Source organism: Sphingomonas sp. CFBP9019, assembly GCF_034045155.1.
In the GTDB taxonomy this organism is placed as follows: domain Bacteria; phylum Pseudomonadota; class Alphaproteobacteria; order Sphingomonadales; family Sphingomonadaceae; genus Sphingomonas; species Sphingomonas aerolata.
In genome coordinates this window covers 115,131-164,930 of record NZ_JAXCWK010000006.1, presented here as the reverse complement: position 1 = coordinate 164,930, position 49,800 = coordinate 115,131, and the positions used below count along the sequence as shown (strand labels likewise).

The following is a 49,800-nucleotide window of genomic DNA, read 5'->3' as shown; positions in this document are numbered from 1 at the left end:
CTTACGTCCCTAACCGGACCGTCGCGGGGTGGAGCAGCCCGGTAGCTCGTCAGGCTCATAACCTGAAGGTCACAGGTTCAAATCCTGTCCCCGCAACCACCGATATAGAACTACAATCGCCGCCTTCACGGGCGGCGTTGTCGGTTGTGCAGCGTATTCATATCTCTGACCAGTTTTGCCCCTCATTGGCGTGGGTGTGGCATGAACTTTGTCATCTGTGACCCCAACGCCATAAGCCGCTGCTGGGCCAATAGACGCGAGGTTAAGCTACCTGTGCCTGCCGTTCAAAATCTGTAGAACTGTGATAGCCCAGGGTCGAGTGCCCGAGCTTGCTGCGCAGAACACCGAGCGCTTTTCAGAACCAGGACATCGGCTAGCCCCTCAGGTGACGCCAAGGACTCGAACGTTATATCATGCCCTCACTTGCAAAGCAGGTTATCGGGCAAGTCCAGATCTTGGCCAGCCTGCGACACCGCGGCGCGACACTCTCGCACCAGCTTCACCACATCAAGCTGAACTGCCGCCGTCGCAGGCTTTAAACTTTGCGTGTCACAATCCTGAGGTGGATATGTCAATCGTTAAGTATAGCGACCGCTCGTGGCCAGCCAGCGGGACCATTCTCTATCTTTGCTGGAAAACAGGAAACCATGAAGCCGTTGTAGGGTAGGCGGTCAAGGCTAGTGAGCTTTTCCATGTGGTAATAGCCGATGTCTCGGCCTGCCTTTGTTTCACCGCCTCGGCGGCACGGGAGTCCCGCATGCATGTTCGATGGTCGCTTCCCTTGCCAGCAAGCGCACAAGCTCGGCGAGCGCTTGTTGCGCTTCTGGTCCCTGTGCCAACATTATCCGTGCAGCGGCCATACCAGCGTTGTGTTACGGCTGTCCGCGGGTACGTACGAAATACACGTGATGTTACATGCCGGTTTCATGAAATCAGATAGTCCCCCGCCCGGATGCGACTGCCACAAGGCATCAGTCATCTGCGGCCGGAGCTCGGAGAGATACTCAGGGATCATCGTACATACGTGAAAGGCACTCTAGGGCGATCAGTAAAAGCACTTGCCTTCGGTGTAGGAATGACCCGCGTTGCCCTGTCGCGGATCGAAAATGTCCGCACTTGGTCAAAGGCGCAAACGCTCGACCGGATTATCCACGAGTTAGATATTGATTGGCCCGACGTGGCGGTGCGAGGGGTCGGTTCCGCGCCGTCGCGGCAATCCGCGGTGTCGGCCTCGAACCTCCAGGATCGAGCATGCGGAAGCTGGTTGATCGGCGGTCTTCACATGGCACGACGATGATCTCGATCGTCCGCGCGAAGATCGCCGCGTCGCTTTCAGCAATACGGTCCTTGCCGATCTCGGTGCTGGTCAGTTGCGCAACGATGAGGAGGAGTAGCGCGGTGGCCGATGTCGTGCGGTCGTACGATTTACCGCCACGTAGTTTTTTGAGCCACCCCGCGGTTTTCGGCAACACCAGACCTCGTGCATGCAAAACTGGTTGAAAGCAGCCTGTCTGCTTTCGGCAGGCGATCGGCATAAACGGACGTTCGTTGAGGAGAAGGGGCGGGGGGCCGAGTGTCGCTCCTTGGTGGAAAGCCGGCAGTCCGCATTAGGTAGCACTTTTAACGTAGAGCGCCGTATATTCAGGTGTGCCCCGTCGCCCTTCAAAGCGTCCTGATCCGGACGTAGTTCTGAACATCAGGGGCGGCGACGCAGTCGCGCCCCATCATGACCTGCGTACGATCAAACGCGCTATCGTCCGATCGGACGCGTCATTTCCGGGAGGTTCCAGCCTCGTAACGTCACCGCCGCCGGTGCCGCGCCGACCGTCTTTGGATAGCGGATTTCAATGCGCCGGGTCTCATCGGGCAGGAGCGCGACATAATTGTCGTTGTAGAATGCCGGCAGGATGCGCTTTCCCGCCGTATCGACCAGCGTCAGCTTCGCATTGAGCGCGGGCACCTTGGTCGCATTGGTGAGCGTCACGGCGACCATCATGTCGTCACCGACCGATATCGGGGCGGCGACCGAGCTGCTCAGGGTAACGCTCTGCAGGCTGTTGAGCATCTGATAGGCAGCCTCGTCCTTGCCGCGCCAGTAGAAATTCTCCGCAACCGTCGTGCCGGACTGATCGGTCATGTCGAGCTTGACCAGAAGCATCGGATGCGATGCGAACAGGCGGTCGAGTGGCACGGCGGCAAGCGGGGTTGCCGCATTCGCCTTTGCATCGAGACGATCCTCGCGGCTGAACAGTTCGGCATTGTCGAGCCCGACCACCCGCGTGCGAACGCGAAGGCCGGGGCGTGGCTCGCGGGTGGTATTGAGCACGACCAGTTCGTTGCCCGGCAGGTTCAGCTGAACGTGGAGCGGCTCCGCGGCCTTTTTCGCCCCGTAATATGCCGCATGGGTATCATAGTCCCAGCTGTAGATCTGCCATGCGTTCGACGGCCAGGCCGGGTGGGTCATCCACAGGAGCCGGCCGGAGTTCTTGGTCCAGAGATGGCCCAGAAACCCTTCATACATCGCCTTGTGCGTCTCGAGATTCATCATCTGCGCTTTCCGCTCGAAATCGGCGAAGCTCGTCGCAGGCCCGAACATCGTCGCCAGCGTCGTCATGAACGTCTTGGTGTCGCCGTTCCCGGCAAAGTGCCAGTCGTGATAGGCCAGCGTGTCGCTGAGCGGCCAGGTCTCGCTATCGGGCATGGTGGCGCGGACGGATTCAAGCGTCGAGAGCGACGGCGTTCCCGTTTCGACTGAGAAGCCGCTGGCCAGATCGGTGAAATAGCCCACCGGTGGCCGGTAGTTGTACGGCCCCGACCCCTGCAGGTTGACGACGTTCGAGCTGCCCGTAAACCAGCGCGTGCCATCCTCGCGCGCGATGAGATCGTCGAGCCCTTCGTTGAGCGCGGGATAGGGCACGCCTTCGTTGCGGCCGAACCACAGGATGATCGACGGGTGATTGCGATAGCGCCGCACGACGTCGTCCGCATTCTTCAGGAAGAGCTCTGGGTCCTGCGGCTCGACCTGGAAATTCTGCGTTGATTGCCAGAAATCGTTGAGCACCATCATGCCGGTCTCGTCGGCGAGGTCGAAAAACTCGGCTTCGGTGTTATTACCCATCCAGTTGCGGATGACGTTCATGTGCGCCTCCTTCTGGAGACGGAAATAGGGTGCCAGCCGGTCCCGGCCGACGCGTTTCATCGCATCGTCCATGCCCCAGTTGCCGCCGCGCGCCGCGATCTGCACGCCGTTCACGCGGATGGTCAAATGCGGCTCGGGCATCGTCTCCTCGACAGGCGTCACCGCCGGTGAGGTTTGGCCGGCGACGGTCAGCGACTCGGTCCACCCGTTCGGCGACTGCTTGATCGCTTCGTGACGGACGTCGATAAGACGTTCGCCGCGCAGGCTGCCATCGGTGAACTGCAGATTGACCCGCCGGAGCGCGCCCGCGGTATCGAACAGCGACAGGTCGTAGCTCACCTCACGGATCCCGAACCGGTCGGTACGCGTGTCCGACAGCCGGCCATCAGCCAGCGCCTCGAGCGACAATTGGTACAGCGCCTGCTCGCCATAGCCGTTCGGCCACCAGAGTTTCGGATTTGCGACGCGCAGCTGGGCGAAGTCCTTGGGCGAGAAGGCGACCTTCGTCTCGCCGGGCGATACGGTCACCGTCTTCTCGACATGCACGTCGCCAAACGCCGCGCGAACGGTGACGCTGCGCGGCGTGGTGCCGTCGTTGCGAACGGGGACGGTGATGTAAACATCGGCACGGTCGGTCCGTGGCAGCGGCAGGTCGGTGACGACCTGTGGGTCGAGCAGGCGGACGTCGCCATGCGCCAGCAGTTCGACCGGACGCCACAGCCCGGTGTTGCGGTCGCGGATGCCGGGAATCCAGTCCCACCCTTCGGTGGCGACGAAGGTCGGACCGTCGATGGCGAGCTGCCCGCCATTCTCGCCGACGCCGGCGCTGATCGACTGTTCGTGCGGAATGCCGGGATGGGGCGGCGGCGACACGCGCACCGCGACGACATTGTCACCGGCGACGGGGATGAGATCGAATTGGCCGCGGATGAATGCGCCGCGTGTGCTGCCGAGCTTGCGGCCGTTTGCCCAGACGTCCGCGGCATAGTTGATGCCGCCGAAGACGAGCGTAAGCCGCTTTCCGGCGGCTTCGGGCGGGACTGTGAAGCTGGTGCGGTACCAGTAATCCTGCCGGGCGAGGCTTTCGGGAATCTTGAGGTTATTCAACCCGTAATAGGGGTCGGGATAGACTCCGCGATCGACCAGCGTGGTCAGCACGGTGCCCGGCACGGTTGCGGCACGCCAGGTGCCGCTGGGCACGCCCGGACGTGACAGCGTCGCACCATCGTCGCGCACGTCCGGCGCGGCGGCGAGCTGCCAGCCGTTCACCAGCCAGCGGCCGTCGCGTGCCGGCGCCAACCCCGTTGGCGGCAAGGGCATATTTAAGACCGGCGGCGTGGTGGCGTCGCCGCGTGCCTTTGGCAGCGTCCACGGATCCTGTTGCTGCGTCAAACCGATATTGGCTTGTTTCTGGAGCGGCCAGCCGACGCCGACCTGCCAGAACTGGACGAGCGCGAAGTCTGGCTGCGCGCGGGCTTCGTCGGCCAGTGCCGCGGCGCTCCGCGCGCGCGTGTCGAACGTCGCGTTGGCCAGCGATCCGCCGAAATGCTGCTTCGCGCGGCCGGTGCCGGTAACGGGTGCCAGTGCCAGACGGGGCGTGACGGCGACCGAGCGGCCGGCGCGCGACGCGACCGGCCGGCCGTCGACATAGAGCGTCAGCGTGCGACCGTCCGACACGGCGGCGACATGCGTCCAGCGACCGGCGGCGAGCATGCTTCCGCCGGTGACGCGGACGCTGCCGTCGGCGCCGGTGACGCGGCCATCGACGAGCGAGAGACAGCGGCAGGCCCCTAGCGGATCGCCGACGGCCAGCAGGGTGCCGGTCATGCGCGTCGCACCGGGCCGGACCCAGGTCGACAGAGTCCAGGGCGCATCGGCGGCGACCCCTGCCTGCGCGCCGGTCAGGTCGCGCTCGACGCCGATCCCGCCGGCGAGGATGTCGACGTTATAGGGGCCGGCGTTGCCGATCGCTGCTGGCGCGGCGGCTGGCGCGGTTTGCGCTGCGACCGCGCCCGACAGGGCCGTTCCTAGCAGTAACAGGGTGGTCAGTGTCGCCAGTCGCATTAATAGTCCCTCCTGAGGTGCCGGCTTGGCAGTGCTGCCGGTCAATTTTGAGCCGCGGTATGCCGGGTCAGTGACCGACCTGCGGATCCTTTGTCCACAATCTTGCGGCACCGCGAACGCCGGAGGCGTCGCCCCAGCGTGCGGGCACGATACGGCCGTCCCACAGGTCGGAAAACGTGTGGTGGCGCACGACATCGGGCAGGCCAGCGTAGATTTCGGTGACGTTCGACATGCCGCCGCCAAGGACGATCACCTCGGGGTCGAGCAGGTTGACGACGAGCGCGAGCACACGACCGAGGCGATCGACATAGGCATCCAGCGCGGCGCGGGCCGCGGGGTCGCCGGAGCGCGCCGCGGCAACGATGTCGGGCGCGCTGAGCGCCAGCCCGTGTTCGGTGGCCGCGGCCCGCGCAAAGCCGGTACCCGAAACCCAGCTCTCGATGCAGCCCGACAGCCCGCACCAGCATGGCGGAGGATCGGCCTCGCGTCCGCCGGGCCAGGGCAGGGGCAGATGGCCGATCTCGCCAGCGATCCCGTGTGCACCATCAATCGCGGCGCCGGACAGCACAACGCCACCACCGACTCCGGTACCGATCACCAGCGCAAAGACGCTCTGTGCACCCTCAGCGGCACCATCGATCGCCTCCGACAGAGCGAGGCAATTGGCATCGTTGACCAGCCGTACGGGGCGACCGAGCGCCCGGGCGAGGTCCTCGCGAAAGGGGCGACCATTGAGATAGGTAGAGTTGCTGTTGCGCATGATCCCGGTTCGCGGTGACGGCGAGCCCGGTGCACCGATCCCGACCGTGCAGCGCGCGCCCCCGGCGTCGTCCGCCGCGGCGACCAGGTTTGATATCGCGGTCAGCGCGCTGTCGTAGCTGCCGGGATTGGGAATGCGTTGCCGCCACGCAGCCGCGCCGTTTTTCGAGAGCAGCACGGCTTCGATCTTCGTACCGCCGAAATCGATACCCAGCGCCGGTGCAGCATCTTCGCATACCAGCCCGCCGATGTTGGCAATGGTACCACTCTCCCCCACGATATCCTCCCCCCCACGCTCGTGACCGCTGCACGGCCATCCCGATCGACAATGCCAGTTCGAAAAATAAACGCAAATTGATTATCCAATTGACGGCGCTTTGCGGCGCGGTAGAACACGGGTGCCAAGACAACGGTAAGTTGCGGCTGGCACGTGGGAGAGGGGTAGGGCGCCGCGGCGCCGATCAACTTCATTCTCGCAGGCTAAAGCGTTCGCCAATCGCTGGCGGTGTTGATTGTGAGGGAGAGGGTCGGAATGTTGCGCGCAAAATCCAAGAACATATTGATGGTCGCCGCGTCGGTGACGGCGTTGGTCAGCAGCAGTACTGCGCTCGCGCAGCAAACATCGACGACGCAGGGGGTGTTGCAAAGCGCGCCCACAGATCAGGCTGCATCGCCGTCCGCGGCTGCGGCCGATCAGGCGAGCGAAACGCAAACCCCGACCACCCCGACGAGTGATGCCGCCGCAGAAAGCGAGGACATCGTCGTTACCGGCATTCGCGGCGCGCAGCGGCGTGCGGTCAACCTGAAGCGCGATGCCGCGTCGGTCACCGATTCGATCTCCGCCGAAGACATCGGCAAGCTGCCCGACGTGACCATCTCGGATTCGCTCCAGCGTATCCCTGGCGTGCAGATCCGCCGCGACGCGGGTGAGGGGGCCGCAATCAACATTCGCGGCCTGCCACAGGTGACGACGCTGCTCAACGGCGAGGCCTATCTCGGCGCGCAGTCGATCACAACGATCCAACCGAATTTCAACGACATCCCGTCGCAGCTGTTCGCCGGCGCCGACGTCATCAAGTCGAGCACGGCGGACCTGCTCAACGCGGGCATCACCGGCACCGTCAATCTGCGCACGCGCCGTCCGTTCGACCTGAAGAAGGGCTTCACCTTCGCGGCTGCCGCCGAGGGCGCGTACGGCGACAAGACCAAGGAATTCGATCCAAACCTGAACGGCTTGTTCGGCTTCCGTGGTGAGAAGGTCGGCTTCCTCGTGTCCGGGGCCTATTCGAACCTGCATCTGTCGAACTCGCACAACGGCATCCAGGAAGGCTATGGCGCAGCGCTCCACAACGAGCAGTTCAACACTGCCGCCAACCCGACTGGCGACGTCAACCTGAGCAGCGGCTTTTCGCCCGCCAATCGTCCCAAGGGCACGATCGTCGGTACCGGCCGCGACGTGAACGGCGACGGTGACTCGAACGACGCGTTCATCGTCCCACAGGGTTTCACCGCCTGGGACAAGGTGAACCAGCGCGAGCGGATCGGTATCAATGCCTCGGCGCAGTGGGAGATCAGCGATGCGCTGACCTTGAACGCCGACGCGTTCTTCACCCGCCAGAACGAGAACGACCGGACTGCCGGCATCCAGATGCAGAACGTCAACTGGCAGGCGGCCGAATTCGTCCCGGGGCAGTCGCGTAACACGGGTTCGGTTGTTTCGCTCAGCAACGGCGGCGTGACTCGCGACTATGACCTGAACACCACACAAGTCTATAATTACGATCTCGGCAACTTCGACTCGTACGCGCAGAATGATCGCTTCAAGTCGCAGTCGCAGAACTACAATGTGGAACTCAAGTACGACAATGGCGGTCGCTTCAAGGCAAGCCTGCGCGGTATCTACGGCAAGGCCTATTCGAACTACGACCAGAGCTATCTGCAGTTCAGCCCGTCCAACGGCGCGCAGTGGCAGCCGGGCGGGATCGGTCATTATCCGACGGGAGACGTCGCGTTCAATCCCGGCGGCTATGTCGTCAACACCTTGGCGGGCGCGGCGTCGCTACCAGCGACGGTCGATTTCACCGGCAACCAGCCCGTGTTCACGCTGCCATCGCAGCTGACGAACGCGCTCGGCAATATCGACAGCTACACGATGAAGACGACCTCGTCGGAGGGCAATTACCGGCGCAAGGGCGACCTCAAGCTGATCCGCGGTGACGTCTCCTACGAGGCGAACGACAATGTCAGCCTGGCCCTGGGTGGCCGGTATAGCGAGCGCACGGTCGACGATTTCGAATTTGATCGCGCGGCACCGCTCTATGCCGGGCAGGCGTCGCAGGCGGGTGGCTGCCTGGTCAAATGGAAGGCATTCGACGTCCCCCTGAACGATGCCTCGTGCCGTGCCGGTACGGGCACGTTCGGGACCGCCAGCTTCGCTCCCTACACCGCAGGGCAGGTCCGCAAGGCGAGCGATCCGATCTTCAACGGGCAGGTCAAGCAGTACAACCTGCCGGGCGCTGGCCTGCCGCCGATCTACGTGCTGGATCCCAAGGTGATGGACAACGCGCTGGCGTTCCAGAACAGCTTTTATCCCGGCAACGTGGAAGTGCAGAACCCCGGCGCGTCGTTCAACGTCGGCGTGAAGCAGATTTCGGGCTACGCGCAGCTCAACGTCAAGGGCGACGTGTTCGGCATCCCGGTGTCGGGCAATGCGGGCCTCAAGGTCATCAACACCAAGCTCGACATCACGCAGTTCGTCACCGGTTCGCCACAGCCCTATGGCCTGGCCAATCTGAGCAACGGCACCGTCGAGACCAAGCGCAGCTTCACCGACTTCCTGCCCGCCTTCAATCTCGCGTTCAACCTCGTCGAGAATGTGAAGCTGCGGCTTGCCTATTCGAAGACGATGACGTTGCTCGACCTCAACCAATGGGGCGGCGGCCTTAACCCGACCTATGCGATCGACACGAGCAACCCCGGTTCGCCCGTGTTCCGCGTCACCGGCGGCAGTTCCAACGGCAACCCGCAGCTCGATCCGTGGCGCGCCACCAACGTCGAGGGATCGCTCGAATATTATATCGGCGCGAGCAGCCTGATCAGCGTCGGCGCCTTCTACATCGACGTTGCGAGCTTCATCCAGTCGGGCAACATCGTCCGCACCGACCTGCCCGACAATGACGGCGTCGTCCGCAACCGGACGGTCTCGATCAGCACGCCGGTGCAGGGCGATGGCGGGACGCTGAAGGGCGTCGAGGCAGGCTGGAAACAGTCGTTCAGCGACCTAGGCTTCATGCCGTCGATCCTGACCAACTTCGGTATCGACGCGAACATCACCTATTCGCCGTCCGACTCCGGCGCGGTCGATCTGAAGGGCGATGCGATCCCGTTCCAGGATAATTCGAAGATCCAGACCAATCTGGCGGGCTTCTACCAGGACGATCATTTCCAGGCGCGTGTCGCGTGGAATTATCGCTCTAAGCGCGCGGTGCAGCAGAATTTCGGCGGTATCCAGGGTCTCGAACTCTATCAGCAACCAACCAATTATGTTGACGCGTCGATCAGCTACGACTTCACGCCAAACCTGACGCTGTATGCGCAAGGGTCGAACCTGACCGGAGAATACGAGAAATACTATCTGACCTTCCCGGACGAGAAGGCCTACAACAACATTTACGAGCGCCGGTTCATGGCGGGTGCACGCTTCAAGTTCTGAGGCGTAATGTGTGACGCAAATGCCCGCCGGCTTTCATCGGGGTGGCGGGCACCTGTACGCCGGACTGCGTTGACGGGGAGTTGGTCATGACGGGCAGAACACCGGGTCCGGCATCCGCCCGCGGGCCGCTGCGCTCGATCGTCATCGTCGGGGGCGGCACGGCGGGGTGGATGGCGGCAACGTTGCTCGCCCGGCGGCTCGACCGCCAGCCGGTCAAGATCACGGTCGTCGACTCCAGCGCGATCGGCACGGTCGGCGTCGGCGAGGCGACCGTGCCGGGCATCCGCGATTTCTTCCGCGAAATCGGCGTCACCGAGCAGGAGGTGATGGCGGCGACGCAGGGCACGGTCAAACTCGGCATCGAGTTCGTCGACTGGAAGCGCGAAGGCGAGCGCTTCTTCCACCCGTTCGGCCTGTACGGCATGCGATCGCGCGGCGTGGCGTTCCATCATTACTGGCGCAAGATGAACGCTGCCGGTCACGCTTCGCCGCTGGCCGATTTCTGTCTCGCGACCGCGCTGGCGGAGCGCAACCTGTTCATGCCGCCGACCGACCGGCCGGTTCATGATCTGCTGTTTTTCGACTGGGCGGTGCACTTCGATGCCGGGCTATTCGCACGGTTCCTGGCGCAGAAGGCGATCGCATGGGGCGTCGAACACATCGATGCCACTATCACCGATGTGCGCGTCGACGGTCGCACGGGGTTCATCAGCGGGGTGGACACCAGTTGCGGCAAGGCGATCGACGGCGATCTATTCATCGACTGCTCGGGGTTCCGGTCGCTGCTGCTCGGCGGCGCCCTGGGCGTGCCGTATGAAGACTGGACGAACCTGCTGCCGTGCGACCGGGCAGTGGCGATGCCATGCACGCGATCGGGGCCGCTGACCCCGTATACACGCAGCACCGCGCTCGAAGCCGGTTGGCAGTGGCGCATCCCGCTCCAGCACCGCGTCGGCAACGGGTATGTCTATTCGAGCCGTCACATCTCTGACGACGAGGCGGTCGCTACGCTGAAGGGGAGGCTCGAGGGCGAAGCGCTAGGCGAGCCAAACATGATCCGCTTTCGCACTGGGCGGCGTACGGCCTTCTGGCAGGGGAACTGTGTCGCACTTGGTCTCGCCGCGGGCTTCATGGAACCGCTCGAATCGACCAGCATCACGCTGATACAGACGGGTATCGAAAAGCTTCTCGCCTTGCTGCCCGATTGCGGGTTTGATCCCGCGCTGGCGGAGGAATATAATCGCACGACCGGGCTGGAATATGAGCGGATCCGCGATTTCCTGCTGCTCCATTATTTTGCCAATGTCAGGCGTGGAGAGCCGATGTGGGATCGCTGCCGCGACACGGCGCTTCCCGAGGCGCTGGCGCACAAGCTCCGGTTGTTCAAGGCGCGCGGCCATCTGGTCCGGTATGAGTGGGAATCGTTCCAGGATCCGAGCTGGCTGTCGATGTATGCAGGCTTCGGGATCGACGCGGCCGCGCATGATCCCGGTGCCGACCATTTCTCGGTTCCGGACCTTGAATCGGCATTTGCCCGGATGAAGGAGTCGATTGCACAGGCTGTTGCGCTCGCGCAGCCGCACGACGCGTTCCTCGGCCTGGCTGCGCGCAGTCCGGGGCTCGCGCAGCCTGCCGAGCCGGGCGGCCCTCCTGATCGCCTGATGATGCCGGCGCGTTAGGGAGTGTCGCGCAGCGTGCAGATTGGCCCGCGCAGGTCTCGCCGCGCAGCCGGGCCGGTCTGTTCGAACGCCATGTAAGCGCGCGTGTCGACCGAATAGCGCGCCCATAGGGGCAACCCGGCGCTGTTGGGATTACCGGTTCTGACGAAGTTGACCCAATAGCGTTGCAGCGGCGGCTGGCCGGGTTGCGGCGGGTTGAACACATAGCCGATCTCGCTTGCATGGCTGACCGTGCCGCCAGCCGGCGCGTAGTCGAACTGATACTGCCACACCGGTACACCGATGCGTGCGAATGCCTTGGAGACGGCGATCGTCGGACAGCGAAAGGTCACGTCATCGGCGATCTGCGCGGTGACGTCACCCAGGCGCAGATCATCGACCGGCGTGCCGCCTCGCTGGAAACCGTAGAGATCGAGCGCCCGGTCGGCGCCCGCACCGAATTCGCGTCGAACCGTCGCCTCCGCCGCCGCGCGACCGCCATGTAGGGGCAGTTCCTTCGCGTTGACGCCGATGACGAGCGGCGTCCGTGCGAACCGGCCGCTCGCCAGCAGCTTGGCGGGCGTGTCGGTCAGGACGCGACCGTCGATTACCGCCTGCAACCAGATGAAGCTGTCATCGTCCAGATCGGGAACATCGACTGCGTCTTGCGCCTCCAGGATTTTGTCGACGGACAGGTTGCGGAGCTGGGCGGTCGGGGCCGTATCCGGCAGTCCGGCGGCCCTTATGAGACGTTCACCCAGGCGTTCGTTCTGCGCGAGCGTGCGCGGCGCGACGCCGAAACCGGGCGTTCCGCTTTCTTGGATCGCCTGCGCGAACAATCCGCGCGAAGCCGGGGCCAGCTGGTGTAGCGCGACGTCCTGCGCGCCGGCGGATTCCCCCGCAATCGTGACGCGCTTTGGATCGCCCCCGAAGCGCGCGATGTTGCGCTGGACCCAGGCGAGCGCCGCCTGCTGGTCCATCAGCGCGTAATTGCCCGAATGCCCGCCCTGTTCACGGCTGAGGGCGGGATGCGACAGGAAGCCTAGCGCGCCGAGGCGGTACTGGACACTCACCAGCACGACGCCCGCTTCGGTGATCCGCGATTCGACGGTGCCGCCCCCGGCGCCCGCGCGATTGCCACCGCCGTGGATCCATACCAGCACCGGCAGCGCCGCGGTCGCGCTCGACGTCGGCGTGCGTACGTCGAGGAACAGGCAATCCTCCGAGCTATTGATCGCCGCGTCCCGGTTCCAGTCGCCATAGACGGGTTGCGGACAGGCCGCATGGGTCGCAATTGCCTCGACAGGTTCAGTCCAACGCGTCGGCCGTTCGGGCGCGCGCCACCGCAGCGGTCCGGTCGGCGGTTTGGCGAAGCGGATGCCGCGGAACACTGCACCGCCGTTCGCAAGCGCCTCGCCGCGGACCGGACCATCGTCGGCGCGCACCACCGGGCCGGCGGTGACGGCTGCGAGCGCCAGCGCGAGGACGATCACTGGGCGAGCGCCTTTGGCGCCGGCTTGGCGAGCGACGCGCGGATCGCCGCTTCGGCAACCGGTCCCATGACGGCATATCCCGCCTTGTTCGGATGGACGCCGTCATAGGTCAGGCTCGCGCGGAACCCCTTGCCGTCGTGTAGTGCCGTCCAATAATCGGCATAGGTAGCGCCGGTCTGCGCAGCATATCCCTTCAACCAGCTATTCATCGCCACGATCTTGTCGGCGGTTTCGAGGCCGGGCCGCCACGGAAAATTCGCGGCGGGCGGGATCGAGGCGAGGATCACGCGGATCCCGTGCGCGCGCGCGAGTTCCGCCATCGTCATGATATTGGCCTTCGACTGGTCGGGCGTCATCGGCCCGGTATTACCGGCGATGTCGTTGGTGCCGGCCATGATCTGTACGACTGCGGGTTTCAGATCGATCACGTCCTGGCGAAAGCGCAACACCATCTGCGGCGTTGTCTGCCCGCCGATCCCGCGTCCGATGCGGTTGTTGTCGGTAAAGAAGGTAGGGGCCATGTCGAACCAGCCCTGCGTGATTGAATCGCCGATGAAGACGACGCGTGGGCCCGCCATGCCGGCAGGCAAGGCCGTATTGGCCTCCATGTAGCGGCCGAGCCATGCCCAATCGGTATGCAACCGCTCCTCCGCTTGGCGCGCGGCGCTGGCCTTCACATCATCGTCTTCGCGATTGTCGGTGCGGCCACTGCTGCCAGAGACAAGCTGAGTAAGATCGTTTTCATATTGCGCTCCGGAATTCTCGCAGCGCTATCGCATAATGAGACGGCAAAGCTAAATTTTGTGCGACCTGCCAACGATGGGTTGTGGTGCCTTATCCTTACACTGATCCAGGGCAGCGTGGGTTTGGCAGAGCGTGGCGCCACGACGGCCTCCACCTTGTTGCCTGCGATCTGGCAGCACGCTTGGGGCGGCGGTGCTGGGCACTGTGCTTACCAGCCTAGAACGCGGACCCGCTGGGCCGCTGCAACAGGTTCAGTAGATGCTCGTGGGGCAGGGGTCGGCGGCAAGCACAGTGGCGAAGTGGGCAGGGCTAGCGCGCGGCCTGCACCTGACGTTCTGGGGCGTCCTGATAATCGTAGGCGTCACGCTCGCGCTCTCGGTGTTCGTGCCGCAAGCGACCAAGGAGCACAGCGCGCCAACCTAAACCGATGTCTGATTGCGGGCAGCAGAAGGAGCGGCATGAAAGTCTGCCTGTGGGTCGCCGCAGCCGCAGCTGCTGAATATGACGTTGTTGTGCGGACGTCTGATACTGGAATGGGCAAAACATGCGAATTAAGCCCTAGCTTCAATCGCCGCCAAGATTGCGGATTCTGTACGGCCCTGAGCGCTTTGCAAGCGGCTTTCCCTTCCAGCTAAGCTGTACCAGCCCGTCGCTGACTAGCTCGTCTATCGCTTCGTGGACTGCAGGCATTGCGCTGCGCCAATCCTGTGCCATTGAACGGGCCACCTCGCTTGGGCATATCGTCGCCCCGGGTGCGCGGCGCTCGAGCAGGGAAAGAGTGGCTGCCTTCGGATCCGTCATCCAGACTGCGTCGACCGCGCACTCCGGCTGGTCAAGTTGCTATTGGCATTCGGTGCCTTCCAGATCTTGGTCGGCGCCATGCGGGCTAAGTAAAGAGCAACTGACCGCCGCGCGCGCAGCGCGGAATCGAGCTTATAATCGCGGCGAAGATCACCGCTTTGTGGGGCCAGCCCTCATATCAAGGCGAGCAACGATCGGTCCGAACACACGATGTCGACAACTCTACCCTTTTGGGTGAAGGCGCCGCCCTCAAAGGCGGCACCTTCAAATGCAGACATAGACGCTGGACGTGGTGCTTTTGCCCTAAGCAACTAGGAGCGGACGACAGTCCCCCCGCTCAGGCGACAACGAGTTCTGCAGCGGTCAAATCCTGTCCCCGCAACCAACCACGACAGCCCCGAAGCGAAAGCTCCGGGGCTGTCGTGGTTATTATGCCAGCGCGTAGTGCGAATATTAAGACCAACTCGCCCCATAGCTAAGATGGTGGAATCAGGTCTGGTCAAAGCCGGAGCGCTGGAACGTGCCTGCCCAAATTTGGCATTCGTTCACCGTGGTCGATGCGACGCCGTAGCGATGCTCGACAGATCGATTGTCGGATCGATCGGCACGCCGGCATCCTCCCGTTCCGAATACCGGTCGACGAGCTGGGCCGCGTGAGGGCGGAGCACGACCGTGAAGCGGACCATCTTCTCCATCTTCGCAAGGCCGATCTGCCGGTCGAGATTCGCGAGTCCGACTTCACGATCCGGGCGGATGCTGACCGTCTCGGTCTCCAGGCGCTGCGTCTCCACCTCATACCCTGCAAGGAATGCCGCGACGATATCGTCGCATATGGGTCGAGCCCACAGAAGAGCTACAGGGCGGTCAGTGAGTTAGATAAAGGTGTGTCGCCACCAATTGGCCGACGTTTGCAAAACTTTACTCGGTACACATCTTGAAGCCAAGGCGCTCTGCCATTGCAGACCGGCCAACGAATAGTTCGTCGGCTGAATTGGATGGAGCGCTGTGCAATGAACCGATATTTTCAACGACGCCGGACGGTTGCCGGGCTGCTGGCCGTCGTGGCCGGGACCGCAGCGATCGCCGGTGCTGGCCTAGCCTCGGCGGTACCGCCCCTACACGGGCCGCCTGGCCATTCGGCAACAGCGGATCCTGCGATCAACGACGCGCACTTCAACAAAATGCTAACGCAACTTCTGCCTGACGGCACACCCAAGCAAAGGGCCCAGCTGAAGCTAATCGCCAATTCGGTCCATACCGATCTGGATGCCTTTCACGCAGAGTTCCTGACCGCGCACCAACGTACATACATCCTGCTGTTGCAGCCGTCGATCGATCGCGCCGGGTTGGAGGCATTGCGTGTCGAGCAGGTGCAGCAGGCGGACCGTGCCTCGCGGCGGATCGTCCAAGGGCTGGCCGACGCGGCCGAGGTGCTGACACCATCACAGCGCGTCCGATTGGCTGCTCATCTCAAAGCGGTCCATCACAAGGGAGCAGGGCTGTGAGCCCCTTTTTGGTTGGCATATGCATACTGGCCGTCTCAGGCGACGCCCCGCCGCTGACGTCGCCGTCAAGCCAGACCCTGATAGAACGCGTCAGCGTTGCCGATCTCGATCTACGCGGCGAAGCCGGCCGGGCAACCCTTCAGAGGCGCATCCATGGAGCAGCGCGTCGGGTATGCGCCACCCAGGGTGTTTTGCCATTGGCGATGAACCTGAGCGAGATGCGCTGTACTCGAACTGCCATAGCCCGTGCTTCGGCTCAACTTGACCAGATTGCTGCCGCCCATGCGGCAGAAGCGGTCGAGATCGCAGCACTCGTGGTCGACACAGGTCGCTGACGGCACGCGATCGTCGGACCTGGCCTACAGGCTTTGTGCATTGAGCGAAGCCTGTATGGTCTGCTGGACATCCCTGCATCATCTTCCGAAGGCTAAGGCCATCATTCAGCATATCCTGATGATTGAAGACGATTGCCGCCTGGCGGCGATGGTGAAGACCTATCTGGCCCAGCACGGCTATCTCATCGCGCACGCCACGACCGGCGAGGAGGGCCTAGCCGCGTTGCGCGACCACGAGCATGCGGGGTTCGCGGCCGTGCTGCTCGACCTGATGCTCCCCGACAGCGACGGGCTCGACATCTGCCGTCGCATCCGCGCACTGCCGTCGCCCGCCGGCGCGGTGCCGATCGTGATGCTCACGGCAAAGGGTGACCCGTTCGACCGCGTAATCGGCCTGGAGCTAGGCGCTGACGACTATCTTCCCAAACCGTTCGAGCCCCGCGAGTTGCTGGCCAGGCTACGCGCCGTGCTGCGCCGACCGGCCCTGGCGGCGGCGGACAGCCTGCCGCGACTGCGGTTCGGGCGGCTGGAGATCGACCGCGATGCGCGCGTGGCACAGCTGGGCGGGCAGGGTTGCCCGCTGACCGCCTATCAGTTCGATCTGCTCGTGGTGCTCGCCGAGCGCGCCGGTCGCGTGCTGTCGCGCGACCAGCTGATCGACGCGTTGAAGGGCGGAAGCCACGAGCCGTTCGACCGATCGATTGACGTTCATATCGGACGCCTGCGTGCCGCCATCGAAGATGATCCCAGGCAGCCTCGGCGCATCATCACCGTGCGCGGGTCAGGTTACGTGTTCGCAAGGGTGCAGGATGGCTGAGCCTGACGTGCTGGACGGAGACAGCGGCCGACCCCGCCTGATGCAGCGCCTGTATTGGCGGATCTATCTCGCATTGCTGGCGAGCCTAACCGCGGCGGCAACTCTCTTTGGACTGGCGCACCTGCGCTACGGCGCGGCGCCGGCGGCCATGCAGGGCTTCCGTGGCCATCTCGCCATGCTGGTGCTGCTGCTGGCGATTGCGGTGGTCGTGGCGGTCGCTGCATTCCCCGTCGTTCGCCGGCTCACCCGCCGGCTCGAGCGGCTCCAGGCCAGCGTCGATGCCTGGGGGACAGGCGATCTGTCGAGCCGGGTTGCCGTCGAGGGGCGCGACGAAATTGCGCGGCTGGCAATGAGCTTCAACCAATCGGCCGGGCGGATCGAAGCGTTGATGAGCGCGCAGCGGATCCTGCTGGCCAATGCCTCCCACGAACTGCGATCGCCGCTTGCGCGTATCCGCATGGCGATCGAGTTGCTGTCCGAGGCACCGTCCGTCGCAGTACGCGCGGAGTTAGCGCGCAATGTGATGGAGCTCGACCAGCTGGTCGAGGAAGTGCTGTTGGCGAGCCGCCTCGACGGGACGTCAGTGCATGTGAATTCGCGAACGGTCGTGGATCTGACCGCGCTCGTTGCCGAAGAATGTGCGCGCGCGACCGCGCGGTTCGCGGGCGTGCGCGTGAAGATGTCCGGCGACGCAGTCCTTCTGCGGCGGATGATCCGCAATCTCCTCGAAAACGCGCAACGCCATGGCGGCGGAACGCCGATCCTCGTCACGCTGACCGCCTGCGCAAATGAGATCGCGCTTGAAGTCCACGATGGTGGCGCAGGCGTCCCGCCGAGCGAGCGTGAGGCCATCTTCGCGCCGTTCTACAGAGCACGCGGCGCGAACGAGGGTGATGGCGGACATGGCCTCGGTCTCAGCTTGGTCCGTCAGATTGCACGGCAACACGGAGGTGAGGTGCGCTGCATCGCAGCCGAGGCGGGCGGTGGTCGGTTCAGGGTGGCATTGCCGAGATGAACAGCTCTGCCGCAATGCCGCCCGAAAAGAGGCCGGGAATCTAAACGAACGGACGACCGAAGTTCGGGGAGCACATAGGGCGCGAACGCCCGCTTGTCGGTCAAATCTGCGAAAACGACGCCGGACTTAGGATCTGGTTGTCTATTCCGGTGGTGATTTCGCGGTCGGTAAGGCCCGGCGTCGAGATAAGCCGGCGCCAAGCCGGATCCGACCCGAAGGCACGCCAGTTTCGTTCACGGGTCGCAAGGTCGGGAAAGATCAGCAGGTAGGTCAGGCTCGGCAGGCGAGCTCCGGTGAGGTCCTGGGCGAAAAAGACCGGCGTTAGGCCAGTTCGACGGAATATCTCGATCTCACCGCCCGTGTCGAACATCCCGATCTTCGTCATTCCTGCCGCGTCGCTATGGCTGAAATACGTCCTGAGTTCGAATATGCGGGGCGTGTTGCTGCTCGAGGCGTCGGTCAATTCGAGACGAGGAAAGTGAGGGAACGCGCGCATCAGCTTCACCTCGAGGGCCGCGTATGGCGGCGCGTCGGGCGTCGCCTTCAAAAACGACCCGGCAGCCGTGGTGTAGCTTGGATCGGCGATGAGCCTGCCGGGCAACGCCACGAAATCCTCGATCGAGGGATAGGGGACGAGAACATGGACGCTTGGACTTGCGGATCCGATCGCGACCGTAAATACACCCACCGGCCCGCAACCCGCGCGTCGTGCTGCTGGTATAAAGGCGTTCCTGAGATAAGCGTCCAGACGGTCCTTCATGGGGCCGTTTACCAGCCGATAGGTCCGCAGTTCGTAGATTCCCAAGGTTGCTGCCGCGTCGCGGGGCTGAGCCTCAGCCTCGACAGTTGCGAGCGCCACGCCGCCCATAGCGGCACCTGCGAGCAACGAACGTCTATCAATTGGATATGCCATCATGTCCTCGCAAAGCCGTCCGGGCCAGTCGAGCGCAAGCCGCAACCGTCGTCAATCCGCGATGTCTGCCCGCTGATGATTGACCTGCGCCGACCGCGCGGCATTCCTGCGTCCAATGGGTCAGCTGGGGGACGTTAACTGATTCAGCGCTATGATATCTGGATAAATGCTGACAGCGCCTAATCACCGAAGGAAGCTGTTCAGCTAATGTGTAAGTGCGATCAGAGTTGAGGACCTGAGACTGGCAACCGAACGGCCGACACTTGGTCAGTCCATGGCGGCGATTGGCAAGAGCCGCTGTCGAGCGCGCGGCGCAGCGGTCCCCCCGTCGGCATAGGCGGCCAGCCGGCTTATGCAGCTGGCAGCCGATAGGGTGTACGATAATGGGGCGTGATTAGTCCGTTCGCTTCTGCGTCATCCCTGAACTGACCTGATGCAGCATCCCAATTCACCTTGCGGCCTGTGCGCAACGCGATGTTTCCCATTTGGCAGACGATCGCGGTGTTGGACGCCGCCTCAATCGTACACGCTGGCGTGCGCGCGCGATCTTTAACGCAGGCAATGAAGTCGGCTGTGTGCCGGTCGAGCCCCTCGTCCTTGGCTTTCGTGACCGGGATCTCCCGAGTCATGGCTTTGCCATCGCTTGTCTCTGGAGTGACGCGCCACTGGCCACGATCGACGACAAGGGTGCCGGTCTCGCCGACGAAGGCGACGCCGTGGTCGCGGCCGCCATAGGGGCCCTGACTGATGCCGACCGCATGCTCCCATTCCACGGAATAGTCGCCAAAATCGTAGATGGCGTTCTGCGTGTCCGGAGTTTCCATCGCAGAGCCCGGATAGCCATAGGCACCGCCAAGCGAACTGACCGAACGAGGCGCCTCTGCCTTCATGCCCAACAGCGCGATGTCCATCAGATGGACGCCCCAGTCGGTCATCAGGCCACCCGCATAGTCCCAGTACCAGCGCCAGCTGAAGTGGAAGCGATTGGGATTGAAGGGGCGCAGCGGTGCGGGGCCCAGCCAGCTATCATAATCGACGCCGGCGGGTGGGGCCTGATCCGGTTGGGGAACGACGCGCTTCATCCATCCCATGTACGCCCAAGCCTTGACCTTTCGGACCCGACCGATGCCGCCGGACTGAACATGCGCGATCGCGTCTGCCCAGTGCTGGTTGCTGCGTTGCCACTGACCAACCTGAACCACACGATTGTGACGCTGTTTGGCGGCGACCATGGCACGGCATTCGGCAATGGAGTTTCCGAGCGGCTTTTCGCAATAAACGTCCTTGCCCGCGGACATGGTATCGACCAGCTGAAGCGCGTGCCAATGGTCGGGCGTGGCGATGATAACCGCGTCTATCGACTTGTCGTCCAGCATCCGACGATAGTCGTCGTAGAGCTTCGGCGTGCGGCCTGAGACCTTCTTCAATTCGGCACCGCGTGCCGCGAGGACCGTAGCGTCGACGTCGCAAAGGGCTACGGGCGCCACGTCGGCCCGCTTGCACATTGCCGATAGATCCGACCAGCCCATGCCCTTGCAACCTATCAGACCCACCTGGACCTTGTCGTTCGCCGAGACTCGGCCGCGGCGCTGGGCAAAGGCCTGGCCAAGCGGCACCACGGTAGCAGCTGAGGCTGCAAGGCCGCCAACCAAGAGGGCGCGGCGGTCGAAGCTGGTGGTCATGTTGGTCCTCCCCAATCTGTCCTGACGGCATTGGTAGCGCCCAACCGCCCCTTCGCAAGACTACAGACGCAAAGGGAGTGCGCCGCAAAACGCAGTTCCAGCTCTTGGTCAGGGTCATCCAGACGAAAAAGAGCGTTCGGTCGGCCATGACCAAGAGCATCACGCATCGTCGAAATAGTCGATCCGAATGATAGAGCAGTGCTCACCCACTTCGATGGCAATTGGGCACCCGCAAGATCTGATGCATGTTGGCCTGGTCGATGAGAATGATACCCTTCCTGACGAAGCCGCGCTTGCATCGGCGCTCTTCGACCACGCTGGCACCGACCGTGCTACCTGTGATGACGTGCTCGAAGCCATCTCCGTCCGACTGGCGGCCGTTGCCGGCGGCTCGACGGCAGCGCTGGATCAGGCCGCCGCGCTTGCGACGGCCCTTTTCGAGGAGTTCGGGTTCGCGACGCTCACTTTCGCACCAAGATTGCGCGCAAGGTGCCCAGTTCGGCGTCTTATCTTAAAACGCGACCTTGAACTGGCCGCCGATGATCCGCGGCTCGTTGATCATGCCCGTCAGATTGTTGAAATCGATCGCGCTGATGCTGCGATACTGGTTCGTGATGTTGCGCACGAACGCGCCGACCTCATACCCTTGCGGCGATTTATAGCTGACCTTGAGCCCGCCTTCGAGCGACGACTTGCCGGTGAACTCTACCGCTTCGTACAGGAAGAAGTTGATGCGGCTGCGATAGACCCAGTCGGTATAGGCATAGACCTCGCCGCCATTGGCGAGCGGGATCCCGTAGCGCGCGGTCCAGTTTGCGATCCAGCGTGGCGCCTGGGGGAGATCGTTGCCGTCGATCATCGCAAACCCGTTCACGATCGGATCGAGCACGGTGCAGGTCGCGCAGACCCCCACGCCGATCGAGCGATCGCGGATCTCGGTGAAATTGTAGCTGCCGCTCGCGGTCAGCGACAATTCGGGTACCGGCCGCGCCTCGAACTCGCCCTCGACGCCATAGCCGATCGCCTTGTCCGCGCTGATCAGCCGGGCCGAGTTGCTGCTGCCGCCGACCGCAGTGATCTGCAGGTCCTTGGTGCTGTACCAATAGGCGTCGAGCGAGAAGTTCACTTTCCGGTCGAGCAGCGTCCCCTTGAAGCCGCTCTCGCCCGAAAAGGTCGTTTGTTTCGGAGCGGTGCTCTGGACGCTGCCGAACGTCACGCGGTCCTGGATCGCCGGCCCCTGATAGCCGGTCGCAAGCCGCGAATACACGTTGATCGCGGGCGTCAGCTCATAGGTTGCGCTTGCGTCCCAGGTCACGTTCGAGCCACGGACGACCGCACGCGCGGGCAGCGTGTCGCTGATCCCGGTCCCGGGGATCGGTGCGGTCACGAGGTCGTTGCGATAGTCGTGCGAATAGCGGACGCCCGCGCGCAAGGTCAGCAGCTCGGTCGGCTTCGCCTCGATCGATGCAAACGCACCGTAATTCTCGTTGCGATTGTCGTGGAAGATGTCCTGCGTCAGGTCGGTCGCACGCGATCCGGTACCGCCGAACGCATAGTCATATTGATGATAGCGCAGCGTCTGGTAGAAATAATACAGCCCGCCCTGCAAGCGGATGCCGTTCATGTCCTCGCTGGCGTAGCGCAGTTCCTGGCTGAACTCCTTGGGCTTGGTTAGGCCACCGGTGTTCGACGGGAACAGCCCGACGCCGATCGCGCCGATCGTGCCGCCCGTGAACGGGTAGCTGTTGCCGCCGTCGACGTCGCCGGTGCTCTCGACCTTGGCCTGTTCATAGCCGGTGACCGAATAGAAGGTGCCGATGCCGTCGAGGTGATAGTCGAGCCGCAGGTTGGTGCCCCATTGCGTCAGGCTCTGGCTGGTATAGCCGTCGAGCGTGACATGCTTGGGGTCGAAGCCGGTGTTGAAGTCGTTGGTGCCGGGTTTGAACAGCCCGGCGCGGAAGATGCGCGGCGAGCCCGTGAGGTCGCGGACGTGGACGTTCAGCAAGGCGTTGAAGTCGCTGCTGGTATAGCCGAGCTGGAAGCGGCCGGCGACATCGCGGTACCCTTCGAGCTTGCGATCGGCATTGCCCGTCGTGGAATCGTTGGTGACCCAATCGTCGCGCGACTGGATCAGGCCCGATGCACGGAATGCGAAGCCGTTGCCGATCGGCAGGTTCAGCGCCGCCTCGCCGTTGATCGTGTTGTAGGTCGCCCAGGATCCGGTCGCATAGCCCGAGGCCTTGTCCGGATCCGGCTTGGCGGAATTGATCTTCACGACGCCCGCTGGCGTGTTGCGCCCGAACAGCGTGCCCTGCGGCCCGCGCAGCACTTCGACGCTTTGCAGATCGAATACCGGGAAGGATTTCAGCATCGGATTTTCAAGCGCGACATCGTCATACACCACCGACACCGGCTGTGCGGCGTTCGGATCGAAATCGGTATTGCCGAGCCCGCGGATGTAGAAGCGCGGGAAGGTGCGGCCGAACGACGATTCCACCTGAAGGCTCGGCGTGCGACCGGCAAGGAACCGGATGTCGAGGCCGCTCGAGTTGAGCACGTCGAGCTTCTCGCCGCTGATCGCGGTGACCGCGAGCGGCACATCCTTCGACGATTCCCGACGGCGGGTTGCCGTGACGACGATGTCGCCAACGCCCTGTTCGCCGGACGGATCGCCGACGGCTTGCCCTGTCGGCGCCTGGTCCTGCGCGACCGCGGGTGTGGCACAGACGAATAACGGCGCGCTGGCGGCCAGCAGCCGGGCGATGGCAGACGTACGAACGGGCAAGCGAATCATGGATGGTCCCCCTTGGGCTTCGAACATCCTCCTGCGTCGATCCGTGTGGCCCGGATCCGTCCCCGACCGGTAACATCACTGCAACGTGCGGCAAGAGACACGATCGACGGCGAAGCATTTTTGCGGCGCACCGCGACATCTTTGCCCCAGTTGGCGCCGCAGTCATCCCCGCCGATTGGTTGCGGAGAGCGCAATGGTGAAGCTATTGCGGCCCGGCAGACGCGGCGATCGTGCCGGACCGGGGAATAGATATGCGCGTGCTTCTCATCGGGCTGGGTGACATCGCGCGCAAAGCATATCTTCCGGTTCTGTCGACGCGAGCTGATCTCGACATTCACCTGGCGACGCGCGATGCGAGCGTCCTCGACGAGCTCGGCCGCTCGTTTCGTATCGCGCATCGGCACACCAGCGCTGCAGATGCGCTTTCCACCATGTCGTTCGACGCCGCCTTCGTTCACGCGTCGACGCAGGCACACGGCGAACTTGTCAGGCACCTTGTTGAGAGAGGCGTCCCGACCTTCGTCGACAAGCCGCTCGCCGATAATCTCGGCGATGTCGAAGCGCTCGTCGCCTTGGCCACGGACCGTGACGTTCCGCTCATGGTCGGCTTTAACCGGCGGTTTGCGCCAGACTATGTCGCATTGCGAGGCGTCGACGCGAACCTCATCATCCTCGAAAAGCACCGCTACCGGCAACCCAGCGAACCGCGGAAGGTCGTCTTCGATGACTTCATCCATGTCGTCGATACGCTGCTGTTCCTGGCCCCAGGACCGGTTTGCCGACGCAACATCGAAACCCATATCGTAGACGGCATGCTCCACACGATCACCCTCACGCTCGCAGGCGACGGGTTTACCGCCATCGGCACAATGCATCGTAACAGCGGGCTCGACGAGGAACGCCTCGACCTCATTGGCGGTGGGGCCCGTCATACCGTGCTGAACCTTGCTGATCGCGTCGACGCGAGCGGGACACAGCGCTTACATCGACGAGGCGATTGGGTCTCGGTAGGACAGCAACGCGGCTTTGAAGCGATGTGCGACGACTTCCTGCTTGCGGCGCGTGAGCGAAGGCCGGTCGATGCCGCCGCTATTCTCGCAACGCATGAAGTTTGCGAGGCCATCGTCCGTCACGCGGAGGCGTGAAGTCTCGGACACGCGTTCCGTAATTTGAAGGCCTCGGCGCACAGCGCGCACCGACAAGGTCGCCCCCACTCCATGTACGCCAGTGCCGACAACCGCCTAAATGGCGGCATGCAGTGGCTTAGCCGGAAACCTCATTGAATGAGTGTCCGCAGCTCGGCGGGGGGAATGCCCTGCAACGTCAGCTTGTGGGTCGTAGGTGGAAGAAAGGTCGTGCGTGGCGGCAGCCCCTCGGACTGCCATGGGCCAGGTCTGTAGCGAATTGCGTTGCAGAACGACCCAAGGGTTATTGGCCGGCATTTGGACAACACGAGCCGGCGTGGACCCGTCAGCTGCTACGATCACCGTCACGCCGTCGCGTAAGCCCTAGAACGGGTTGCGTGTCTTCAGGGAAGCGTCGAACGCGTCGTTGGACGGCCCGGTCGGCTGACCTTCACGGTGTAAGGGGCCGTGCAGGAATAATGGATCGCCCGCTCGCAACAGGCGGGCCGCCCCGGCGAGAAACCCGAGCGTCGCCGACTACAGGCTGAGATGGACCATGTTGATGCACGATATCGGCGCCGCGCTTGCGATCGCTCAGCCTGCAACGGCAGTGTCGAGGCCGAGTGGCGGTCGGACATTGTCTACCTCGGAGCATCACGCAACGATCGAGGTGCGGGCGGCGAGTTCCGGATCGATCGATTGCCATCGGCGTCACGATCCTGCAACAATACCATACTAATGTAGTGGGATATGGAACCGAACAGCCCCGCGCATATGGCGCGAAGGATTCTCATTGGGAGGATCGAGACCCTGAGCATCGGCCAGCCCGTTGCAGCCCTCAGCTTCGAAGGGAGGCTGGCCGCAGAGAACGGATGGACCGGGTCGTTTGCAGACCGGGTCGCGACGGAATATCGTCGCTTCCTCGCGCTGGTCGCGATCAGCGACGAGCAGCTTACGCCGTCGGACGCGGTTGATCAGGCGTGGCATCTGCATATGGCCTATACCCGCGATTATTGGCACGGCCTCTGCCGCGACATCGTCGCGCGCGATATCCATCACGAACCGACATCGGGTGGCCCCGAGCAATGCGAGCACTATCGTGACCGCTACGCGCATACGCTCAATTTATACCGGGACACCTTTGGTGCTGCGCCGCCCGCAGATGTTTGGCCCGATCCCTCGGAACGATTCTCGGGAAATTTCCAGCGGATCGACCGGACCAGAAAGGTACTTCTGGGCGCGGAAGAGACGACGTTGGTCGGGTTCACTTGCGCCGGCCTGGTTGTCCTGATCGTTCAAGATATGGCGGCGCTGGTTGCCGTTTTCCTCCTTGCCGTCGCGATCGTCACATGGATCCAAGGTGCGCGACTAAAGGCCGGCACAGCGGGTCGTCGTTTCGATCTGAATTTCGACGGTGACGCTTGCGGCTCGGACGGGCACGGTAGCAGCGATGGCGGGTGCGGCGGGGGATGCGGCGGGGGGTGCTCATGACCCACCCCGTCTTGCAACGGGCGACGAGGAGGGGCGCACCGCCGCCAAGCGAGACATGCGCGTCGATGGCGGTGCACGCCAGCACCAACCCGAATACTGTAAAGCTGTTCGCACTACCTTTGCTCCGGAGTGGGGCCCGCGGGATTTGCCGCCACGCGCACTGCGTCCTGATATTCGCTCACGAGCGGCAGAGGTGAACGGATGTCCGCTTTCGGCCTGCTCAAAGACACTGCTGCACGAGTGGTTCTGGGTCTTTGCCATCCCGTCTTTCGAGCGGCCGTGAGCCGCAAGTTTTAAGCTGTGCAAGCGCTGAGGGGGTGCTCGGATGTGCGCAGGTGAGGCGACTGGCCTCCTTCCGAAATGGGATCTCTAGCTTTGGGTGTCGGCTAAGCTACGCTGACCGTCATGGATCTGGTCTTTGGCTGGCGCACGGCTGTCCTCACGGTGGCAGCGGCAATTCTGCTTCCGCTGGCGGTCGGCTTGTCGGCGTCGTTCCACAACCGGCTGGCGGCGCGCGCGCTCGCCGCGCTGCTGATCGTCATGACCGGCGTCTTCGTGCCCTGGCTGATCGGGTTTGCCGGCTTTTACGATCGCTGGTGGTGGCTGACCTTCGCGCCTTTCTCGAACGCGCTGCTGGTCCCGCCGCTCCTCTATCTTCACGCTTATGCTCTCGTCACCGGCCGCTGGTCGCCCGCGGCATGGCGACACCTGCTGCCGGGCGCGATCCAGTTCGCCTATCAGGCTGCCGCCTTCCTCCTGCCGACGCCGCTGAAGCATTACTGGGCGGATCTTGCTTTCACGACCGGCAATGCGATCGTCGCATCGCTGCTCGCGATCAGCTTCGTCGTCTATGGCGCGTGGACGATCCGGCTGTTGCACGGCTACCGCGACGCTCTGTCGCAAAAGCGCAGCGACGACGCGCGGTTCGCGACGGCGTGGCTCAGCCGCACCGCCGTCGCCTATCCGTTGCTGGCGATCGCCTGGGCGGGCTGGCTGCTGGTCGATGCGGTGAAGCCGCTCGGCTATAGGGGGCTGATGCCGCTCTACGCCGCGATCGCGGGGTTCGCATTGTATCTCGGGATCGCAGGATGGCGGTATCTCGCGTTGCCGTTTCCGGCGCTCGACACACTGGAGCATCCGGAGGTGCGATCACCCGCCGTTCGAAACTGGCAGGCGCAAGGGGAGGAATGGGCGACGCGGATCCGCGATAACGGGTGGTATCGCGACGACGCGCTGACGCTGCGGCGGCTGGCGAGCCTGCTCGCGACCAACGAGACCTATGTGTCGCGCGCACTCAATGAGGGGCTGGGCGTCGGCTTTTCGGACTTCGTCAACGGTCTTCGCTGCGAGGACGTGGCCGCGGCACTGGCGGCGGATGATTCCCGGCCAGTCTTGGCGATCGCGCTCGACGCCGGGTTCTCGTCGAAGGCAAGCTTCAACCGCGCCTTCCAGCGGCGCTATGGTCGCTCACCGAGTGCGTATCGGGCGTCTCACAAACGATAAATCGCATGGCATGGGCGATGATGAGGCGACGCGTACGCGCTCGGCCATGCTTGAAGGGGGTATCCATAACGTCGGAGCCGACATGACCGCATCGCCACCGTCCCGCCGCACCGTGCTCGGCGGCCTCGGCGCCACCTTTGCAGCCTCGCCGCTGCTCGCCCGGACCTCATCCAGTCCGACGCTCCTCCGCGCCGCGGCGATGCGCGAGGACGTCGCGTTACTGCGCAGGGCATATGCCGAGCTCCACCCCGGCATCCACCGTTACAATACGCCCCGGGAGATCGATGCCCGCTTCACAGCGCTGGACCAGGCGGCGGCCATCCCCATGACGCTACGGGCGTTCTACCTCACGCTGTCGCGCTTTCTCGCGACCGTGCGCTGCGGCCATAGCTATGCCAATTTCTACAACCAGCGACGCGAGATCGCCGTCGCGTTGTTCGGAGCAGCGGATCGGTTGCCGTTCGACTTCCTCTGGATCGGCGACGCGATGGTCGTCACGGCCGATCCATTCGCCACGGGGATCTCGCCGGGAAGCCGCATCCTGGCGGTCAACGGCCGATCCGCGAGCGCCATTCTCGCCGCGCTCATGCCGCTCGCGCGTGCGGATGGGCACAACGATGCCAAGCGTCGCCGCCTTCTCTCGGTCCAAGGAGACGACCGCTACGAGACCTTCGACATCTTCTTCTCGATGCTGTTCGGGCAGGACCGCTATCAGCTGACGGTGGAGGACCCCTCCGGACGGCGACGTGCCGCGACCGTTGCTGGCGTCTCGCTGGCGCAGCGCCGTACCACCGCGCACGCCGGCGTCGATGCGAGCGGCGACACGCCGGTCTGGACGATCGAGCGGCGTGGCGACGCCGCGCTTCTGTCGATGCCGAGCTGGGGTCTCTACGATAGCAAGTGGGATTGGCGCGGCTGGCTCGATCAGGCGGTCGACCGGCTGGTCGCCGAGCGGGTGCCGCGACTGGTCGTCGATCTGCGCGCGAACGAGGGGGGGCTCGACTGCGGTAACGCGCTTGCCGAACGGCTGGTAGAACGCGAGACGCCGTTCGAGGAGGTCCAGAGGCTCGTCCGCTACCGCACCGTGCCCGACGACCTGCGGCCTGTGCTCGACACGTGGGACCGCAGTTTCGATCATCTGGGAGAGAATGCGACCAGGATCAGCGACCGGTTCCTCCGGCTCGATGCGCAAGGCGACCGGGTGGACCCGATCAGACCGCGCGGTACACGCTATGAGGGCGACGTGCGCGTTCTGATCGGCCCGCAAAACAGTTCGGCGACGTTCCAGTTCGCCGATTTCGTCCGCCGTAATCGCCTTGCAACGCTGATCGGTGAGACGACCGGCGGCAACCGGCGCGGGATCAACGGTGGCTGCTTCTACTTCGTGCGACTGCCTGCGACCGGGCTGGAAGCCGACCTGCCGCTGATCGGCCGGTTTCCGACGACCCCGCAACCCGACCGGGGTGTGAAGCCGGACATAGCAATCCCGATCACGCGGGCAGACATCGCGAAGGGCACGGATGGCCAGTTGATCCGCGCACTTGCGTGACGAATGGCGGCGGCTCCGAGCGCTTGCGTTCGGGATGAACGAACGACCGGAGCTGGTAAGCGGGAACCACTGCGAATGTCCGGGTCTGGCGCACCGCTGCCGTAGTCGTCGGGAGGTCGACCAAGATAGAGGTCTTAACTACCTTCATCAGCATGATTGCGAGATCCGATCAGACCCCCCGATCTCTGCCTCGACGAGGACGGGGCCGAACTCATCGCCTAGGCGCTGGATGACGCCGCGCTTACCTACCTTGAGGGTGCCTTGGCTGCGCTTCTGACGGACGGGCCAGGCGTTCCGATCGGGAGAGACGCAAGCTTAAGCCGTTTCTAGAAGTCGCAGGACCGATCGGTGGGAGAGCCGCCACCGCGTTCGGACCCGACGCGCGTCCTAACCATGACGCTGAGAACTCGCTCAAGGCTGAAATGGTCAGCCGGGTCGACCTGATCTTCGTTATGAGGAAGGCGCATCGGAGCAAGCTCCAGCTTCAAATCCGGGTGGCTCTGGCAGACAAGCGCGCGATTTGTTTGACGTAATGAACAGTTTTGCATTTATGCAGCCGGAACTGGTCCGGCTGCTCGCGACGACGGTGAGCAGGCACCTACCAGCATGCGCCATGAAAACCGAGAAGCGGTCAAACTTGGAACATGAATTAGCAGCGATTGTGGGAAGCGGGTAGGCTGATCTGAGTGTCATCTATTGGATTTTACCAGCTGCAAAGCGGACCGGTAGCTAGCGCCCAATACCGGACGTTCAGAGTGGCTATACGGGCAACCCATAACGGCCATTCGTTAAGCGCCATCTCTCCCGTTTCTTGTCGCCGACAGGCCATTCGCGAATGCGCAATTGAGACAGACATTGAAAGTACGGCTGCGTCTACGGACGACTTTCGCTAGGCGGCCAGCCGCATCCTGTTGCGACCCTCGTTCTTCGCAACATACAGCGCGTCATCGGCGCGTCTCAGCAGCGCATCGCAACTCTCCCCAGGCGCCATTTCTGCCACGCCAATGCTCACCGTGACGCCTGGCGTACAGTTGTCCGTGCCGATCGCATGACGCACCCGTTCGGCGACCTTGCTTGCCGCATCCGCTGCGGCGTCCGGTAACACGATCACGAATTCTTCACCGCCGAAGCGGCCAATGGTATCGCCGCTGCGCAGTTCCGCGGCAGCGCCTGCTGCCACCCTCTTCAGCACCTCGTCGCCTGTGTGATGTCCATAGGTGTCATTGATGCGCTTGAAGTGATCAATATCGAACATCGCGACGGACATTGGGTGCCCGGTTTCGCGGGCGAGCAGCAACGTCTGCTCAAGCACGAAGCTGGTGCGGCGCCGGTTTGCAATTCCGGTAAGCTGGTCCGTCTCGGCCAGAATTATCGCGTTGCGGGCGGCAGTCTCAGCACGAATGCGGGCCCGTTCCATCTCGGCTTCGTGCGCAACCTGGGTCGTTATGTCCTGGATAATGCCGAACAGGCCAACCGACTCATTGACGCCGTTTCGGTCAATCTCACCCTTCGAAAACACATGGCGTACCTCCCCGTCGGGGCGGACGATGCGAGCGGTGAATTCAAAACCCACGCAGTGTTCGAGGGAGCGCCCGATATGTGCCGAAACCGCATCCCTATCGTCAGGGTGATAGGCGTCTATCGCGGTGTCGAGTGACGGCGGAACGCGGGTCTCCACACCATGAATGCGAAAGACTTCGTCCGACCATGTTATGAGTTGCGTCAACAAATCGAGATGCCAATGACCGACATGAGCCGCACCCTCGGCCAGCTCGAGCAACCGCAGCTTGTTCGCGTTGCTATCGATCAGCTGTTGTCTAGTCGCAAGCAAGGCGGCAATCGGCAGGGCGGCCGCGAACAGGGCCAGCAAATAGAATTGTAGAAAGATGCTACGTGCGTACGCCTGACCGTCGGCTATCGCCTGCGGATCAGAGCCGAAAATATGGGCGAGTGAGCTGGCCGTGGCAACGAGCAACACACTTCCGGCGGCGCCAAACGGACCCATTCGCAACGCTGCCAGAAGGACTGCAAGCATCGGCAGGAAAAGCAGCGAGTAGTTGACCTGAGAGAAAGCGATTATCGACACGCTGGCCACGAGCAGAAATATCGCGACGGCTTGCGGGGCTGCTGCCAGGCCATCGCGAAACCTTTTGCGATAGAAGGCTCGGCCCGCAATCAGGATGAGCGGGGCAACGATCAAGATCCCCAGCAGATCAGTCGTGAACCACGAAAGCCAGAAGCTGATCCCGACAGCCGTCGTCGCGCAGGCGGCGATCGTCGCGCTCAACGCTGCCGCGGCCGCTGCGGCGATGCAGAACCAGACCAAGCCCTTTGGATCGGTGAATGAATCACGACGCCGCGTTCGGTTTCGTAAAAGCCATGCCGCAAATCCGGACTCGGACACGTTAGCGAGCGTAAAACCGATCGAAAGCAGGACGCCATTCCCGCCGCCGAGGTTGGCAGCGAGACTGGCTATTGCAGCGGCGCCTATGTGCCACACGATGCGATTCCGAGGTTCGACCAGTAAGGCTGCGAACAGAATGCCGCTGGGCGGCCACAGCATCGCGATCCCGTCAGCACCGCGGGTGAGGTAGAGGGACGCGAAGGCCGCCAGATAGTAACCAACGCCTGTGGCGATCGGTAGCGCTGCAAAACGTGTGAGCTCGGTTACACGGTGGGCTATTCGGTTCATGCGCAAAATGTAGGAGGCGACGGTTAACAGGTCATAAGGACTGGTGTATTTTCAATCGGTTGTGAAGCCCGCTCCAAACTTCTGGTGTTGAGCCCCATCGCCAATAGCGAGACTTGGCCGGCACCATGCGAAACAGAGCAGGCCGTCTGATTTGCGCACCCGCCCTTGGGGATGCCAACGCGGCGTTATGTAAAGATTGCGGCGGAGAAACCGGCCGCCGCGGATCTTCAGCGCCTCAAGCTGATCCAGGGCAGCGTGGGTTTCGCAGAGCGTGGGGCCACGACGGACTCCAACTTGTTTCCCCGAAATCTGGCAGCACGCTTGGGGCGGCGGTGTTGGGCACCGTGCCCAATGCCAGCCTCGCCCGCGGACACGCTGAGACGCTGCAACAGATTCAGCAGATGCTCGTGGGCCAGGGGGCGGCGGCAAGCGCAGTGATGAGCCGGGCAGGGCGAGCGCACGGCCGGCCCCTGACGTTCCGGGGCATCCTTATGATCGCAGGCGGCACGCTGGCGTTCTCGGTGTTCGTACCGCAAGCGACGGAGGGGCACGGCGCGCCAACCTAAACCGATGTCTGAGCGCAAGCAGCTGAAGCAGCGGCATCAAAGTCTGCCTGTGCGTCAACATCGCAAAGGCGCGCGGCAAATTACGCCCAGGCCTATCCCCCCAACGCTACCGCTCAAACAGACGCCTCAAGAACACGGTTTCCACCTCGCGCCGCAGATCGTTGTTCGGCTTTTTCAAAAAGCCGTGCCCTTCGTCGGCGAACACCACATACCAAGTTTCGTTGCCGTTTGCGCGCAGGCGCGCCACGATCTGGTCCGATTCCGATTGGGGTACACGGGGGTCGTTGGCACCCTGCATCACCAACATTGGCTTGGTGATCCGCGCAACATTCGTGAACGGCGACACCCGCGTTAGTACCGCGCGCATCGCCGGATCGCGCTCGTCGCCATATTCTGCGCGGCGATTGTCGCGACGATAGGCCTCGGTGTTCTGGAGGAACGTGTTCCAGTTGCTGATGCCGTAGCGCTCGACCCCGCCGACCAGCCGGTCCGAATAATGCGTCATGACGGCAAGGCTCATATAGCCGCCATAGGACTGACCATAGACCGCGACACGGCCTGCATCGAGGCCCGGCTGTGTGCTGATCCAGTCGAGCAGGGCGCCGATATCCTTTACTGAGTCCTCGCGCTTCACGCCATTGTCGAGGTTGAGGTAGCGCTTGCCATAGCCGTCGCTGCCGCGGACGTTGGGAAGGATCACCGTCGCCTTCAACGCATCGGCAAAATATTGCGCGCCATAGTTTAAGATCGGGCGCGTCTGCGCTTCCGGCCCCCCATGGATGTCGATGATCACCGGCGTCCGCGTGCCTGCCGGCAAGCCCTTGGGTCGATAGACGAACGCCGGGACAGACAGGCCGTCGAAGGACTTGAAGCGTACGAGCTCGGGCTCGGCAAGCGTGGCGGGATCGAGTTCGCCCAGCTCCGACTTGGTCCAGCGTGTCAGGCCGCCTCCGGTCACGCCCCAGCTCCAGACGTCACCGGCGGAAGTGGCCGAGGTCAGGCCAATCGCCAGATTCCTGCCGTCGGGCGAAAATCTGAGCGCGGTCAGGACGCCGCGCGGCAGCACCGGTTGTGGTAGCGCGCGGCGGGTGACCCGATCCTGCACCACCACGCGCGAGAAGCCGTCCTCGTTCACGGAATAGGCGAGCACGCGCCCGTCATCCGTCAGATCGAAGCTCTCGACATCCCATTTAAGGTCCGGCGTCAGGACCGTCTGCGCGCCGGTGGCGATATCGATCTCGACCAGTCGGCGCGTGTCGCTGCCGGAATCGGAGATGGCGATCAGCTTCGGTCCGCCCGGCAGATAGCGGGGGTCGGCATAGACGGCAGCGTCAGCCTTCGGCGCGATGCGGTCCGCCTTGCCGGTCTTAAGATCCAGCTCGAACAGCTGGTCCTCACGGTTGGAAAGGCTGCGCACAAATATCAGCCGCGCAGCGTCGGGCGCGATATCGGCGGGCGCCACCGCGCCGTCGGACTGGTAAAGCGAGCGCGGGTTGCCGCCCGCCTTTGGGTCGACCCCCAGGATTGCATAAGCGGCGCTTCCCTTGGTCGCCCGCGCCCATGCCATCAGCGCGCCATCCTTGCTGAAAACCGGCGACTGGTTGCGGGTGCCGGCTTCGGTCACCGGCGTGGCTACACCGGTGAGGCCGCGCGTATAGAGTTGAAACCACTCGTCACCGCCCGTGTCGCGCGTCATCACGAAACGATCGCTGCGGGGGATCGTCGTCGCGGCGGCAATCGGCTCGGCGCCGAACGTGATCTGTGTGCGTGCGCCACCGGGGGTTGCGACGTGATGCAATTGCTGCGTCGCGCCAAAGCGCGTGGCGATCAGCATCGAGCCGTCCGGCAGCCAATCCTCGAACTGCGCCGCCCGACTATTCTGATAGCGCTGCACCGCCTCGCGCACCTCGACGGGGATATTGGGCACGCCAGAGAGCGTGGCGCTGCCGACCTGCTGCGTCGGCACGGTCTGCGCTGCGGTTCCGGTAGCGAGCGCGAACAGCGCGACGGTTGCGACGAGAGGCTTGATCATTCGCCGGTTGTCGGTCGCCGGGCACCGTTAGGTCAAGGGCGGGTACAGCGGGTCGGCTGAATTGCTAGCGGTCTCGCGTGATCGACATCGTGATTTATCGCCCCGATTCTATCCTCAGCCGATCGGCGAACATCTCGCGTCCATCGCAGGGAGTGCGATTTGCGTCTCAACAATAGAACGCTCGATGATCGCAAGCGTCGCCTACAGCTTGAGCCAAAAAAAATGGTCTTTATCGCAGTTCCAGCCGCTTCTCGACGCAAGCCGACACAGTTACCTGCTAACTTCAGCATCGATGGAATGCGTAGCCATGGCGGCGCTTCTCGTTAATATATCTAGGCAGGTCGTGATCGGACCGACGATGCCACAAACAGCCGAGCGAGATTCAATGTCCGGTAAGCCCGGAGGTGGGCTTTGGCGTCGGTACCGGAAGGGCGACCGGCGCCAACTTCTATTTCAGCACATAGCGCGGTATCAAATCGCATGGCTCGTGCGCAAAAGCTGAAGGTTTACAGGACGGCCGCTGGCTTCAATGATGCCTATGTCGCCGCAACGAGCCAGAAGGCTGCCCTCGAGGCCTGGGGCAGCGAGCGCGACCTGTTCGCGCGAGGCATAGCAGAGCTCGTCACAGACCCCGCGCTGACCGCTGAGCCTTTGGCCTCGCCAGGCCTGGTCGTGAAGCATTCTCGCGGCACGACTGCGGAGCAGATCAAGGCCATGCCGGCCCTCGAACTGCGGACAGCGCGGGGAGATGTTTCGGCGCGCCCCGAAACGTCCAAACAGCCGCAAAAACCGAAGTCTGCACCGAAACCGAAGCCGAGCAGCGCGAAGCTCGAGGCGGCGGAAGCTGCGCTTGAAACGGTGACGGCCGACTACGACGGCAGGATGAAGGGGTTGGCGGACCGGGAGGCAAAGCTGGCCCGCGATCGACGTGAGCTTGAAGAGCAACACCGCGCAGACGTCGGCGCGGCAGAGGCTGCAGTCGAAGCCGAGCGTCAACGATATGACGCCGCGATGCGACAATGGCGAAAGGGAAAAAGCGACACTTAAGTCGCAGCTGCCTACGGGCATGGTCTATCCCGCTCACAGCGTCCTGTGTCGCGACGCTGCTATTCATGGTTACCGCTTCGCTAACCCTCAATATCCGGAACGATCATCCTTCGACACGGCTTCTAGATCCGTGAGCAACCGAACTGTCGACAGGAATCATCATGAGCACGACCCTCGTATCAGCCGTTTTCGACAATCACGCCGATGCAGAGCGCGCCGTTTCAGAGCTGCGCGCTGCGGGCATTAGCGACAGCGCGATTTCGGTCGTGGCGCAGCACAATGGCAAGAACACGACCACAGACGGCAACGGCGACACGCAGGAGTTTGTCGGCAAGGTCGCAGCCGGCGCTGGTATCGGGACCCTGCTCGGTATCGCGGCGCTCGCAATACCCGGCGTCGGCCCTCTCGTTGCAGCGGGCGCGATCGCGTCGGCAGCGATCCCCGGTGCAGCCGTCGTCGGTGCGGCGCTCGGTGGCGCCGTCGGGGGGCTGGAAAAAGTCATGACGGACCATGGCGTCAGCCGGGTCGATGCCAGCTATTATGAGGGGCGCATCAACGAAGGTGGCGTGTTCGTGTCGGTCGATACCGCCGGGGCAGGGGTCGCTCCCGAGGACGCAGCCGATGTGCTGTATCGCTCCGGCGGTCACACATCGACGCGTGCCAAGGTCGCGTCGGCGTAATCCTCTCTGATTTGCTGGCTCGAAGAGACGGGGCGTTCCTAAGGGGGCGCCCCGTCTCGGCATTGGGTAGCATCGAAGGCAAGTATCGCGGCGCCTGAGCCGAACCTGTGTGCGCATCGCGCCATTTGCCAATGCGACCGGGCCCGCTACAGGCCGCCCCGCAATGGCGTATGTCAGGACCTCATGATGATCAGTACACCCCGCTCGATTGACGACCGCATCGCAGAGGTGGCCACGCACGGGGACGCGGCCTGGTTCAACAATAATCCAGATCGACGCATCCGGATACGCCAAGCGGTTGCAGGGGAGTTCGCCGAAAATATCGGACACCCCCCCGTTGGCATGCAGTGGTTCGTGCTTGTCCTCGAGGCGCAGCCCGGTGCTCGTCTTCGTCAGCCTATTGCCTTGTCGATCGGGTTTGACATCAGCGGTTTGGACGATGGCGCGCTGTTCAGCCTGTTCAAACAGGCGGCCCCCGTGGAATCACGCGATCTGCTGAGCAAGCTCCGCGCGGCGAAGCTACCAGGGATCACGAAGCCGGCGAGCTAATAGTATCCCAGAGCTCGACGATCTTCTCGCGGGCAGAGGCCTTCCCAAGGAGCGCTTGGGGTAGAGCCGGTCCACCGCGACGTTCACGAGGGCGTCGGCCGGGGAAGGGCATCGAGCGCTGCCGATACCTGCAGGCGCAAATCGTCGTCCCGGGAAATCTCGAGCATCGCGCTAAGACTGTTGCGGGCGCCGGCAACATCTTCTGCGACCAGCTGAAGTCTGGCTCGCTCCCACCAACCATGGGCGTGCGTGGGCGCCACGATCGTCATGCGGTCGTACAGGACTAGCGCGCGCGCGGGATTGCCTGCCTGCTCGGCACGGGCCGCCTGGTTGAGCAGCAGTCGAACAAGCGCCGATCGGTTCGACAGGGGCAGCATCCCGTCGGAAAACCGTGTCTGGCCCGTCATCTGCTCCAACAAGGCTTCCACCTGTTCGGGGGCGACGATGCGACCGTCATTGAAGGGATCGATGATCAGCGCCTCCGGTGCGTCGCCAAGGCGGACCAGGACGTGGCCGGGGGTATTGAGCGGCATCGCCGACCATCCAAGCCGTCGGGCCATTGCCACATAGAGGATCGACAGACTGACCGGCAGACCGAGCCGTCGATCGATGACAGCGATCAGGTCCGCGTTCTGAGGATCGTCGTAGTGCGTGCGGTCGCCGGAGAATCCGAAATCCTCGACCATGACGCTGCGCAGCGTCTGGGCCTGAGCGACGCTGCCTGCTGCGTTGTCGTCAGCAGCGCGCAGGGCCAATTCTATGCCAGTGAGCTCGTCGATATAGTCGTCTAGATCGATACCGGGATGATCGAGGGCGGCGAGTTCAAGGGCGGCCAGATCGAGCTCGATCTCCCCGTCCTCCATGAGCCCGAGATGAAGAATGCTATTGGTCATAAGACGCTAGATGGGGGCTCTTCCGATCGTTCCTATGCCCGACTTGACTGCCGGCATGATCAGCCGAGCGACAACCGGATCGGCGTCGAGGATCAACAGGCCGCCACCGATCGGACTGGCGTGGAGGCTGCGCTGACCCGAACGAAACTTACCCCGGAGCCGGCGCGTTGCGGCGGTGCCGGAGCAGTCTGCTTCGCAGCCATTTGCTTAGCGAGGATACTATCATGGGCCTGTTTTCCAAAGACATCGTGACGTTCGACGACCTGTTCCTGCACCAATTGCAGGATGTGTATTACGCGGAAAACCAGATCACCAAGGCGCTGCCAAAGATGGTGGCCAAGGCAACGGCGCCAGCCCTTAAGCAGGGTTTCGAAACCCATCTGCGTGAGACGGAAGGGCAGATCACGCGCCTCGAGCGGATCTTCGACCTGCTTAGCGAGAAGGCGAAAGCCGTGACCTGCCCGGCGATCGACGGCATCATCAAGGAAGCCAACGAAGTCGCCGGCGAGATCGAGGACAAAGCCGTTCTGGATGCCGCGCTGATCGCGTCGGCACAGGCCGTCGAGCATTACGAGATCACGCGCTATGGCACGCTGATCGCTTGGGCGAACCAGCTCGGCCGCGCCGATATCGCTGCGATCCTGAAAGAAACGCTCGATGAGGAATATGCGACCGACGACAAGTTGACCGCGATGGCAACGTCGAGCGTGAACGTCAAAGCGGAAGCGGTCACCGCATAAGCGTTTCGGTGTCGGGGGGCCCAATGCCCCCCGACCAAATCTAGTTCATGAAAGGCACGTTCGATGGCTGATGATATCGCGTTCACGCTTCCCGAAGCCTTGCGTGCGCAAAAACACATGCGTGATGCGCTGGGCCTGGGTGAGGAACGGTTCCCGGTCCCCGCTTTCATCAACATGGTAAGCGACGAGATCGAGCAGCTGCGCAACGCCGGGAAGACCAATGGCGAAATCGCCGCGCTTGTTGAAGAGTCGAGCGGTCATGCCCTCACCGAAGCGGATATCGCGCGCTATTATACGCCTGCCGAAGACCGGCGTTCCAACGAGCACTGAAACTGCCCCGACCAGCTCGGGAATTGTGCCTCTTGTTGAGGGCAGGGGACACAGATTTGCTGTCCTGAACAAGACCGCCACTTCCAGCGTCGAGCGTCCTACCGGTCCTGATACTGTGATCTACGCGTGGGTGGGCGATCATAAGCAACGGCGATGCGACCCATCTCAGGGCGATACGCCATAGGCTGCGAACTCGTCGACGGGTGCGCTTCGCGGTGAACACGCTGCCCTTTAACGTGACACGGCGGCGATATTCGGTGCCCGCGACTGTCCTGGCGATATCGTTCTTGCGGCAACAGGATCGTTTCCACCGTGCGCGTATGCTGTGGCTAGGGGACGGCGTACGGCGCGGCACCGTCGGGCGCGGCGTCGCGGGTCAAATCAGCACAATAGCCGATCGTCATCCCGTCGGTTGGATCCAGCCTGAAGTTCAGTCCATGCGCGCCTTACCCGTCATCGAAAGGCGTCGCTCGCCCGTCTTCGGATCGAAGCTGCTGGCGGTCGAATCGACATCGACAAAGTTGGATTCGCTCTTCCAATAGTCTCGCAACGCCCGGTCGCGCGCATCGCCGACCAGCCTGTGCCGGTAATCAGGGCGAAGATGATCAGGTCGCACCCCTTGCCGGAACTGGTACCCGATGGGAGGCAGGCTCAAGACCTATCCAGGCTATCCGCATGACACGCCGACGTCATCAACGCCGACATCCTCGCGTTCATCCGCAGATAACCGTCGGCGGCAGGCGGGATACGTATCGCGCCTGCCGCCCTCTACCTAAAAAGGTCGATGCCGGCGATGGCCATATGCCTCCTGGGGGATGCAAGACCGATGAAGGTCATGCGGACGTAGACAGCGTTAACCTTCGTATCGAACACGATGCGCTGCGGCGAGAGCGCGTTGGCGATGTTCGAGAACTCGTCGGCAGCCGCCTTGACCCATGTCTTCCCGTCGAGGCTTGTCTCGACAAGGAACCGTTTCGGTGGCGCGGTATCCGTCATCACCGCGCGCGAGGGCGTCAGGATGAAGCCAGCCAAGTGCTGAGGCGTGGTCAATTTGAATGTGACGGTCGGCCGATCCGCCGTCGACGCAACGGGAACCTGCCAGACTGTGTTCGAATCATTGTCGAGCACGGCGCCGGCAGTCTGTCCCGATGCCGAGACGATCGATATCTCGGAGGGCTGCAGCACATCGCGGCTACGCGCGGCGGGCAGCGCGACCGCGATCGGCGCGATCTGGCGGAACAGCGCGATCTCGCTGATCGCCGGACACGCCTGTGCGGCGACGATCCGCAGTCGCAGCCGTCGTGCGACGACGGGCGCGGGCAGGCGGACGACGCGCTGGGCGGCGATGCACGTGCCCGATGCGATCTCCGACCACCCCTTGCCGCGATCGACGTCGATCGCAAAGCGGTCGACGCGGACGCCAAGCGGCAGGAACTCTCGGATCCGGACGAGATCGAAGCTGCGGCCGGGCGGAAGGTCGAGGACAAGGCTCGGCGTATGCACGGCGTCGGGGGTCGACCAATAGCTTTCAGGATTCTGATCGAGCACATTGGCCGCCGCAAAGCCCGGCCCGCGAATGTGATCGGCCGACGCGATCGCGCCAGTCGCACGATTGTCCGCGAACGTCGCACGCTGCGCGGTACCGAATGACTGCAGAATGGCGACGTCGGGATCGGCGAGACGGCCGCGCCGGTCGGGTGGCAGATTCAGGATCAGATTGGTGCCGCGTGCGATCGATTCGTCGAACAATTGCAGCATCCGCTTGGGATCCTTGACCTTCGCATCCTCGTCGGCGTGGTAGAACCAGCCCGGGCGGATCGAGGTGTTGGTTTCGGCGGGCCACCATAAGGCGCCGTTGCGAAGACCGGCGTTGCCGTCCGCCTGGCTCGGTTTGCGGTTAGCCATGGTCGGCCAGCACGGATCGCCGGCGACACCATCCTCATTGCCGACCCACCGCACGTCGGACCCCAGCGGTTCGAAGGTGCAGGCCATGGGCTGATGCTGATGCACCAAGGCGAAGATTGACGGCCAGTCATAATAGGTCTCGGAGTCGATCTTTCGTGTCTCGCGGGCGCCGCCATAATAGCCGTCGCCGCCGTTGGCGCCGTCGAACCAGAATTCAAACAGCTGGCCGTAGCGCGTACAGAGTTCGACGATCTGTTTGCGATAATAGTCGAGATAGCCAGGGCGGCCATATTCGGCGTGATTGCGGTCCCAGGGCGACAGATAAAGGCCAAAGTCGAGGCCGGCACGCCTGGCCGCTTGCTCGAATTCGCTGACCACATCGCCCTTGCCGTCACGAAACGGGCTGTTCCTGACGCAATGCTCGGTCAGCATCGTCGGCCACAGACAGAATCCGTCATGATGCTTGGCGGTCAGGACGATCCCGCGCAGACCGCCGGCCTTGGCCGCTCCGACGATCTGATCCGCCGAGAAGTCGGTTGGGGCGAACAATCTGGGGTCTTCATCGCCATAGCCCCATTCGCGATCGGTGAAGGTGTTGATCGAAAAATGGACGAAGGCGTATTGCTCGCGTGCGTGCCAGGCCAGCTGGCGCGGGGAGGGGGTTGCTCCCCAGGGCGCGGGTGAAGTTCCGGGCGATGGCTTGCGCGCCCAGCCGCTAGACGACGCTGTCGATGCCAGGCCGGAGGCGAGCCCCGAGGCAAGCATAGCGCGGCGGGTGATGATCGACATGGGGACTCCTGGAACGTTTCGGGTCATGTGGCATCGCTCTCGCGTGGCGTGCTGCTGGCGGCGCCCGGAGCGGTTCTGCGTAGCGCGACGTCGTAGCGTCGGCCCTTCACAGTCTCGAACGTGATAGACTGTGCATCCTGCTCGAACCGGACGATCGTCCCCCGCTGAACAATCTTGAGCAATTCGAACCCTGACGGCAATCGGACCGAAAGGCGCGTGTCGCCGGCAATTACCGTCGCGTCGACATGGCCATCGCTCCACGCGATCGCAACCTCGTGACCGCCCCGCGCGCGGAGCCCGACGACGCGACCGTTGGTCCATTGCGAGGGGACCGCAGGCAGCAGCGCGATCTCGGTTTCGCGGCTCTGTAGCAGCATCTCCGCGATCGCCGCGGTGATGCCCAGATTGCCATCGATCTGGAATACGGGCCGTGGCTTTGCCGGATGCGTGTCGAGCAGGTTCGCTGCGACGCTGTTGGCGATGAACGCGGAAAGCGATCGCCCGGCCTGCGCGCCGTCACCCAGCCGGGCCCAGACCGCGGTCGCCCAGGCACGGCTCCAGCCCGTGCTGGCACCGCCATGCGCCTCGCGGCGCGCGATCGACGCGCGCGCAGCCCGGGCGAGCGCGGGCGTCCGGACGGGGTCGATCGCATCGCCGGGATAGAGCGGATAGAGATGCGAGATGTGTCGGTGGCCCGGGTCCTGCTCGGCGAAGTCGGTCGCCCATTCCTGAAGTTGGCCATATCGGCCGGTGCGATAGGGCTCGAGTTGCTTTAGCAGCCCGGCGAGGCGCACCGTGAGCCCGTCGACATCGCCGATTACCGCCATGGCTGCGATGCAGTTCGTGAACAGTTCGCGGATCAGCGCGAGGTCCATCGTGCAGCCTGCCGAGATCGCGGCGGACTTGCCGGCCGCGGTCAGAAACAGGTTCTCCGGCGAGATCGACGGGGCGGTCGTGAGATGGCCGCTTCGCGGATCGCGAACCAGCCAGGCTGCACAGAATTCGGCGCAGCCCCGCATCAATGCAAAGCCGCGCGTCTTGAGGAAGTCGCGATCGCCGCTGAAGCGGTAATGATCCCAGACGTGCTGTACTAGCCATGGGCCCGCCATTGGCCAGTTCGCCCAATTCGGATCGCCGACGCCCGCGCCGACGGGGTTGCTCATCGCCCACAAATCGCTGTTATGATGCACACACCAGCCCGGCATTCCGTAGAATTGCCGCGCGGTGCGCGCGCCGGTGACCGCGAGCCGCTCGATGTGATCGATCAGCGGAAAATGGCAGTCTGCGAGATTGCAGGTCTCGGCGGCCCAATAGTTCATCTGGAGATTGATGTTGGTGGTGTAGTTCGAGCTCCAAGGCGGGCGCACCGCGGCATTCCATACACCCTGGAGATTGGCGGGCATCGTATCGGCACGGGAACTGGCGATGAGGAGATAGCGGCCGAGCTGGAACAGGCGTTCGGCACGCGGTGTATCCCCGTCCCCGATCGTGCCGTTGAGTTCGAGCGAGGCGCGGCGGTAGAGCGCCTGATGATCGCTGACGTGACGCTTTACTAGTGTCGTATAGTCATGATGTCTGGCAGCCGCGAGGTCGCGTTCGGCCGAAGCGCGGACCGCGGCGATGGGTGTGTCGGGCGCCAGGTCGAAGCGGCGAAACCCTGTGGCGGCTGCGATCCGGACGATCGCGGTTGTGGCGCCGCGGATGTGCAGCGCGCCCTCCGACGCGGTGATTGCGCCGCCATCGGTTTCGACCGACAGGATCGTCGCGAACGCCATGCCCCGACCGGGGCTATCCGAATACCGAATGGGGTCGGGGACATCGCGGTAATCGGGCTCGCTCTGCGTCGGCGCCTTGCCGAGCAGGGTGATCTGGTTGCTGCCCGGTTGCGCGGTGGACGTCGCCGTCGCGCGCAGCTTGCTCGTCAGCATCAGGCGGCAATCGATCATGCCGCGTCGATCCGCGGTGAGGCGCTGCAGGATCACGCCATCGGGGTGCGAGGCGAACAGGTCGCGGCCGAAGCCTGTCCCGCCAGAGCGATACGTGACAGATGCAACCGCGCGATCGAGGTCGAGCGTCCGGCGATAGTCCTGCGGGGCTTCGCGATGGTCCATCTCGAGGTGGAGATCCGCCATCGGTGCATAGCTCGCACTGAACGGCCCCTGGAGCGCATGGCTCAGTTGATCGGCACTGATCGGATCATCGGCGAACACGGCGCGGCGCACCGCAGCGAGCGCATCCCGGTTGCGAGGATCGGCATGGTCTCGATCGCCGACCGCATGCCCGGGGCTGACGTCGGGCTGGCCGCTCCACAATGAATCGTGATTGAGCGATAGCATGTCGCGTACGACCCCGCCGCCCATCATCGCGGCGAGCCGGCCGTTACCGACGGGATGCCCGAGCAGCCACTCGCTCGCGGGCTCGGTCGCCGTGATCCGGTGGCGCTCGTCCGCGCCGGGGGCGCTGGCTTCGGCGGCGCCCAGCCCTGTGAAGAGCCCGGCGAACATGGATCCGGTCCCTGCTGCCATGACGCGGCGACGTGATACGCTGGCGAATGCGTCGGCGACGCCCGGTGGTTGACCCGTCATGCTTTCCCTTCCCGCATGGCGGCGCGTCCGGTGGCGCCGTCATGCCTGGCTACGGCCCTAGAAATCCAGGGTCGCCCCGATGTTGATAGACCGGCCGAGCGCATCATAGACCGAAGGCGAGGTGTTGACGCGCTCCGCCGCCTCGAGCGGGGGGCTGGGACGAACCGGCGCCGCCCTGTTGAGCACGTTGTTGACGACCAGTCGCAGCGTCAACGCCCGCGATACGGTGACGCTCCCGCTCAGGTCGAACACGTCATAGGCGGGCAGATACTTATATGCGTCCGGCACGCTCGGATCGTCCTCGCCGAAGATCGGATTTCCATCAAGGCGCGAGTTCTTCAGCCCCGAATTATGCCTCCAGTTGACCGAGACCAGCGCCTGAGTCTGCGCAGCTTCGGGCGAGCTGAGCGTAAACCGGAAATTGTGCTGATACCGGCGATAGCCCTGCCCGGCATAGGGCCCGAACAGCCCGACCACGTTGAAGTCGGTGTCGGGGAGGCCGAGATCACCGCCCTTGGCGGTCTGCAGCGTCGCGACATAGCTGGTGGAGAACCGCGCCCAGTTGCCCATCCGCGTGTCGTAATTGGCAGAGAAGTTGAACCCGCGGGCATTCGTTCGGCCAAGGTTGCTGTATCCCTGGTTGATATAGCCCGTTGCTGCTCCGGCGTTGCTGAACAGCGTCCCGTCAGCGTTGCGCTTGAGCTGTCCGCAGAAGAAATCATAGCCGGTGTTCGCGCAGGTCTGCAGGAAGTCGATCGCGCGGTAATAGCCGATGCCGTTCTGGATCTCGATGCTGTAATAATCGGCGGTCGCGGAAAAACCGCGCAACATGCGGGGCGTCAGGACGAGGCCGTAGGTGTAGGTGTGGGCGACTTCGGGCGTCACCAGACCTTCGGAACCGTTGCGGACAGTGCACAGGAAGTCCGGACATTGCTGGATCGCGCCATATTGGGCGGCGGTCACGCCGGTGCTCGCGCAGACCTCGCGGCTCGCAACGGGGCTCGTCCCTGCGCACGGATCGCCCAGCGTGTTCGTGTCGAGCACGCCGTAACTGGCGTTGGCGTTCGACGAGAGTTCGTAGATGCTCGGTGCGCGGGTTGCCTTGTTGTAGCTCGCCCGGAAGAGCAGATCCTCGATCGGCCGCCAGCTGCCGTCGATCTTGTACGTCGACCGCACCCGTTCGACCCCGGAATATTTCGATCCACGGATCGCGGCGCCGATACTCAGGTCGCGGATCAGGGGGCGATCGCTGACCAGCGGCACGTTGACCTCACCGTAGAGGTCGACCGCGTTGTTGGACAATGTCGAGGGCGTCGACCCGAACGCAGCCTGATAGGCGGCGTCGGGGCGGGAACGATAGCCGCTCGACCGATATTCCCCGCCAACCGCGATGTTGATGCCTTTGGTCGAAAACGGGCTTCTGATGCCATATTCGCCGAGGTCGCCGGTGACGTTGGCATTTCCCACCCATTGTTCATACCGCTCGCGGAACACGCCGCCGCCCTGCGCGAACGACAGATAGTCGACGGCCGCGGCGCTGGGCCCGTTGGTCGAGAAAATGTCGAGCGGGACGCAGCTCGGGTCGGATCCGCTGACCACTGCGGCGCAGGTCGGCGTGCCGTTGACGTCGACCACCTGCAGTGCGGTGGCGACCTTGGCGGGGTCGATGCGGCCGAGTTGTTGCTGGCGGTAGAGCGTGGTCGAATAGACGCCGCCTACGTCGTAATGCCATGCGCTGCCCAGATCGCCGCGAAACCCCGCCACCGCGCGATAGATCTCGTTGGAAGACAGCGTCGACTGCGCGTCAGTAAAACGGTAGCGGACATCGGTGCGGACGTTCGTCGCCGTCCCCGCGGCAGTACCGCACAACGCGCCTGCCTGCTGCTGCGATAGAAGCGGGTTGTCGCAGTTGATGTCATAGGGGATCGAGCCGGGCTGGATCGTGGCCGGATCCGACTGGCTCCGCGACTCGGACCTTAGATAGAGCCCGTTTGCGTAGAGCTGCAGCGCGGGGGAAACCTCGTAGTTGAGGAAGACGGCGCCGTTGTATCGCTTGTTCTCGCGCTGGAAATAGAAGCTGTCGTTGTAGTTGTAGCCGTTGGCCCCCGTGAACGGGACGAACTCGCGATCGCCACCCGCCGCGTTCGTGAGAACGGAGCCATTCTGCGCCGGCCCGGACAGCGCCTGGAAATAGCCAGCCGGCGTTGCCGAGGATGGTGAGGCGCAGACGACCGACTGCCCCGACAAGGTGATCGGGCAGACGGAAAACGACCGCGACGACGCAAGGACAGGCTCGACCTGGCTATAGGCCCCGAACAGCGAGATGTTGCCGCGACCGCCGGCGAAATTTTTGCCCATGCTGATATTGGCGTCGAACCGGCCGCCATCATTAGCCATGCCGCTGGGCACGGCGAAGCCTGCGTCACGCGCGGCCTGCGCCGCGATGTTGTCGCGGTTGTCGGCGTTGTAGAAGCCGTAATTGACGTTCGCGTTGACGCCCTCGAAATCCTTGCGGAGGATGAAGTTCACCACGCCGCCGATAGCGTCCGAGCCATAGACGGCAGAGGCGCCGCCGGTCAGCAGATCGACGCGCTCGATCAATCCGACCGGTACGACGGACGCATCGATGCCCTCGGTGACACCGATCCGCTGACCGTCGATCAGGGTTAGCGTCCGGTTGGTCCCGAGCCCGTGGAAATCGAACTGCTGGCGCCCGTTGCCGTTCGATAAATTGGTGTCGTTGTTCTTGATTGCCGGAACGCGGTTCAGCACCTCCTGGACACTGAAGGCTGCCTGCAGCTTGATGTCCGCCTGGCTGACGCTGGTCACCGGTGCGGTTTCGACGAGGTTTTTCGACCGGATGCGCGAGCCCGTCACGACGATGTCGCCACCAGGCGGCGTCGGACCCGTCGTGTCGTCCTGTTCCGTGTCGGGCTGGTTCGCCGGGCGTTGCGGCAAAACCTGTGACTGAGACCCCGTCATCGCCACGCGCGTCAGCGCGGCGGGGCGTGCGATCACATAGACGCCCTGTCCCGTTCGCGACGTGACGAGACCACTGCCTTGCAAGAGCCGGTCGATCGCCACGTCCGGCGTCATCGATCCGCTGATCGTCGGGGATACGCGGTCGGCGAGGAGGGTTTCGTCGAACACCATCTGCACGTGCATCTGGCGGCCGAGCAACCGCAGCGCCGGGCCGAGTGGCTGGGCCTTGATGTCGACGCGAACCACCCGCTGCGCCTGTGCCGGAGAGACCGCCATGACCGTCGCGATTGCCACGCAGCTTACGCCGAGAATTCGTCGGTCCCTTAACATCATCGATCGCCCCTCTTCCTCTGTTATACTTTTGTGACGTGCGAGGGTGTCGAACACTCACTTCATTACGAAAATTATCTTATAATTTCGTTTTATCTTGGTTTCAGCGACTGCGGCTCAAGCGGATCGTCTCGCCGTTAACAGCGGCATCAACCGGGAAGGTTGTGGCAATTGCCTCGGCAAAGGCATCGACGTCGCCATTGTTGAAGACCCCGCTGACGCGAATGTCCGCGGCACCCGGATCAACGATGATCCGGCGGCGCTGGGCATAGCGGTTCATGCGTTCGGCGGCGGCGACGAGTGTCTCCGACGTAAAACTCACCTGCTCCGCGCCCCAGCCGTCGTTTCCGATCGATGAGCTCACGGATCCGACGAACCCCGATACCGGCAGGCCGATCTCATGCCCCGGGGTCAGCGCGCGCTCTGCGGTCAGCCGGTGCCCACCCAGCCGGACGACCTCGTTCATCTGCCCTTGGGGGGTATCACGCAACACCGCGACGCGACCCTCGAACAGCGCGACCCGGACTTCGCGGCTGAGCCTTTCAACCGAAAACTCGGTCCCGGTCGCGATCACCACGTTTCGCCCGCTGCGTACGGCGAACGGGCGCAGCGGATCCTTTGCGACCTTGAAGCGCGCGCGGCCCTTCTCAAGGACGATGTCGCGGCGTTGCGGGCTGAAAGCGACCGTGACCATGCTGTCGGCGTCGAGCGACAGACGCGAGCCATCGGCCAGCGCGATGACGCGCCGTTCGCCAATCGCGGTGCGATATTCGTCGCGGCCGCCGTGGCGCCACGCCAGCGAGCCCAGCGACAGCGCAAGCAGCAGCACAGCCGCGATCGCCCAAGCCACAGGTCGGGACACCATCGGCGTCCGGAGCCAGCGACGCTGCCCCGCGCGATGTACGGCACCGAGCGCTTCGCGGCGTAGCGCGAGCATCTCGGGAGCGTCGGCATTTTCCTCAACCGCGTCCCAGGCGGCAAGCGCTGCGCCCAGATGCTCGCCTCGGCGGGGGTCATCGGCCAACCACACGTGCAGGTCGGTGCGCTCCTTCGGGGACAAGGGCCCGTCGGACAACCGCAGGCACCAGTCGATGACGGTGTCCGCATCGGATTGCGGCGCGGTCATTACGAGTCTCCCATGGCGGCAAGCAGCGCACGCATTGCATTGGCGATATGCTTCTCGACCGCGCTCACGGAAATGCCGAACGCATCGGCGATCGCCTTACGCTGCATGCCCTCCAACCGGTAGAGAATGAAAATTTGGCGAGTCCGGTCAGGCAGGCCGCCCAGCGTGCGCGCGACGCACCCGACGCTCTGCCGCGCGGACAGCAACCGCTCGGCGTCGATCGGATCGACGCCAAGGTCAGCATCGGTCGCTCGTGATTGCTGATATCGGTACCTGGTCGCATCACGTCGATATTGATCGCGCAACAGGTTGGCGGCTGCTTGGAAAATATAGCCTTCGGGATTGTCGGTGGCCGGCCCCCTCATCGTCGCCATGCGGATGAAAAGATCCTGGATCAGATCTTCCGCCTGCACGGGATCACTGAGACGACGGACGAAGAACGCCATGAGCGCCGGCCGCATGCGTTCCATGACCGCCGAAAGATCGCGTCCCGGCATCGCGCCGGCCGGAGGCCTATGCTTCATCATGCTAGATAGACGGGCAGGCGCGCAATGTGCACAGTTTAAACGAGCGCTTTGGTCGGTGGGGTTCGTCAGGCAAATCCACGATCAGGAGCGCGTACCGCGGGCGGGGTGGGTAGATACATATTGCCAGCTCGGCGAGAACGGCCGAACGCAACGTCCTGGCGCGAGAGCTCGAACGCGGACTGAGAGCCCTGCGGCGCATGCGACGACGAGGATGGCGATGAAGCAGAGGATGATCCCGGTTCCCCGTCTGACGACTTTCGTTGCAGTGCCGCTTGCGTTGCTGCCGTGCGCCTGCGCGGGTGGGCCGAGCACCGCGTCGATCGCCGCGCAACCGGCCTTTGTCGCCGAACGGTTCTTCGCCGGGCGGCTGGACGGCACGGGCGTGCTCAAGATCGCATTTCGGGCGCCGGTCCGGACGCATGTCGCGAGCGTCGGTCGCGTCGCTCCCGACGGCACCTTGATCCTGGATCAGCATATCGAGCAGCAGGGCAAGCCGCCGCGCGATCGGCAATGGCGGATCGTTCCGCTCGGGCACGGGCGCTACACGGGCACGCTGACTGACGCGTCCGGACCGGTGACGGGCGAGGCGGTCGGCAATCGCCTGCATCTGGCCTTTCGTATGCGCGGGGGCATGATGGTCGATCAGTGGCTGACGCTGTCGCCCGATGCCCGGGTCGCGCAGAATCGGCTGATCGTCCGCAAGCTCGGCATGACGGTGGCGACACTCGGCGAAACCATCAGGATACTGCCATGAGCGCGCATAGCGAACGTCATCTTGTATCGCGGAGCGGCTGGCTTCGTGCCGCGGTGCTCGGCGCAAATGACGGGATGGTGTCGACCGCGAGCCTAATCGCGGGCGTTGCCGCATCGGGCGCAACGACCGGCGCCGTGTTCGTAGCCGGCGCGGCGGCGATGGTCGCGGGGGCGAT

35 protein-coding genes, 1 tRNA gene and 2 pseudogenes (1 of these 38 cut by a window edge) are annotated in these 49,800 nt (G+C 63.6%); 18 read left to right on the top strand and 20 right to left on the bottom strand.

Annotated elements, in window-relative coordinates; translation table 11 throughout:
- Positions 1–22 precede the first annotated feature (22 nt).
- A tRNA-Met gene (locus SOM18_RS17965) sits at positions 23–99 on the top strand.
- 1,046 nt (positions 100–1,145) lie between these two features.
- Here the strand turns inward: SOM18_RS17965 and SOM18_RS17955 are convergent.
- The 3 genes from SOM18_RS17955 to SOM18_RS17945 form a co-directional block, all read right to left on the bottom strand.
- Positions 1,146–1,472, bottom strand: coding sequence for a hypothetical protein (locus tag SOM18_RS17955; protein ID WP_152555357.1), 327 nt, complete (start codon positions 1,470–1,472; stop codon positions 1,146–1,148).
- A 278-nt stretch (positions 1,473–1,750) separates the two neighbouring features.
- The gene (locus SOM18_RS17950; RefSeq protein WP_320482113.1) at positions 1,751–5,203 is read right to left on the bottom strand and encodes a glycosyl hydrolase 2 galactose-binding domain-containing protein; all 3,453 of its coding nucleotides are present in this window, start codon (positions 5,201–5,203) and stop codon (positions 1,751–1,753) included.
- A gap of 67 nt (positions 5,204–5,270) precedes the next feature.
- Positions 5,271–6,239 (bottom strand): ROK family protein, encoded by a 969-nt coding sequence (locus SOM18_RS17945; protein WP_320482112.1) that lies wholly within the window; start codon positions 6,237–6,239, stop codon positions 5,271–5,273.
- A 255-nt stretch (positions 6,240–6,494) separates the two neighbouring features.
- On the opposite strand from SOM18_RS17945, the gene SOM18_RS17940 reads away from it, so the two are divergent.
- Both SOM18_RS17940 and SOM18_RS17935 read left to right on the top strand, forming a co-directional pair.
- Complete coding sequence (locus SOM18_RS17940; protein ID WP_042466352.1) at positions 6,495–9,674, top strand: TonB-dependent receptor; 3,180 nt, start codon at positions 6,495–6,497, stop codon at positions 9,672–9,674.
- A gap of 86 nt (positions 9,675–9,760) precedes the next feature.
- Positions 9,761–11,353, top strand: a complete 1,593-nt coding sequence (locus SOM18_RS17935) for a tryptophan halogenase family protein (RefSeq protein ID WP_042466351.1) — start codon at positions 9,761–9,763, stop codon at positions 11,351–11,353.
- On the opposite strand, the gene SOM18_RS17930 is transcribed toward SOM18_RS17935, so the two are convergent.
- From SOM18_RS17930 to SOM18_RS19440, 4 genes and pseudogenes are all read right to left on the bottom strand, one after another.
- The gene (locus tag SOM18_RS17930) at positions 11,350–12,825 is read right to left on the bottom strand and encodes a carboxylesterase/lipase family protein (protein ID WP_031439219.1); all 1,476 of its coding nucleotides are present in this window, start codon (positions 12,823–12,825) and stop codon (positions 11,350–11,352) included. The genes SOM18_RS17935 and SOM18_RS17930 overlap by 4 nt on opposite strands.
- Complete coding sequence (locus SOM18_RS17925; RefSeq protein WP_320482111.1) at positions 12,822–13,502, bottom strand: SGNH/GDSL hydrolase family protein; 681 nt, start codon at positions 13,500–13,502, stop codon at positions 12,822–12,824. The genes SOM18_RS17930 and SOM18_RS17925 overlap by 4 nt, the downstream gene beginning before the upstream one ends.
- A gap of 631 nt (positions 13,503–14,133) precedes the next feature.
- A complete protein-coding gene (locus tag SOM18_RS17920; protein ID WP_081874081.1) occupies positions 14,134–14,370 on the bottom strand; it encodes a DUF3253 domain-containing protein in 237 nt (78 codons plus the stop codon).
- 545 nt (positions 14,371–14,915) lie between these two features.
- Positions 14,916–15,065 (bottom strand): annotated as a pseudogene (locus SOM18_RS19440) (arsenical resistance protein ArsH); the annotation flags it as partial.
- A 315-nt stretch (positions 15,066–15,380) separates the two neighbouring features.
- Between SOM18_RS19440 and SOM18_RS17910 the strand changes: the two are divergent.
- From SOM18_RS17910 to SOM18_RS17900, 4 genes are read left to right on the top strand one after another with little or no spacing between them, the layout of a single operon-like run.
- Positions 15,381–15,875 (top strand): periplasmic heavy metal sensor, encoded by a 495-nt coding sequence (locus tag SOM18_RS17910; protein WP_052149105.1) that lies wholly within the window; start codon positions 15,381–15,383, stop codon positions 15,873–15,875.
- Complete coding sequence (locus SOM18_RS19435; protein WP_160172592.1) at positions 15,872–16,210, top strand: UrcA family protein; 339 nt, start codon at positions 15,872–15,874, stop codon at positions 16,208–16,210. The genes SOM18_RS17910 and SOM18_RS19435 overlap by 4 nt, the downstream gene beginning before the upstream one ends.
- Positions 16,158–17,027 (top strand): winged helix-turn-helix domain-containing protein, encoded by an 870-nt coding sequence (locus tag SOM18_RS17905; protein ID WP_213014498.1) that lies wholly within the window; start codon positions 16,158–16,160, stop codon positions 17,025–17,027. Before SOM18_RS19435 ends, SOM18_RS17905 begins: the two co-directional genes overlap by 53 nt.
- Entirely contained in the window at positions 17,020–18,042 is a 1,023-nt protein-coding gene (locus SOM18_RS17900; RefSeq protein ID WP_052380806.1) for a sensor histidine kinase, read from the top strand. Before SOM18_RS17905 ends, SOM18_RS17900 begins: the two co-directional genes overlap by 8 nt.
- Before the next feature lie 100 nt (positions 18,043–18,142).
- Here SOM18_RS17900 and SOM18_RS17895 read toward each other — a convergent pair whose 3' ends face one another.
- The 3 genes from SOM18_RS17895 to SOM18_RS17885 form a co-directional block, all read right to left on the bottom strand.
- Positions 18,143–18,910, bottom strand: coding sequence for an NIPSNAP family protein (locus SOM18_RS17895; RefSeq protein WP_052380805.1), 768 nt, complete (start codon positions 18,908–18,910; stop codon positions 18,143–18,145).
- A 395-nt stretch (positions 18,911–19,305) separates the two neighbouring features.
- Positions 19,306–20,637 (bottom strand): Gfo/Idh/MocA family protein, encoded by a 1,332-nt coding sequence (locus SOM18_RS17890; RefSeq protein WP_031439212.1) that lies wholly within the window; start codon positions 20,635–20,637, stop codon positions 19,306–19,308.
- Positions 20,638–21,148: 511 nt separating this feature from the next.
- Positions 21,149–23,431, bottom strand: coding sequence for a TonB-dependent receptor (locus SOM18_RS17885; RefSeq protein WP_235188257.1), 2,283 nt, complete (start codon positions 23,429–23,431; stop codon positions 21,149–21,151).
- 251 nt (positions 23,432–23,682) lie between these two features.
- Between SOM18_RS17885 and SOM18_RS17880 the strand changes: the two genes are divergently transcribed.
- On the top strand, positions 23,683–24,576 hold the full coding sequence (locus tag SOM18_RS17880) for a Gfo/Idh/MocA family protein (protein ID WP_031439210.1): 894 nt from the start codon (positions 23,683–23,685) through the stop codon (positions 24,574–24,576).
- A gap of 363 nt (positions 24,577–24,939) precedes the next feature.
- Here the strand turns inward: SOM18_RS17880 and SOM18_RS19430 are convergent.
- Positions 24,940–25,077 (bottom strand): annotated as a pseudogene (locus tag SOM18_RS19430) (DUF938 domain-containing protein); the annotation flags it as partial.
- Positions 25,078–25,305: 228 nt separating this feature from the next.
- On the opposite strand from SOM18_RS19430, the gene SOM18_RS17875 reads away from it, so the two are divergent.
- The 3 genes from SOM18_RS17875 to SOM18_RS17865 all read left to right on the top strand — a co-directional run bounded on the left by SOM18_RS17875 (position 25,306) and on the right by SOM18_RS17865 (position 29,098).
- Positions 25,306–26,046 carry a glycine-rich domain-containing protein gene (locus tag SOM18_RS17875; protein ID WP_052380804.1) on the top strand — a complete coding sequence of 247 codons (741 nt, stop codon included), beginning with the start codon at positions 25,306–25,308 and terminating at the stop codon, positions 26,044–26,046.
- A gap of 405 nt (positions 26,047–26,451) precedes the next feature.
- A complete protein-coding gene (locus SOM18_RS17870; RefSeq protein ID WP_200874002.1) occupies positions 26,452–27,549 on the top strand; it encodes a helix-turn-helix domain-containing protein in 1,098 nt (365 codons plus the stop codon).
- 82 nt (positions 27,550–27,631) lie between these two features.
- Positions 27,632–29,098, top strand: coding sequence for a S41 family peptidase (locus tag SOM18_RS17865; RefSeq protein WP_042466362.1), 1,467 nt, complete (start codon positions 27,632–27,634; stop codon positions 29,096–29,098).
- Positions 29,099–29,987: 889 nt separating this feature from the next.
- Here the strand turns inward: SOM18_RS17865 and SOM18_RS17860 are convergent.
- Positions 29,988–31,790: a sensor domain-containing diguanylate cyclase gene (locus SOM18_RS17860; RefSeq protein ID WP_031439206.1), complete on the bottom strand. Its 1,803-nt coding sequence runs from the start codon at positions 31,788–31,790 to the stop codon at positions 29,988–29,990.
- 672 nt (positions 31,791–32,462) lie between these two features.
- A complete protein-coding gene (locus SOM18_RS17855) occupies positions 32,463–34,388 on the bottom strand; it encodes a S9 family peptidase (RefSeq protein ID WP_320482110.1) in 1,926 nt (641 codons plus the stop codon).
- 480 nt (positions 34,389–34,868) lie between these two features.
- Here SOM18_RS17855 and SOM18_RS17850 point away from each other — a divergent pair, with 480 nt between their 5' ends.
- The 3 genes from SOM18_RS17850 to SOM18_RS17840 all read left to right on the top strand — a co-directional run bounded on the left by SOM18_RS17850 (position 34,869) and on the right by SOM18_RS17840 (position 36,664).
- A complete protein-coding gene (locus SOM18_RS17850; protein WP_031439203.1) occupies positions 34,869–35,435 on the top strand; it encodes a hypothetical protein in 567 nt (188 codons plus the stop codon).
- Positions 35,436–35,596: 161 nt separating this feature from the next.
- On the top strand, positions 35,597–36,115 hold the full coding sequence (locus SOM18_RS17845; protein WP_052149332.1) for a general stress protein: 519 nt from the start codon (positions 35,597–35,599) through the stop codon (positions 36,113–36,115).
- Between the two features lie 186 nt (positions 36,116–36,301).
- Positions 36,302–36,664 carry a hypothetical protein gene (locus tag SOM18_RS17840; protein ID WP_152555355.1) on the top strand — a complete coding sequence of 121 codons (363 nt, stop codon included), beginning with the start codon at positions 36,302–36,304 and terminating at the stop codon, positions 36,662–36,664.
- A gap of 83 nt (positions 36,665–36,747) precedes the next feature.
- Here the strand turns inward: SOM18_RS17840 and SOM18_RS17835 are convergent, their stop codons facing one another.
- The gene (locus tag SOM18_RS17835; protein ID WP_031439201.1) at positions 36,748–37,557 is read right to left on the bottom strand and encodes a SirB1 family protein; all 810 of its coding nucleotides are present in this window, start codon (positions 37,555–37,557) and stop codon (positions 36,748–36,750) included.
- A gap of 224 nt (positions 37,558–37,781) precedes the next feature.
- Here SOM18_RS17835 and SOM18_RS17830 point away from each other — a divergent pair, with 224 nt between their 5' ends.
- Positions 37,782–38,297 (top strand): ferritin-like domain-containing protein, encoded by a 516-nt coding sequence (locus SOM18_RS17830; RefSeq protein ID WP_320482109.1) that lies wholly within the window; start codon positions 37,782–37,784, stop codon positions 38,295–38,297.
- A 63-nt stretch (positions 38,298–38,360) separates the two neighbouring features.
- Positions 38,361–38,627, top strand: coding sequence for a hypothetical protein (locus tag SOM18_RS17825; protein ID WP_031439200.1), 267 nt, complete (start codon positions 38,361–38,363; stop codon positions 38,625–38,627).
- 430 nt (positions 38,628–39,057) lie between these two features.
- On the opposite strand, the gene SOM18_RS17820 is transcribed toward SOM18_RS17825, so the two are convergent.
- The 6 genes from SOM18_RS17820 to SOM18_RS17795 form a co-directional block, all read right to left on the bottom strand.
- Entirely contained in the window at positions 39,058–39,282 is a 225-nt protein-coding gene (locus tag SOM18_RS17820; protein ID WP_320482108.1) for a hypothetical protein, read from the bottom strand.
- Between the two features lie 113 nt (positions 39,283–39,395).
- Positions 39,396–41,321, bottom strand: coding sequence for an alpha-L-fucosidase (locus SOM18_RS17815; protein ID WP_320482107.1), 1,926 nt, complete (start codon positions 41,319–41,321; stop codon positions 39,396–39,398).
- 23 nt (positions 41,322–41,344) lie between these two features.
- On the bottom strand, positions 41,345–43,906 hold the full coding sequence (locus SOM18_RS17810; RefSeq protein ID WP_320482106.1) for a glycoside hydrolase family 95 protein: 2,562 nt from the start codon (positions 43,904–43,906) through the stop codon (positions 41,345–41,347).
- Positions 43,907–43,963: 57 nt separating this feature from the next.
- Positions 43,964–47,182 (bottom strand): TonB-dependent receptor, encoded by a 3,219-nt coding sequence (locus SOM18_RS17805; protein ID WP_031439197.1) that lies wholly within the window; start codon positions 47,180–47,182, stop codon positions 43,964–43,966.
- 139 nt (positions 47,183–47,321) lie between these two features.
- On the bottom strand, positions 47,322–48,344 hold the full coding sequence (locus tag SOM18_RS17800; protein WP_320482105.1) for a FecR family protein: 1,023 nt from the start codon (positions 48,342–48,344) through the stop codon (positions 47,322–47,324).
- Entirely contained in the window at positions 48,344–48,841 is a 498-nt protein-coding gene (locus SOM18_RS17795) for an RNA polymerase sigma factor (RefSeq protein WP_037532990.1), read from the bottom strand. The genes SOM18_RS17800 and SOM18_RS17795 overlap by 1 nt, the downstream gene beginning before the upstream one ends.
- Before the next feature lie 247 nt (positions 48,842–49,088).
- On the opposite strand from SOM18_RS17795, the gene SOM18_RS17790 reads away from it, so the two are divergent.
- Positions 49,089–49,625 carry a DUF3833 family protein gene (locus tag SOM18_RS17790; protein ID WP_052149385.1) on the top strand — a complete coding sequence of 179 codons (537 nt, stop codon included), beginning with the start codon at positions 49,089–49,091 and terminating at the stop codon, positions 49,623–49,625.
- Positions 49,622–49,800, top strand: partial view of a VIT1/CCC1 transporter family protein gene (locus SOM18_RS17785; protein WP_037532987.1) — the beginning only. It continues 514 nt past the right edge of the window; only the first 179 of its 693 coding nucleotides appear in the window; its start codon is at positions 49,622–49,624; its stop codon lies beyond the right edge, outside the window. Before SOM18_RS17790 ends, SOM18_RS17785 begins: the two co-directional genes overlap by 4 nt.

What these genes read in the sequence shown, in the direction of transcription:
- SOM18_RS17950 (WP_320482113.1), bottom strand. Translation starts at nt 5,203, where the DNA reads ATGCGACTGGCGACACTGACCACCCTGTTACTGCTAGGAACGGCCCTG.
- SOM18_RS17940 (WP_042466352.1), top strand. Translation starts at nt 6,495, where the DNA reads ATGTTGCGCGCAAAATCCAAGAACATATTGATGGTCGCCGCGTCGGTG.
- SOM18_RS17935 (WP_042466351.1), top strand. Translation starts at nt 9,761, where the DNA reads ATGACGGGCAGAACACCGGGTCCGGCATCCGCCCGCGGGCCGCTGCGC.
- SOM18_RS17920 (WP_081874081.1), bottom strand. Translation starts at nt 14,370, where the DNA reads ATGACGGATCCGAAGGCAGCCACTCTTTCCCTGCTCGAGCGCCGCGCA.
- SOM18_RS17910 (WP_052149105.1), top strand. Translation starts at nt 15,381, where the DNA reads ATGAACCGATATTTTCAACGACGCCGGACGGTTGCCGGGCTGCTGGCC.
- SOM18_RS17905 (WP_213014498.1), top strand. Translation starts at nt 16,158, where the DNA reads ATGCGGCAGAAGCGGTCGAGATCGCAGCACTCGTGGTCGACACAGGTC.
- SOM18_RS17900 (WP_052380806.1), top strand. Translation starts at nt 17,020, where the DNA reads ATGGCTGAGCCTGACGTGCTGGACGGAGACAGCGGCCGACCCCGCCTG.
- SOM18_RS17895 (WP_052380805.1), bottom strand. Translation starts at nt 18,910, where the DNA reads ATGGGCGGCGTGGCGCTCGCAACTGTCGAGGCTGAGGCTCAGCCCCGC.
- SOM18_RS17890 (WP_031439212.1), bottom strand. Translation starts at nt 20,637, where the DNA reads ATGACCACCAGCTTCGACCGCCGCGCCCTCTTGGTTGGCGGCCTTGCA.
- SOM18_RS17885 (WP_235188257.1), bottom strand. Translation starts at nt 23,431, where the DNA reads ATGATTCGCTTGCCCGTTCGTACGTCTGCCATCGCCCGGCTGCTGGCC.
- SOM18_RS17880 (WP_031439210.1), top strand. Translation starts at nt 23,683, where the DNA reads ATGCGCGTGCTTCTCATCGGGCTGGGTGACATCGCGCGCAAAGCATAT.
- SOM18_RS17875 (WP_052380804.1), top strand. Translation starts at nt 25,306, where the DNA reads ATGGAACCGAACAGCCCCGCGCATATGGCGCGAAGGATTCTCATTGGG.
- SOM18_RS17870 (WP_200874002.1), top strand. Translation starts at nt 26,452, where the DNA reads ATGGATCTGGTCTTTGGCTGGCGCACGGCTGTCCTCACGGTGGCAGCG.
- SOM18_RS17865 (WP_042466362.1), top strand. Translation starts at nt 27,632, where the DNA reads ATGACCGCATCGCCACCGTCCCGCCGCACCGTGCTCGGCGGCCTCGGC.
- SOM18_RS17860 (WP_031439206.1), bottom strand. Translation starts at nt 31,790, where the DNA reads ATGAACCGAATAGCCCACCGTGTAACCGAGCTCACACGTTTTGCAGCG.
- SOM18_RS17855 (WP_320482110.1), bottom strand. Translation starts at nt 34,388, where the DNA reads ATGATCAAGCCTCTCGTCGCAACCGTCGCGCTGTTCGCGCTCGCTACC.
- SOM18_RS17850 (WP_031439203.1), top strand. Translation starts at nt 34,869, where the DNA reads ATGGCTCGTGCGCAAAAGCTGAAGGTTTACAGGACGGCCGCTGGCTTC.
- SOM18_RS17845 (WP_052149332.1), top strand. Translation starts at nt 35,597, where the DNA reads ATGAGCACGACCCTCGTATCAGCCGTTTTCGACAATCACGCCGATGCA.
- SOM18_RS17840 (WP_152555355.1), top strand. Translation starts at nt 36,302, where the DNA reads ATGATCAGTACACCCCGCTCGATTGACGACCGCATCGCAGAGGTGGCC.
- SOM18_RS17835 (WP_031439201.1), bottom strand. Translation starts at nt 37,557, where the DNA reads ATGACCAATAGCATTCTTCATCTCGGGCTCATGGAGGACGGGGAGATC.
- SOM18_RS17830 (WP_320482109.1), top strand. Translation starts at nt 37,782, where the DNA reads ATGGGCCTGTTTTCCAAAGACATCGTGACGTTCGACGACCTGTTCCTG.
- SOM18_RS17825 (WP_031439200.1), top strand. Translation starts at nt 38,361, where the DNA reads ATGGCTGATGATATCGCGTTCACGCTTCCCGAAGCCTTGCGTGCGCAA.
- SOM18_RS17815 (WP_320482107.1), bottom strand. Translation starts at nt 41,321, where the DNA reads ATGTCGATCATCACCCGCCGCGCTATGCTTGCCTCGGGGCTCGCCTCC.
- SOM18_RS17810 (WP_320482106.1), bottom strand. Translation starts at nt 43,906, where the DNA reads ATGACGGGTCAACCACCGGGCGTCGCCGACGCATTCGCCAGCGTATCA.
- SOM18_RS17800 (WP_320482105.1), bottom strand. Translation starts at nt 48,344, where the DNA reads ATGACCGCGCCGCAATCCGATGCGGACACCGTCATCGACTGGTGCCTG.
- SOM18_RS17795 (WP_037532990.1), bottom strand. Translation starts at nt 48,841, where the DNA reads ATGCCGGGACGCGATCTTTCGGCGGTCATGGAACGCATGCGGCCGGCG.
- SOM18_RS17790 (WP_052149385.1), top strand. Translation starts at nt 49,089, where the DNA reads ATGAAGCAGAGGATGATCCCGGTTCCCCGTCTGACGACTTTCGTTGCA.